We start from the raw sequence: 42,552 nt of genomic DNA, 5'->3' as shown, positions 1-42,552 counted from the left end.
CTTTTTGCCTCCAAAACAGGAATAACGCCCAATCTGGTAAGAAGAGAAGTTGAGGGTCAACTGTTACTGCCTTTTGCCGTTCAACTTTTCTAAAAATTTTGGGGAAAGTCCTCAGTCTCTTCTCCCTTGCAATCTCAAGGGATATCGGGTAATTTTCCCTTGTCGCGAGGACTGGTCTGCTTCCGGGGGCGAGGCTGAGCCGATACAGAGAGTCGCAGCCGGCCTGGGAGAGGCTTTCGGAATTCCTTTTTTTGTCAGTTCCTTGGCGGTGCCGGCGGACTGAAGAGGGTGCTGGGGATGGAGAAGAGCTTGAAGTGGAGAGGGTTGCTCGTACTTGTCGTGACAGTGGTGGCTTTGCTTTATCTCGTACCTACACTGGCCAAGAAAGTCCCCAAATCATGGCCGCGGACTTTCTCCAAGAAGATTTCGCTTGGTCTGGATCTTCAGGGGGGGATGCATCTCGACATGGAGGTCCGGACCGACAAGGCGATAGAGAACGAAGTGATTCGTGTAAAGGACGACATTCGGAGCCTTCTCAACAAGAAGAAGATTTGGGCTCGTTCGGTTGAAAGAAAGGAAAACAACGATATCGTTATACGATTTCTGTCCCCTGAGTTGAAAGATCAGGGCAGGAGCCTGATTGAGAAGTATTACCCGGACTGGATCGTTGAGAACACTCCTGCGGAGGATGCCAAAACCCTCAGGCTGAGACTCAAGGAGGAGGCCAAGCAGCAGATCGCGGATCTCGCAGTCAGACAGGCCAGGGAGGTGATCGAGAGGCGAATCAACCCGGAAGGGGTGAAAGAGCTCCCGATCCAGACCATGGGGCGAAACAGGATCATCGTTGAATTGCCCGGGGTTGAGGATCCTGAAGCCGCCCGGCGGATCATCGAGAGAACAGGCCAGTTGAGCTTTCACATGGTCCTTGAAACCGCCCCCAATGAACAGGCCCTGCTGGATCGCCATGGGGGGAAGATTCCCGATGGGACAATGGTTCTCATGGGCAATGAGAACGGGAGAACCGTGGCATTTCTCCTTGAGAAGGAGGCCAAGGTCACGGGGGCAGACCTCAAAGACGCCCGGGTGGGTTACGATGAGTACGGCCAGATCGCGGTCAACTTCGAGCTCAACTCCAAGGGGGCTAAACGCTTCGGTCTGCTCACCGGAAAGAACATCGGCAAGCGCCTGGCCATCGTTCTGGAGGGAAAGGTGCAATCCGCTCCGGTTATCCGGTCAAAGATCACGGACAGGGGCCAGATCACGGGAAACTTCACCCCCGAGGAAGCACAGGAGTTGCAGATCGTGTTGAGGTCAGGTGCCATGCCCGCTCCGGTGGAGTTTCGCTACCAGAGTATTGTCGGGCCTTCCCTGGGAAGCGACTCGATCCGAAGGGGGGTTCGCGCGGCCGCTATCGGGGGAGTACTCGTTGTCCTGTTTATGGTTCTCTATTACAAACTCTCGGGAGTCATCGCCGACCTGGCCTTGGTATTGAACATGATTTACATACTCGCCGTTCTTGCCGGCTTTCAGGCAACCCTGACACTGCCCGGTATTGCAGGAATCGTATTGACCATCGGCATGGCCGTGGATGCAAACGTTTTGATCTTCGAGCGGATCCGAGAGGAGTTGAGAACGGGGAAGACACCTCGCACGGCCATCGAGGGAGGATTCTCCAAAGCCCTTCTCACGATTCTCGATGCCAACGTTACTACCGTGATCGCCGCGGTGGTGCTCTTTCAGTTCGGTACAGGACCTGTCAAGGGGTTCGCCGTGACTCTCACTATCGGTATCATAGCTAGTCTGTTTACGGCCCTTTTTGTCGCGAGACTGATCTTCGACTTTCTCACGATCAGGATAGGGATAAAGAAGGTCAGCATCTGACCGAAGTGTCCGGTTGAAGCTCGATCGGGCATTTCCTGGGGGAATCGATGGAGTTTATCAAACCCGGTATCAATATCGATTTCGTGGGATATAGGAAGTACGCCATACTGCTCTCGGGGGCTCTGATCCTTGTGAGCATCCTCTCCCTCGTCGTTCATGGGGGGCCGAATCTCGGCGTCGATTTCAGAGGAGGGACCCTGGTCCAGCTCAAAGTCCCACCCGGGGTCGGTATAGCCAGGATCAGAGAGGGGCTCGAGGCGATCGGGATCAGAGGAGCAGAGGTCCAGCGGTTCGGCGATCCGAGAGACAACGAGTATATCATCAGAGTTGAGATGGCCGAGACAGGCCTGGAAAGTCTCTCGGACCGGATCAGAGCAGGTCTCGAGAAGAGATTCGGCTCCCAGACCGTAGAGATCCGCCGGGTCGAAATGGTGGGCCCGAAGGCAGGAAAGGAGTTGACGGACAAGGCCCTGTTCGCCCTGTTTTTTGCCATCCTCTTCATCGCGGTCTATATTTCAGGCCGTTTCGAAATGAAGTGGATGCCGAGTGCCCTGATGGCCCTGTCCATAGGGATCCCTTCCTATCTTCTGAGGGAGATAATCGGATTGTCCTATCTCATAATCCTGGCTGTGCTGATTACTCTCGCTCTGTGCGTGATGCTCAGGTTTCGTTACGCCCTCGGGGCGGTGGTTGCCCTGATTCACGACGTGATAATCACCGTGGGAGCATTCTCCCTGACGAACAAAGAATTCACCCTTCCCATCGTGGCGGCGCTGTTGACCATCATCGGTTACTCGCTGAACGACACGATAGTTGTCTTCGATAGAATCAGGGAAAATCTGAAGAAGCTGAGAAGACGGGCGTTGGGGCAGATAGTCAACACAAGCATCAACGAGACCCTCAGTCGGACTACCCTTACCTCCCTGACCACGTTACTGGTCGTTGTGGTGCTTTTCCTCATCGGGGGTGGGGTTATTCATGATTTCGCCTTCGCCCTTCTGGTAGGAGTTATCGTGGGTACCTATTCGTCGATCTTTGTGGCGAGCCCCATTCTCCTCTTCATGGAAAAGAAGGGGGGTACGGGCCGCCGCCGGTCGAAGCGATAAACCGGGCCGATGGATCCGGGCAGGGACCAGGGGACGGGTGGTCCAACCTTGACAAGAAGAGCGGAATACCTTATTTTAACTCTCCATCGTGACAGGGAAACGAAGCCATGAAGACCTTTAGTGCAAAGAAAGAGGAGATCGAAAGAAAGTGGTACCTTGTCGACGCTTCGGGCAAGGTTCTGGGCCGCCTGGCCAGCCGTCTGGCAATGGTGCTGAGGGGGAAGACCAAGCCTATCTACACTCCCCATGTGGATACCGGTGACTACGTGGTGGTGATAAACGCCGAGAAGATCCTGCTTACCGGCAGGAAGATGGAGAACAAGGTCTACTATCGGCACTCAGGGTATCCCGGAGGCTTGAAGTCGACCACTGCCAGGGCGCTCCTCGACACCAAGCCAGAGAAGCTGCTCAAGAAAGCGGTGAAGGGCATGCTTCCGAAGAATCCTCTCGGCAGAAAGATGTTCAAGAAACTCAAGGTCTACAAGGGACCGGACCATCCCCATCAGGCTCAGCAGCCTCAACCCCTGGAGACGTGAAGTCGAGAAGGGGGGATTCCGGGGAACACGGGGAATGCTCTCCATGTGAGAGAAGCGGAAGGTTTCCAGGAAAAACTCCGATGGGCCGAGCGGCCGGGTTCCAGTACTGTTTTTTTGGAGGAGAAATGGTTGACAGGTGCTATGCTACGGGAAGGCGGAAGACCTCGGTTGCGCGAGTCTGGCTGCAGCCTGGAGAGGGCAGGTTCAAGGTCAACAACAAGACTCTGGACGAATTCTTCGGCAGGGAGACCCTCAAGATGATCATCAACCAGCCTTTTGAGGTGACCGAGACCCTGGGGCAGTTCGATGTCTACGCCAATGTACGGGGTGGTGGGATATCGGGGCAGGCCGGAGCCATCAAGCACGGCATAGCCAGGGCTCTGCTGGAGGCCAAGCCGGAATGCCGTGAATCCCTTAAGAAGGCTGGTTTTCTGACTCGTGACCCCCGTGTGAAGGAGAGAAAGAAGTACGGAAAAAGAGGAGCCCGGGCAAGCTTTCAGTACTCGAAGCGTTAGACAAGGAGGCCTCCGGGCCTCCTTTCTGTTGGTGGGTGGCTACGAGTCGTTTGAACCCTTCGGTCCCTGGCTTTTGGCCGGAGGCCGGAGGATTTGATCGCTTCAGACCTCGCGGTGAGATAGAGGATATGCTCAGAGTGGCTGTTATCGGGGCGACCGGCTATACAGGGATGGAGTTGGTCCGCCTTCTGCTCCGCCATCACCGGGTTCGGGTCTCTGCCCTTACGTCCCGCAAATACCAGGGGCAGGCCATGGGGGCGGTCTTCCCTGCCTTGAGAGGGATGACCGACCTGATCTGCGAATCCCTCGACCTCGAGAAGCTCGCCGGAAGATCGGATTTTGTCTTTACCGCCCTTCCCCACAAGGCGGCCATGGAAGTGGTTGCCGGTTTCTATGGACTCGACAAGCAGGTGGTCGACCTGAGTGCTGATTTCCGGTTTAGGGACCCCCGGATCTATGAACAGTGGTACCAGCCCCATCGATACGAGGCCTTGCTCGGCAAGGCGGTCTACGGCCTTCCGGAGATTCATCGAGACGCCATCAGGCGGGCTCGCATCGTTGGGAATCCTGGTTGCTATCCCACGGGAGCCGTTCTTGCGTTGGCACCGCTGATCAAGGCAGGACTCGTCGACCTGTCGTACATCGTGATCGACGCCAAGTCAGGGGCAAGCGGGGCCGGTCGTGACCCCTCGCTGGCAACCCTCTACTGTGAAGTGAACGAAGGGTTGAAGGCATACAAGGTTCTTGAACACCGGCATGGTCCTGAGATCGAGCAGGAACTGGTTTCTCTGGCTGGAGAAGACGTGGGACTTGTCTTTGTGCCTCACCTCGTTCCAATGGGGAGGGGGATTCTGAACACGGTCTACGTCAGGCTGACGCGCACCGAAGATACGGAAGGCCTCATGGCCATATATGCAGACTTCTACCGAGGGGAACCCTTTGTGAGGCTTCTCCCAGGCGGAGAGTTTCCGAATGTCTCCCACGTGCGGGGTTCGAACTTCTGTGACATAGGCCTGAAATCGTCAGAGGACGGGACAAGGGCGGTCATTGTCTCGGCCATAGACAACCTCGTAAAGGGCGCCTCGGGGCAGGCAATCCAGAATATGAACCTGATGTGTGGATTTCCCGAGACCGAGGGCCTGGAAGGGATTGCGCTGTTTCCGTAAGAGCCTGCCGCACCGTTATAGCCTCCAGAGCTTTTTCGTCATCCTGCGAATCGAGAAATGTCCCTAAGAACATGAGAGTCTAACAGACAGAAATGGGGGAATCTCTTTGGTTTTTACTTTTCCCCTCTATTCTGCTAAATTACATGAGGAAAATTTCTTGTGGAGGACCCGATAGTCTCGTCATGGCTCCTCGAACCCCTATGATCCAGCAGTATCTCCGAATCAAAAGCCAGTATCCCGATGCTATTCTCTTTTACAGGATGGGGGATTTCTACGAGATGTTTTTCGAGGATGCCGTAGTAGGTTCGCGAGAGCTGGAGATCACCCTTACATCGAGAAACAAGGGGGATGAACAGAGTGTGCCTCTCTGCGGTGTCCCCTATCATGCCGCCGATGGTTACATCGCGAGGCTCGTTCAGCGGGGATACAAGGTAGCCATATGCGAGCAGACAGAGGATCCGAAACAGTCCAGGGGGCTGGTCAATAGAGAGGTGGTGCGGGTCGTCACACCCGGGACGGTTGTAGACAGCGACTACCTGGAGGCCAGGTCCAACAACTATCTCATGGCTGTATTCCGCAAGGAGAGCCGATTCGGAATAGCTCTGCTCGATCTTTCCACAGGGGAATTCAGAACCTGCTGTGTTGGAGACGCCGAGCGCCTCGTGGGTGAGGTGATCAGGAATGAACCCAGGGAGGTTCTTGTGCAGGAGGAGTTCCAGGGTACGCCTGAATTCGATTCCTTCAAACAGGCGGTCGGCAGGGGCTTCATCAACCCGCTTCCAAGTCTCTACTTCGATGCCCACGAGGCAGCCCGCTCCCTGAAGAACCGGGGACTGCTCTCTGAGGGGGTACCCGTGGAAGACCTCGATTCAGAAGAGGCACTGGCCGCTTCAGCGGCTGTGCTCCGGTATGTCGAGGAGAACCAGGGGGTCGCGCCCGCCCATCTCCAGAGGATTTCTCCATTCCACGTGGACGACTACATGGTTGTGGACGAAACCACAAGGAGAAACCTGGAACTCACCGAAAGTCTGGCCGAGGGGAGGGTCAAGGGATCGCTCCTGGGACTCCTGGATGAAGCCGTGACTGCTATGGGAGCGAGAATGGTTAAGAGATGGGTACTCTACCCGCTACTCGATGTGGAGAAGATCGAGGCCCGGTTGGATGCCGTGGATGAGCTCGTAAGGAGAAAGATGGGGTGTCTCGATCTCAGGGAGGCCCTCAAGGGCGTCTATGACTTGGAACGGTTGAACTCCCGTATTGCCATGGCCCGGGCCAATGGCAGGGATCTGGTCGCTCTGAGGAAGTCGATCCAGGTTCTTCCTACCATCGCCGGGATTCTTAGGGGCTTTGAGGCCCCTCTGTTCAAAGAGATCTCCGCAGGCCTGGACGATCTGCAGGACGTGGGCCGCCTCATCGGGGAGAGCATCACCGACGACCCTCCCATGACCGTGAGGGAAGGAGGAATCATCAGGGAAGGATACAACGGGGAACTGGATGAACTCAGGCGGGTGATCAGAGAGGGGAAGACGTGGATAGCCCGCCTCGAGAGAGAGGAGAAGGACCGAACCGGTATCAATTCCCTAAAGGTCCGTTTCAATCAGGTCTTCGGGTACTACATCGAGATTACCAGGCCCCAGTTGCACAGAGTGCCGGAGGATTACATCCGGAAGCAGACCCTCACCCATGGCGAACGGTTCATTACACCCCGCCTGAAAGAGTACGAGTCCCGTGTGCTGGGAGCCGAAGAGAAGATCAAACGGCTCGAGTATGAGCTGTTCGACGGGATCAGGAAGAGGATCTCGAGAGAGAGCCAGAGGATACAGCAGACCGCATCGGACCTTGCAAGAATCGATGCTCTTGCTTCTCTTGCTAGAGTTGCTGACTCCAATGGCTACAGCAGGCCGCGTCTCAACAGGGGTACGGAGATCGACATCCGAGGCGGGAGGCACCCCGTGGTGGAGCAGATGCGTCCGTCCGAGGTCTTTGTTCCCAACGATCTCCTGTGCGACTGCAAGGAGAATCAGCTTCTCATCATCACGGGGCCGAACATGGCAGGGAAATCGACTTTTCTCCGGCAGGTGGCCCTGATAGTCCTCATGGCCCAGATGGGAAGCTTCGTGCCTGCCGAGTCCGCTACGATCGGCATCGTGGACCGTATATTCACGCGAGTGGGAGCCTCTGACAACCTGGCACGGGGGCAGTCCACCTTCATGGTGGAGATGACGGAGACCGCCCGTATTTTGAAAGATGCCACCCCGAGGAGTCTGATCATCCTCGACGAGATCGGGAGGGGGACGAGTACGTTCGACGGGCTGAGCATCGCCTGGGCAGTGGCCGAGTACCTCCATGACGCTCCAGGCCTCGGGGCGAAGACCCTATTTGCCACCCATTATCACGAGTTGACGGAACTGGCTCTCACCAAGCCGCGGGTGGCGAACTTCAATTTTGCCGTAAGAGAATGGAACGACGAAATCATATTCCTCAGGCGGCTTGTTCCGGGTGGCACGAGCCGGAGTTACGGTATCCAGGTTGCCCGGCTTGCCGGCCTCCCAGAGGAGGTCGTAGAGAGGGCCAAGGAGATCCTAGGAAACCTTGAAAGAGGTGAGTTGACCCAAGGGGGCGTTCCTCGCCTCGCCTTGGGCAAGGGAAGGGAGGGCTTGCCCCGTCAGCTGGGGCTCTTTCCGCCCGGGGATGATTGGATCAAGAAGGAGCTGATGCAGCTTTCTATCGATACCATGAGCCCAGTTGAGGCTCTCAACAAGCTCTATGAGCTGAAGAAGAGGACAGAAGAGGGGCGATAGATCCTATCCATGGATTTTTCCAGGGCAATCAATCGAATGGTGGACGAGCAGATTGTCGCCCGGGGCATAAGGGACTCGAGGGTGATCAGTGCCATGCGCGAGATTCCCAGGCATCTCTTTGTGGAAGAAGCCCTTCAGGGTCAGGCATACAACGACTATCCCCTTCCCATCGGGCATGGCCAGACGATCTCCCAACCTTACATGGTCGCTCTAATGACGGAGGCTTTGGAGCTCAAGGGCAACGAGAAGGTTCTCGAAATCGGGACAGGTTCCGGCTATCAGACGGCGATCCTGGCGAAACTCGCGGAAAAGGTCTACAGTATAGAAAGAATCAGTGAGTTGGCCACAAGGGCGCGGAAGATCCTCGACCAACTGAACTGCTACAATGTGGAGATCAGGATTTTTGACGGGACATACGGATGGAAGGAGAAGAGCCCCTTTGATGGAATCATCGTCACCGCCGGGGCTCCTGATATCCCGCAGCCTCTCTTGGATCAATTGGCACCCGGAGGTCGCCTGGTGATACCTGTGGGGGAGACGGGTCTCCAGGACTTGTTCCAGATTACCCGGAAGGACCGTGAGATCATCAGGAAGAATCTCGGAGGGTGTCGATTCGTGAGGTTGATCGGGAGGTATGGCTGGGAAGGAGGGCGATGAGAGAACCTGAAGGATCAGGAGGCGTGCTCTTCTGTTTGGGAGGATCCATGCGGCCCAGGATGGTTGCCATGGAACCGGCGTGCAGGGAGTCCGGTTCTCCGTGCTGTGGGGGAACCCGTGAAACCGGTTTCGATACCCCGTACTGGGGAGGAAAGGTCTCTCTCAATGGGAGGTCGACCCCTGTGCTTCCCTTGCTCGCTGGACTGATTCTTGCCTTGGTCTCTGCAGGAGTCGGGTGTGCGGGTTCTCCCGTCAAGGCCGTCGAGAAAGCCGAGGGGCGACAGAGGGGTGTCTACCACAAGGTGAAGAGGCACCAGACCCTCTGGCGCATCTGTAAGACGTATGGGGTGGATATGGCAGAGGTTGCCCGCATCAACGGTATCCGGGATGTGAACAGCATCAGGGCAGGCCAGAAGATCTTTATTCCAGGAGCGGAGAAGGTTCTCCCCGTGGGGATCTACATCGAAGACCTGGGTGGCTCGGGAAAGAAACCCAGGGAGGTCGACCTTGCCAGTGCAAAGGGACGCTTCATCTGGCCTGTTCGAGGGGCCGTTCTCAGGGGCTTCGGGCGGAGCCGCGGCAGGAGGCACGACGGGATCGATATCTCCGCTCCCAAAGGAACACCCGTGAGAAGCATAGATTCCGGCAAGGTCATATACAGTGGTCACGAGATCAGGGGATACGGAAACATCGTGATCATCAAACACGGCCCGGTTTTCACCTCGGTTTACGCACACAACGAAGTGAACCTGGTGCGTGAGGGTGATTCGGTCAAGAAGGGGGATCCCATCGCCCGAGTGGGAAACACCAGGAGGGGGGGCAAGCCCTATCTCCATTTTGAGATCAGGAATTTCAACAGGCCCGTCGATCCTCTTCGGATTCTGCCTTAGGGGGAGTTCTTGGACGACCGCGACGAATCCAACCACGTAGTCGGTGACGAAGACGAGACCGGAGATTTCCTCGACCAGGACGAGGAAGAGTCGAGGGACTCTATTCAGATCTATCTCCGGGAGATCCGGAAATCTCCCCTGTTGTCGTCCAAACAGGAGAAGGAACTCGCTGTAAGGATAAGCAAGGGGGATGACAAGGCTCGCAACGAGATGATCGAGTCGAACCTGAGGCTGGTGGTGAAGATAGCGAAGAAGTACCTCCACCGAGGGCTGGCACTCTCGGATCTCATCGCAGAGGGCAATATCGGGCTGATCAAGGCTGTGGAGAGGTTTTCTCCAAGCCGTCAGACTCGATTCTCCACGTATGCTACCTGGTGGATCAAACAGTCCATTGAGAGAGCCGTGGCCAACCAGTCGAGGATCGTTCGGCTTCCCATTCATGTGGCCAGCGACTTGGGTCGATTGATGCGGGCAGCAAAGAACCTGAACCAGACCCTTGGAAGAGAACCCACCATAGATGAGATCGGGGAGGCGATGAGGGTGGGGTCCCGGGAGGTCCATAGTTTGATGGAGCTCCTTCGGAAGACGTACTCCATCGAGAACTCCATCTCCGACGACGGATACCAGCTTCTGGACGTAATCCGCGATGAAAGCTCGGAGAAGCCTTTCACGGTTATCGACCGTTTTGAACGGGTGGCTGAGATCAAGTCATGGTTGGAGGCGCTCTCGCAGGTCGAGAGAAGGGTTATTTCCTACCGGTACGGTCTCGGAGGCCAGGAGCCAATGACCCTCGACGCTATCGGGAAGATAATGGGCGTAACCAGGGAAAGAATCAGACAGATAGAGAACAAGTCGCTGCTTAAGCTGAGGCGCATTATCAAGAAGAACGAAATCGCCTTCGATGAGACCATGTAGGCCTTGGTAAGGGAAGAGATGGATTCAGGAATCGTGCGGGAAGTGATTCTCAGCGGTTCTATACCTTGATTCGGAGCGCCTTGGGCAAGACCTCGAAAATGACAGGCAGAGTGCCTGCCAGTTCCCCGTCCATTTCGATGAAAACCGGGTCTTTGGAAGTCGCACTCATAGACCTTCCTGCATAGGACTCGATCTCGGGATGCGTCAGGTGGGTGCCACGTCGGAATCTGTGCAGGTAAAGGAGAACATCGCCGAAGGTCACATCCCCGATCAGAACGAACTGGAACAGGCCGTCGTCGATCAGGGCGTCCGGAGCGGCCTTGATGCCTCCGCCGTAGTATTTCCCATTGGCCACTATCATGTTGTTGAGGACGGCGGATCGGGCCGGTCCGTCGTCGATGACAAAGGTGACCTCCTTGTTTCTGTAACCGGGCAGGGTCGAGAGGATCCCCCAGAGAAAGGAGAAGGTTCCCCCCAGCAGCTTGGTGGTGCGATTCACCTTCTCCACCACGGCTCCTCCTGCACCGAAATCCGCCATGTTGATGAAGCACCGGGTTTCTCTTAGTCCCCTGAGGTTCCGGAAGGTCGCCCTGCCCACGTCCACCGGCTTCGTCCGGGTTCCTGTGAGCCGCTCGACACCATGGGAGATGTTCCTGTCCCATCCGAGAGTTCTCGGGAAATCCGCTCCGCTACCCACTGACAGAATCCCGAGAACCGCCTGGGGAAACAGGTTCTCCCCCTTCTCGAAAAAACCGTTTACCACTTCATTGATAGTGCCGTCGCCGCCGACGGCTACAATCATCTCATACCCCTGTTCCAGGTACCGGCGGGTAAGCTCGGTGGCATGGAGCGGTCCCCGGGTGAAAGCGACGTGGAATCCGTCCTGAAACTTCGTCTCCATGAGCCTCTGGATGGCGGGCCACTTGCGGCCTGTGGCTCCGCTTGCTGAACCGGGATTGACTATAGCCAGAGTCTTGAATTGGATGGTCATGGGTTACACGTGGAAGCGTGCGGGATTTTCTTCAAAAACACGGCCGTACTCCTGAAAAAACCGGAGGAACTACGGCCAGGAGTTCCCGGGTCCCTATACTCTAAACCCTTCCGTAAGTCTCCGTCATTTCATGGAGCCCAGACGCCAGTCCCGGCCCCAGATGGTCGGGGAGAAGCCGCCACTGCCAATTACCGTCCGAGGTGGCCGGTCGGTTCATCCTGGCTTCTTGGCCGAGACCTAAGATATCCTGCATGGGGAAGATGACCGTATTAGCCACCGACATCATGAGGAGCCTGACCAACTCCCAGTGGAGCTCGTCGACACGCACCTCCCTGCCGAGGTAGCGGAAGAGTCTCTCCCTGCCCTCCCTTGTCAGCTCGGTTTCAAACCAACCCCTTACCGTATTGTTGTCGTGGGTTCCTGTATAGGCAACGCAGTTTCTTTCCAGATTGTGTGGAATGTATGGATTGGTAGAGAGGTCGCCGCCAAAGGCGAAGAGGAGCACTTTCATTCCTGGAAACTCGAAATGGTTCATTATCTCCCTGACATCCGGAGTGATGACACCCAGATCCTCGGCGATTATGGGGAGGCAGGGGAACTGCCTGGCCAAGTGATGGAAGAGATCCATTGCAGGAGCCTCGATCCATTTTCCATTCACGGCGGTTTCCTCACCTGCCGGTACTTCCCAGAAGGCCACGAGTCCTCGAAAATGGTCTATTCTGACGAAGTCATAGACCCCCATGTTTCTCCTCAGGCGGTCTGCCCACCACCGGTATCCCTCCTGTTTCATGACGTCCCAGCGGTAGATGGGGTTACCCCAGAGTTGCCCGGTTTCGCTGAAATAGTCTGGGGGTACCCCGGCAACGACATAGGGCCTTTTTTGCTCGTTCAGCTTAAACAGCTCGGGTCGGCTCCACAGGTCCGCGCTGTCATAGTTCACGTAGATGGGGAGGTCGCCGATGATCTGGATCCCCCTCTGATGGCAGTATTCCTTGAGAGAATGCCACTGCTTTGAGAAGAGGTACTGGGAGAACTTCGTCACTTCTATGTCACGGCAAATCTCCTGTTCCACCGATTCCAGTGCCTCGGGGGCTCTATCCCGGAGCTGCTCAGGCCATTCGTTCCAGGGTCTTTTGCCCATATGCGCCTTGAGAGCAGTGAAAAAGGCGAACTCCTCGAGCCAGGAAGCGTTCTCCATACAGAATCTTCTGAACTCGCAATCCTCCCCCTTCTTAAGGCTGCCTTCGAAGGCTCTCTCGAGAAGCCCTCTCTTGTACGGAGTTACGGCCCGGTAATCGACGCGATCCGATGGAAAATCAGGCACGGGGTCAAGATCCCTCTCTTCCAGGAGACCGCTTTCGACCATAGACTCAGGACTGATCAACAGCGGGTTTCCTGCAAAGGCGGACGTGCTGTGGTAGGGAGAGTTGCCGTGGCCCTGGTCGGTTGGACTGAGGGGGAGGATCTGCCAGAAACTCTGCCCTGCCTCGGCCAGGAAATCTACGAACCGGTATGCCCACGGACCCATGTCGCCGATACCGAAGGGTGAGGGCAGGGATGTCAGATGGAGTAGAACGCCACTTCCTCTCCGTTTCACGGGCTCCCCTCGTTGACGAGCAGGCAAACAGGGAAGTCGCCGAGCAGGTCACCTATAGAAAAGGCTCCCTCCCTCTTCACCGCACGGTCCAGGATCACATCCCTCCATCTCCTGGGGGATGGAGGAGGAAGAGAAATCTCGGTATCATACCATACTTCTCGACCAAAGGGGTACGCCCCGTCCGGCACGAGGGAGGTCAGGAATCTCGGTACGACCGTTAAGGACCACCGGCTGCCGTGTTTTCGCGCAAAGGCGACCACGTGGTCTTTGAACCTTCCGCTTGCCTCCAGGGGAAGGTATGCGCCCTGGGCAAAAACAGAGGGGTGGGCGTTTCTTGCCTGGAGGGCCCGATGTATGAGAAAGAGCTTTACCCTCCCATCCTCCCTGGCCTGGAGAAGTCGCGCTGCAAGCCCCGGGATGTCCCGGTGGCATTCCTCCCGGATCTCCTTGAGAAACCTCTTTCTGATGTCGAAGTCGACCGGACGGCGGTTGTCCGGATCGACGAGGCTCAAGTCCCACAGTTCGCTTCCCTGATAGAAGTCGGGAACGCCGGGAGAGGTGATCTTCACCAGTGTCTGTGAGAGTGAGTTGAAAACCCCGTACCGCGCGACCATTCTCTGAAATGGAAGGAACTCGTCGAGAAAGGCGCCGTCTCCGGTAGCCCCCAGAATCACTTCGATGAATGAGAGATAGGCCTTCTCGTATTCGAGATCCGGTCTCAGCCAGGCAGTGTGGATTTTGGCCTCCCTCACGGCCTTGACGACATATGCCTTGATTCGCCGGATGAAGAGGGGCAGATCCCTCTCGTGAAACGGGAAAGCGCCTATCAGAGCCTGATAGAAGAAATACTCATCGTTTCGGTCTGGGACGGAGATTCCCCTGACCCGCCTTTTCTTGTCCCTGTTTATCCTGCTCCATATCCGGAGCCTTCTCTCCCATTCCCGGGGTATCTCGGCCAGAACGTCTATCCTGGCCCGGGCATCTTCCCCCCTCTTGGTGTCGTGGGTAGAGGTCGCACTCATGGAGTGTGGCCACAGGCGAGCCCTTTTCTCGTTGAACCGGTGGAATTCTTGGACCGATAGGCCGAACCTCCACGGGTTTCCTCCTACCTCGTTGCAGGAAATGAGCCGGTTGTAAACGTAGAGGGTTGTATCCTCAAAACCCTTGGCCATGAGCGGAGCTGTAAACTGCTGAAACCTCATGACAAAGTGTATCCACTGCCTCCTTTCCGCCTCCGAGAGAGAAGGGGTGAAATCGAGAAGGAGAAGCCTTTCCAACAGGAGAAGCTCATTCAGCAGCCCGGGGCTTTCCCTCTTGGCTCCCTCTATGGCTGCCTTCATAAATGACCGATCCCTCTGGGTGATGGTCTCCCCGTTCATGTAGGTCCTGTAGACCGGAAAGTGGCACATCACTTCCACCAGGGCCCTCTTCAGACCGTAAGGGGTGATGTCACTCCCGTATCTATCCCAGGCCCGTGTCCCCTCCACCAGACGGGCCAGATTGTCGATATCTCCCGCCATATGCTTCCCTAAGATCAGTCTCTTCTTGTCACAAACCAGTCCTTCAGGGGAGGCCCGAAATCCTGCAAAGCTCCTGTACACCCGAGTCAGTTCCTTTTCTCCCTCTTTTTTGCAAAAGAGCCCATTGACATAATTCAGGAAATCATACCCCGTCGTTCCCTGGACCGGCCAGGAGCGGGGAATCTCCTCGTCCAGGTCCAGGATCTTCTCCACGAGGATGTAAGTGTCTCCTGCTTTCTCCCTCAACCTCCTGAGGTAGCCCGAGGGATGGTAGAGTCCGTCAACGTGATCGATCCTCAGCCCGGTGATCCTTCCCTCATCGATGAGTCTGAAGATAAGGGAATGGGTATGAGTGAAAACGGCTTGCTCTTCCATCCTAAGGCAGATCAGTTCATTTATGTTGAAGAATCTTCTGTAATTGATCTCCTCTGTGGCGACTTTCCAGAAGGCGAGTCTGAATCGCTGTTCAGAGAGCAATCTGTTGAGCGGATCGGTGGCTCCGGGTTTTGCGTTTCCGTCGTTAAAGAGGCACAGGTTCTCGTCCACGAACCTCTTGATCTCCCCGTTTCTCCTATAGAGATCCCAGAGGGTGGTCTTGACGAGTCTCACCTGTTCGGATCGTTCCCCGGTTCTCTCTCCAGCGGGGAGAGATTTGACTAGGTAGACCACACCGAGGAACTTGATGAAATCCGGATGGTCCGCGCCCAGACTCCTCCCCAGCTTTTCGAGTCGATGGGTGAAAAAACGGCCGTAGGACTCGATTTTCAAGGGGAGCACAAGATGAGAGTACTTGGCGGCAAGGCCGCTCGGGCCGTATGTGAGCTTGATTTCTCCCTCGTTGAGGCAATCCTGGTAAGACCCGGCCAGGAACGGAGCGAGAAGCCGGCCTTTTAGGTCGCGGCAGGGATGATCCCAATCGATATCGAAAAATCGGAAGAATTCGGAGGCCTCGCCGTTCTCTATCACGTCCATGAGCATTCGATTCTCTTGGTCAAAGGCCATGTGATTGGGAACCACGTCTTGAAGCCATCCCATGTTGTTATGTTTCAGTTCATCGGCTAGTCGATGGAAATCGGAGAGGGAGCCCAACTCGGGGTTCAACCGGTTCGGATCGACTATGTCGTAACCGTGGAGGCTTCCCCGCCTTGCCCTGAAGACGGGTGAGGCGTAGAGGTCAGAGACGCCGAGATCGGCCATGTATGAGACGATACGTCTGGCTCTATCAAAACCGAAAGAGGGGTTGAACTGTATCCTATAGGTAGCTGTTGGGATCCGCATCTTTCCTGAGCCGTGGCTGAATGCTCTCACACTTGCCCCGGGTCCTTTGAGGTCTCCGGCCACCTGTTTTCTCCTCCCCCTTCCAGGCCTCGGTGGTTTCGAACTCCCAAGCCCCGGCAACCGCGCCCTGTCGTGCTCAGACCCCGCCTTCGGCCTGTTCCGTCCGAATCGAGAGCTTCCTGCAGAAGACCTCGAAGCTGGCCGCCCATTGTCTGGCTCTCTCATCGCCCCTGTCGGCCCTGCTCTTTAGGCCCGGGTAGACCTTCTTGAGCATATCATAACAGGCGTTCTGCACCTTCCAGAGATTCACCTCAAAGGGGAGCGACCCCAGCAGGCCCAGTGCCGCGTCCAGCTTACCGAGCAGGTCGAGGCTTGCAGGCTCCATCAGGAGTTGATCTGCCATCCTTTCCAGACTCCTTCTCAACGTGTATTCCAGGGTGTTCGCTTCTAGGGAGACCCCCTCCATCTCCGCCTCCTCGAGATACGAGGTTATGATCTCCGGATGAAGCTCCTCCTCCTGAAAGGCCCGGCGGAGGCCCGCGTTAAGGGCCAATTCGCTGGCCATATAGAGTACCTTGGGCGGAGGTACCCCTGAATCCTTGAGAAACCGCATGAGCGGTACGTTCTGCTCGTAGAGCTGCCGGTAGATTCCCTCGGCCCCCTTCACGGTGGCATCGAGGATCAGGTCGAGGATCTTCTGCTGCTCGTCCCGGAAAAGGGAGGTCAAGGAATACGTGGAAGCCCCGAAGTGTTTGTCCAAAACGAGTATGGTCTCTGGGAAGTCCGCCCTGCCAAAAGCATCCGAGACCTCTTCCACCAGTGCCTGGTAACTTTCCTCACCCTGGAACTCCCGGACCCCGCAGTTGAGGTTGTGATCACCCAGATGGAGTACGCCGAAGCACAGATACAGGGATTCCCAGGTGATATCCGAGGAGATCCGCGCGCGGCCGACCACGAGTTTCGCTCTTCCAGCCTCCGAGGAGAGGTAGTCCTCCTGGTCCGCGGTATAACAGTAGATCGAGGCTCGTCCCCCGTACTCCTCAAAGAGGGAGCTCACCGCATAGTGGGCGCAGACCTTTTCCAGATCCACCATTGCGGGTTTGACAAACCTGTCGTAGATTCGGCTACCGTCTCCATACTCACCGATATTGCTCTTGGCAGACTCGAGGTGTTGTACGAAACCGAGTTCCATTGCGACCCCGAAGATGTCCTGGCTGAGTTGTAGAGCCCGGCCGGCATACTGGATCACCTGGACAGCCTCGATGCTCGAAAGGTCATCGAAAAACCAGCCGCAACTCGTATACATGAGCATGGCGTGGCGCTGGATCTCCATGAGCTTGAGGACTGCCGTCTTCTCGGGACCTGTCAACTCCCCGGTTGCATGGTGCCGCAGAAATGCCTCCACCCTGTCGTGGGACCTGTCGAGTACGACCCGGATATAGTCGTTCCGTGCACGCCAGAAATCCTTCAATAGGGGGCGGCTCCTCTCCTGGCATGCCGGTGCGAGCTTGTCCCGCAGCCAATCCATTGCATCCCTCAGAGGACCTCGCCACTCTTGATTCCAGCCGGGGTGCTTGCCAGAATTGCACCCGCAGTCACTCTGCCATCTCCCTATGCCGTGGGCGCAACTCCAGGAGGTATTCTCAAAAATCTCCACCTCGTGGCCCGGCGGATGGCGTTCGAGGTATTCCCCGTAATTGGTCATGTGTGCCAGATTTCTGGACTCGATATAGTGGAGGGCATAGGCCAGCGCCATATCCCCGAACCGATGGTGGTGCCCGTAGGTCTCTCCGTCTGTAGCGATATTGACGATCTGAGGCCACGATCGTTCGTCCGAGAACCCGCCCACCAGGCGCTTCGCAAAGGACTCACCGCTCTTTAGGAGTCCTTCGAATGCCACGGCTCGGGAAATGGGCGCGTCATAGAAGAAGAGGGATATGGTCCGGCCGGAGGGGAGGCTCAGGGAATAGGCCATCGTGGGGTCTATCTTTCCCCCGGTCACGTCGCGCCACTGGAGGGTCCCGCGCTGCCTGATCCGCCTTGCCTGATGAGGAGCCAGAACGGTAAAAAGGATTCCCTGCTCCGCCAGGATATCAAGGGTCTCGAGATCGACGGCGGTTTCAGGGAGCCACATCCCCTCGGGCCTGCGCCCGAATCGGTGCTCGAAGTCGGCAATCCCCCAGAGAATCTGGGTGTACTTATCCCGGCGGTTCGCCAGAGGGAGGATCACGTGGTTATAGGCCTGGGCCAAGGCCGAACCGTGTCCTGAGAAGGCCTTGCGGCTCTCCTGGTCGGCCTCCAGGACGGCCCCATAGACATGAGGCGCCTTCTCCTCCAGCCAGCTGAGCAGTGTAGGACCGAAATTGAAGCTCATTTTCGCATAATTGTTGACTATTTGGATAATCTGCCCCTCCTCGTCGAGAATCCTGGAGGTGGCGTTGGTGGTATAGCACTCCTCGGTGATCTTTTCATTCCAATCGTGGTAGGGATGGGCCGAACCCTGGAGCTCGATCGCCTCGAGCCATGGGTTTTCACGTGGAGGCTGGTAGAAATGACCGTGAATGCAGATGTACCGTTCCATTGTTTACTTTCCTTTGCCTCTCTTGAAAAGGAGGAACGTATGGGGAAGGAGGCTGAGTTCAGCCCCTTTCTCTGAACCGATGAGGGACGGCACCGGGCTTCCCGGTCCCAGCCACCGTTGATCCGAGGAATCCATCTCCTTGTTCCAGTCGCCCTCAGGGAAGGGGAGGGTCAAGTAGGCGGCCCTGCTGCCGAAATGGAAAACGCCAAGGACCTCATCCATTCCTCTCCCGTAAGAGACCATCAAAACCCTCTCGGGTTCACAGGGGGTAACCCGTTTTCCCCCCCTCACAGAAGAGGCCGAGAGTCTGGTCGCCTTCCTCAGCCCGATCAGCTCCTTGTAGAAGAGGGCGAGTACTCTGTTTTCGCCCGCGTGGCGTAGACGATGATTGAGCTTGGCCGAGAGGAAGGTGGCTCCGGCCTGAGGATCCGGCGGCTTATCTGCCCATTGAAAGGCCGAAAACTCATCGAGGCGGCCCCGGCGCACCGCCTCGATGATATCGGGAGCGGTGTGGCTTACGAAGTAGGGAAAGGGTGCTGTCTCGCCATACTCCTCGCCCATAAAGAGGAGGGGTATGAACGGCGAAAACAGGACGACCGCTGCGGCCAGTTTGAGCTCATCAAAGGAGACCAGCCCCGTCAGCCGGTCCCCCTTCATCCGGTTTCCAACCTGATCGTGGTTCTGTGAGAAAACCACAAAACGGTCACTCGGAATACCCCGGGAGGAGTTCCCGTGTCGACGCTGACGATAGAAGGAATACTGGCCAGAATAGACGAATCCCTCACGGAACGCCTTGACGAGATCCTGGAACCGTCCGAAATCCCTGTAGTACCCCGAATCTTCTCCGGTCAGGAGGGCGTGGAGGGAGTGGTGAAAGTCGTCATTCCACTGGGCATCCAGGCCATGGCCGCCGACCTTTGGAGATCGGATCAGCCGTGTATCGTTGAGATCGCTCTCGGCTATGACAAAGACGGCTCGATTGAGGCGCTTGCCCTGCCTGTGTACGGCCAGGGCCAGCTCTCTCAGAAATGGACGGGCAGAGAAGTCGACAATGGCATGGACGGCATCGATGCGAAGTGCATCCACGTGGAAGTCCGCGATCCAGTACAGGGCGTTCTCGATGAAGAAACGGCGGACCTCGTCGCTTTGAGGCCCGTCGAAATTCATGGCCCGGCCCCATGGTGTTCTGTACCGATCTGTGAAGTAGGGACCGAATTCCCAGAGATAGTTTCCCTCTGGGCCGAGGTGGTTGTAAACGACGTCGAGTGCCACGGCTAACCCCTTGCGGTGGCATGCATCCACGAGTTCTTTCAGCCCCCGGGGCCCGCCGTAGGAGTTCTGTACGGCAAAGGGATACACCCCGTCATAGCCCCAGTTACGATTCCCTGGGAACTGGCCGACAGGCATGAGTTCTAAGGCAGTGACCCCCAGTTCCTTCAGTTCATCCAGATGGGAGATCACAGAGGCGAAGGTCCCCTCTGGAGTGTAAGTTCCCACGTGGAGCTCATAGATGATGTAGTCGCTCAGGGGCAAACCCTGCCACTGGCCGTCCTGCCAGGGAAAGGCCGGATCCACCACCTCCGAGGGGCCTTGAACACCTAAAGGCTGGTAGCGCGAGGCTGGATCAGGGCGGTCCCTCGTTCCATCCAGACGCAGGAAGTAGAGGGTTCCGGGACCTATGCCATCGAGGAGACCGGAATGGTAACCTCGGGCTTCTGGCCGGAGGGGTAGGACTCTCTCTGGGGGGGAAACGACGTGCACCTCCACCTTCTCGGCCTCCGGGGCCCAAACGCGGAATCGACAACAGTCCCCCCCGAGGTGGAGGGCGCCGAGGGTGATATCAGGATTAGGTCTGTTTCCTCGGTTTCCCATGCCTCGTTTACCCGGTATCGCCTTTCCCCTCAGCCGGCTCCAAGAATCTCTCCAGACCGGTCATGCGGTCTTATTGCAACACGGATCGGGGTAAAAAATCAAGCGCTATCCTCCTGTCCCTCTGCTCCGGAGCCACCTCTCCTTGCTCGAATTCTTCATGCAAGGCCCTCCCTGGTCCCGGCTCCCTTGCGGAGGTGGCCGGGGATTCCCGGGGAACCGTGAGAATTCCCCGCTTTTGCTGGGAGAATCGACAGAGACCGGGGTTGACTGGATGCCATGGAGAGAAGTATAAATGCCTGGTAGAGGTTTTGAAGCCGCGACCTGCACGCAGTCTTCGGCTTCCCCCTATCGGCAGATTCAGAGCTCTCCGGATCCGGCTTTGTCCCTGAAAGCAGGGACGGTCTTTTCATATGAAGAAAGGGTGTGAAGGAGATGCAGCACCCTTCCAGTCGTCTCAGAGGTCGGTTGCTCACACCCGAGAGAAGTCTTGTTCTCAGTTTCGTCCTTCTCATCGCTGTGGGATCCAGCCTGCTCCACATGCCAGCCGCTGCCAGGGGCAGACCCGCCTCTCTCATCGACGCGATCTTCACGGCCACCTCTGCCGTGTGCGTAACTGGGTTGACCGTGGTAGACACCGGTACATTCTACGGTCCCCTTGGCCAAGTGATCATCCTTGTCCTGATCCAGGTAGGTGGATTGGGGATCATGACCTTCTCTGTCTTTTTCTACCTGCTTCTCGGGCGTTCAATAGGCTTTGGCGACAGAAGGATCATCCAGGATACCTTTTCGCAGCTTCCCATAAGAAACATCTACATGCTGTTGAAATCGGTCTTCCTTTACACGATCGTCATTGAATCGGCTGGAATTGTTGTTCTGTTCCTGGGATGGAAAGGCTCCTTCCCCTTGGTGAAGGCCCTCTATCTCTCCCTGTTCCATGCGGTGTCGGCATTCTGCAATGCGGGTTTTTCGCTCTTCCCCAACAGTCTGGTCGACTTCAAAGAGGGCCTTCTGGTGAACTTCTCAATCACCTCGCTGATCATCCTGGGAGGAATCGGCTTTATCGTCCTGAGGGAGGTACTCGAGACGGGACTCAGAAGGAAGCGGCAATTTCGTCTCTCCCTCCATTCCAAGGTGGTCCTGGCGACATCTCTGGCACTGATCGTCTTTGGAACCCTTGTCGTATTCGCCGTTGAACGGGGCAACACCTTGCAGAACCTCTCTCTGGGCAGACAGGTGCTCGCCTCGTATTTCGAGTCCGTGACCAGTCGGACGGCCGGCTTCAATACCATTCCCACGGTCGATCTGAGCAATGCCACCTGCTTCATTCTCGTTCTCCTCATGTTTATCGGAGCCTCTCCCGGTTCATGTGGGGGAGGGATAAAGACAACCAATCTGGCCACGCTCGTTTCGCTGGCCGTCAACCGATACAGGGGAAGGGATCAGGCCAATATCTTCAAGCGGACCATTCCCAGCGAGACCGTGTCGCGTTCGGTCTCGATCATACTGGCCTCCCTTCTGGCTGTCATCGTGGTGACGGTGCTTCTTCTTATCACCCAACTCGGCAATACGAGCCACATGGAGAGCCGGGGGCTATTTCTCGAGTACCTCTTCGAGGCCGTATCGGCCTTTGGAACTGTGGGGCTTTCCATGGGAGTGACAGCCGGTCTGGATGTGGCAGGCAAGTTGATAATCATCGTCCTGATGCTCGTTGGCCGCCTGGGCCCCCTGACCCTGGCTTTTGCCATGGCGAGAAGGGTAAGGAAGGGTGGATACCAGTATGTTGAGGAGAATATCATCGTCGGGTAGGAAAGGAGAGGGATGAGCAAATTCGTCGTCATCGGCCTGGGGAATTTCGGTTTCTATCTGGCCAAGAGTCTTTTTGAGGAGGGAAGGGAAGTCATCGGGGTGGACCGGGACAAGGAGAGGGTACAACGCCTCCAGGAGTTTTGTTCCTATGCTCTGGTGGGAGATGCCACCGACAAGACTGTCCTGGAATCAATAGGTATCGATAAGGACCATATCGTGATCGTCAGTCTGGGAAACAATATCAGCGCCAGTGTGTTGGTTACCCTTTACCTGAGAGACCTCCACATAGAGAACATATACGTGAAGATCATAAGCGAGGATCATGGGCGAGCCCTGGAAAAGATAGGGGCCACGGAGGTCATATTCCCTGAGAGAGACTTGGCAAAGAAACTGGCCAAGACTCTGCTTTCTCCGAACCTCATCGACTATCTCCCTCTTACCGAGGAATATAACATCGTTGAAATAGCCCCGCCCAAGGAGTTCATCGGGAAGACCCTAGCCCAGCTTATGTTGAGAAGCAAGTACAACATCAACATAATCGGGGTGAGGAGCCTCATTCCGGAAAAGATGACTCTCAACCCTGGAGGAACGTTCACGGTAAAGGACAGCGACATATTGCTGGCTCTAGGAAGACCGGAAGACATCGACAAGATCAAGGGTTAGACCGCAGGCGAGGCTTAGAGGCGGCAATGCAGCGGCAGGGGTTGTCACTGTGGAGGAGCGAGGGAAGGGTTTCTTGCATACACTGATGGGGGGGAACCATGGCTAAGGTCAAGAGTATAGTTTCCGGGGTTCTCATTGCTCTCGTCATCGTCTTCGTCGTCCAGAACACCGAAACCGTGCAGGTGCGGCTTCTCTTCTGGAAGGTGTCGATGTCCTGGGCCCTGATGGTCTTGATCGCTCTTCTTATCGGGATTGTTGCGGGTTGGCTTGTGAGGGGCACGAGACGCAAATAGGCCAGAAAGCTGATGGGCCCCGGCATCTGAGTCGATAAGTCGGGTGTACTGTCCGGCTCGACGATGGAGGCGTCTCCTGCGAAGGTGGTATTGACAAGAACCGGGTCGGGGGATATCATGCCATGGTTGTCCAGTTGTGCCCCCGTAGCTCAGTAACGGACAGAGCAAGGGATTCCTAATCCCTGTGTCGCCGGTTCGAGTCCGGCCGGGGGTATTCTTGTATCATCAAATAGTTGCTCAGATTCGTTGGCGTTTGCTCTGCCTGTGAACCTCCCGGTAGTAACCCCTGCGGAACCACCTCGCTTTTCCGGATAAATCCCTCAAGAGAGCCAGAATAACAAAGACCCTTCGGCGATCATATGATGTACCGGGGGGATTTTCCCTAATTTCTTTAGGTTTGTTTGCCATTCCATCAAAACATAGGTAGAATATGCAGGAGAAAGGGGTGGTTTTGATGGACGCCATCGATCGACAGATCCTGGATCTTCTCCAGGACAACGGCCGAACGACCGTGCTTGAGATCGCGAGAAAGGTCAAGCTCTCTTCCCCATCGGTCTCCGAGAGATTGAAGAAGCTCCACCGCAGAGGCTACATAAAGAAATACGTGGCCATTCTCGACGAGAAGAAGTTGGGCAAGACGACTACGGCCTTTGTCCGTGTCTCCATCCAGTATCCGAAATATTTTCCTCTTTTCATCTCGAGGATCAACGAACTGCCGGAGGTCATGGAGTGCCACAGGATCACGGGGGATCATTCCTGCATCCTCAAGGTAAGAGTGAAAGACACAGAGGCCTTGGATCATTTCTTGACGAGAAAGGTGGGGGAAATCGAGGGAGTGACCAATGCAACCTCAGAGATAGTCCTATCCACCATGAAAGAAGAGACCAGATTGACCCTCTGAGCGGGTACAGGACAGACTTATCTCTTACTGATAGAACCCCATGAGCGTATCTCTTGCAGATCTACCTCGTTTGACAGGATTATCCCTCTCTGCTCCATCTCTTCAAGGGCGGCTAGGGTGGTTTTTGGATCAACTCCTCTGGTAAGGCTCTTTACCAGCATCACCTGGTAGCCCAGATCGACCGCGTCGAGGACGGTAGCCCTGACGCAGTAGTCCGTTGCGATCCCGTAGACCACGATTCTGGAAATTTCCCTTTCCTGCAAAAGGCCGTGCAGCTCGGTCCGGTGGCCGCCCTCATCCTGGAAGCCCGAGTAGCTGTCAAAGTCGACCGCAGTCCCCTTTCTCACTATAGCGTCGAGGAGCCGCTCATCGATCATGAGCGCCGCTCCTTCGGTACCCTGCACGCAATGAGGAGGCCAGAGCAACTGCTGCCTCTCCCTGAGAAAGATCACGTCGAAGGGTTTCTTTCCTTTGTGGGTTGTGAAAAACGAGACGTGATCGGGAGGATGCCAGTCCTGTGTTGCAAAGACCGGAAGGCCGGCTCGTTTCAACATCTGAGTGCTCTCTTGAACCCTTTGGACAAACCCCTGGTCGGTGCCTGGAACGGCCAGAGCGCCCTCTGTCACTTGGATAAAGTCCCGCTGGAAGTCGACAACAATGACGGCTGTCTTCTCTTCCGGCATGGCTTAGCCTCCCTCTGGATGGTACGACCCTTAAAGAGCGAGAACCATATGGCTTGAGCCGTCATTTGGGAGATGCCTCCACGCGAATCGACGAGAGCCGGCTCCTTCGCGGCTGCACATGGTCCGTGGCAAGGGCTCTTTAGCGCCTTTCTCCGTGTGAAAACTCCCTACTAGAAGGGGAATATACGCTTTACCTCCACAACCGTGCCGTTTCGGATCTCGACGACCGTGGTTTTCTGGTTCAGGTCTCGATTTCCCAGATAGATCAGTCTGATGATCCTATACTTGTAACGTGCCTGTTCGCCGTAGAAGTAATCGCTGGGAGTCACTAGGCTGGGCAGGCCGAGTCTTGAAAGTACCTCGGCCTCATCCATTCCCACCCTTATCCGTATGAACTGATCAAAGGGGATCTCTCTGTAAAGACAGGGCCCTCGAGAGGCCGGGTCCCTTTTCCCGGCGCTTCCATCCGCCTCTTCGATACTCGGTGAAGCTGGAAGAGGATTCCCTTGCTGTCCGGGTGGCTCAACAGCCATGCCGGCCTCTTCTTCCAATTGCAGGGGTAGTTCGACGGTCTCGATCCGATTCCGGAACCCGCAAGGAACTCTTGCCAGATCGTTCGTGAAACAGAGGTTTCCATCCTCATCGGTCCACTTGTAGATGAGCTCTCCTGCTGTTCTATCATATCGAGTTCTGTCCGGCTCCGCCCTTTCGAAAAAGGCGTCGCTCTCCGGTCGAGATTCGGCCAATATTCGAGAGGGCAGGAAGGAGGGCAGAATACTCAGAGCCAGCACAAAACCCGTGAACTCGAGGATCATCCAACCCCTTGAGGAATTCATGTTCTCCTCCATCTTCTTTGGAATCGATCGAGGTTTAAATGCATGATAACACAAATCCATCGGGGGTTGCGACCCTCCGGAGGTTTCTGTAACCCGCGAATCGACTGGACCTGCGGGTCTGCCCTTTTATTGATCCCGGTAAGACGCGGTTTGAACGGGTGGTCTGCCGGCAGGGTTGCTGTCAGGTTCCCATGGGAGAGAGACTGATAGGGACCGGAAAGCGCCTCGACGTCCCTCTATTGGTTGTTAAGGTCCACCTGGCAAAGGCAGTCTGACACCTCTTGGGGGGAGAAGGGGGTTGAAAGGAAGTAGATTCCGATCTTGGCCGATCTCTCCCTTGTTTCCTGGGAGATCTTCTTGGAAAGCAGAAAGACGACCGGCCCCTTTGTTGCACTCCGGTAGGCCTTGACCGCCTCCGAGATCCCCTGAGTGCTCTTTTCGAAGGAGAGGTCGACAAACAGGATGTGCGGGCTGAAGCCTTCGATACTCCCCCTGATGTCGTCGTCTATTGGAAAGGACTTGACCGTGAAGAAGCGTTGCAGCATGAGCCTCACCGGCACGGGGGACTCACCGTTGTTCTCCCAGTAGAAGGCGAGCCTCGGAGGCTTTCCCTCTTCTCCGATCCGAGGGGAGGGTTGAGAAGAAGAGGAAACCTCCTTTATCCCAAAGAACCCCTTGATCTCTTCGACCTGTTCAGAGAGATTGAAGAGAATCGGCAGGTAGTCCCCTTCCTCCAGGCCTATCGACTTCCAGATCTCGTGCCCAGGGATATGGACATAGCTGTCACCTCCGGACCCGATACATGCGATTTTCGTCAGGATGTCCGCCACCATGATGATAAGGGAGACATCGGCCCTGGAAGGATCGGCTCCCTCCTTCAGGGAAGGGTTATGATGGTTGGCCACGGCATCTGCCAGGGAGGGGGGCAGATTCCATTTTTGGAGGAGCAGTTTCCCCACCAAGGTGTGAGAGATGCCGATCTCTTCTGTTTCCAGTTCCAAGAGGGGTTTCCTACTGGCATAGGCCTCCTGCAGGGCGACGGTGAAGGAGCCGGGAAAGAACTGGTCGAAAACCATTCTCCCGATATCATGGAGCAGCCCCCCCACAAAGGCCTCGTCAGGAAACCTGTGGCGAATCCTATCGGCTATGGCCTTGCAACAGTGAGCACATGCGAGGGAGTGTTCCCAGAATCTCTGTCTCGGCAGAAAGGGGTTTTCCTCCAACTGTCCAAAGGTTTCTATCGTCGAAAGGCCCATGGAAAGATTTCTAATAGCCCGGAATCCGAGCAGGGTTACCGCATGAGAGATGGAGGTCACCAACGTCGAGACATGATAAAGCGGGGAGTTGACGATTCTCAAGACCTTGGCCGTCAGAGCCTGATCATTTGAGATGACCTTGGCCAGTTCGCCTGTGTCTGAGTTCTCATCCTGCGTCACGTTCAAGATCTTGTGCACAATCAAAGGCAGGGGCGGCAGATCTTCGATCTTGTCTATCACCATTTTCAGAACGTCAGTGTCAGCCCCGGCGTGCTCATACTCCTCCATGTTGATGGTTACTGTCCCCATCTTTTCGACAAAGGCTTTTCTGCTTTTTCCAATCTGCTTCATCGGGCTGGTCATCTCCCCTTTGGGCTGACATCCGTTAAGCAAATATCGGGCCAGAGTCCATGGCAGTCGACTGTGTCCGGGCCGCCGCTTGACCAGACCTGGTATGAAAGATGCATAGATCCCGGTTCAAGATAATCGATGAGGTCCCCAGTTCTAAAAAACAGACCTGTCCGGAGTTGAAGAGATGCTCGAGCAAGGCCAGGAGTCTCGAAAGAAGAGACAATACAAGCGGCTCTCTGACAAGGATGAGAGGGTGAAGGAATTCTTGAAGAGACTGGAAGTGATGCTCAGGAGGATCGATCGGAGATTCGTCTGACGCCTTTCGTGAGAGAGGCGTCGCACTTGGGCCTTTGCAGGTCGCGACCGTTGGTCTCTGGCCCGGCAGGTTCCAGATCGTCCTTTCTGTATGGATTTTGACGCTCCATGGCTTCCACTTCTTCCCGGGGGTGACAGAATGGCGAAACGATACGGAACAAGGATCCTGACCGTATTCGCTGTTGTGACGTGGTGCCTGGGTTTCTTCCCAGACGCCCGGGCAGAAAACCGTTACAACATGGTGAATGACTACCGCCTGTACAGATACTCGGGATATAGAGCAAAAAGTCAGGACGACCGTACACTCCTGGTAAAGGTGATCCCCGGTCCCCAAACCAAGGCCGAGACCGACTCCCGGGGTGCCCCCATGAAGGCAACGGATGACGAGTTCTGGTTGTATCCGGTTCAGGAGACTCTGGAACGCATCCTCTACCGAGAACTGGCTCTTTCCTTCCTCTTCCGAAAGTTGAGCAGAGAGGACGAAAGGAGCGACCTCGTTCTCGAAGTGCTTCTCGGGGCCTTTTCCGGGAGCATGCAGAGAGCGGGCCTGGTGACTCGCGTCATCGACGGACGCGTAGCCTTCTCTGTAAGGCTGGTTCAAAGGAGTCCTCGAAAGATCCTCTTTGAGAAACAATATGACCGACAAAATACGGTGAAACTCAAGCCCGTCACCAGATCAGGGTATCTCATGGCAAGACAGGTTGGTAGATGTCTCCAGGAGGTGGTACCCCTGATGTTGGCAGATCTTGAGAAGGTGCTCAACCGGAGAGAGGCCGGCAGAAAACCCCGGAATCCTCCCAAGAGAAGGAAGATCAAAGCAAAACGGCAGGAGACTCTGGATCTGGAGCCGATAGGGCCGAAATAGGAGGCTACGACTGGGCCCCGGGACCTTCACGGGCCCGGCCATGGCAATGGAAGGAAAAGAGGTTCAAAGGGAAGCCATTCAATGGCGTCAAAGGGAACAGATTTCCAGTCCATCCAAGCATACGGGGAGTATTATCTGACAAAGAGGATTGCCTGTGGGGGTATGGCCGAACTGTTTCGAGCGAGGCGCCGGTCAGGGGTTGAGGGATTCGAGAAGATTCTGGCTGTCAAGAGGATTCTCCCACATCTGTCCAAGGACGGCGATTTTGTCAGCATGTTCGTAAAGGAAGCCAAAATCGCGGCCCAGCTGAGCCACGAGAATATCGTCCAGATCTTCGATTTTGGAAAATTTCAAGACTCCTACTTTCTCGCCATGGAGTATGTTTCCGGGATGAGCATCCAAGGGATACAGGAGAAGATCAAAGAGAATCCCTTTCCACCGGATCTGGCGATCTATGCAGTCAGCAGGGCAAGCATGGGGCTCGACTATGCTCATCGCAAGAAGGGGCCGGACAACAAGACCCTCGGAATAGTCCATCGGGACATAAGCCCTCCCAACATCCTGGTCTCCTATGAAGGAGAAGTGAAACTCGTCGATTTTGGAATCGCCAAGGCGGCGGTCCACAGCTCGGAGACAAAATCAGGGATACTGAAAGGTAAGATTCCCTATATGTCTCCGGAACAGGTAACGGGAGGGAAGGTGGACGGCAGGTCGGATATCTTCTCTCTCGGTGTCGTTCTCCACGAGCTGCTCACCGGGCAAAGGCTTTTCCAGGGGACCTCTGAATTCGAGATGATCGAAAAGGTGAGATCCTGCCAGATTGCGCCCCCTTCAAGCGAGAAAAAGACCATACCAGAAGAGTTGGACAAAATCGTCCTCAAGGCCCTCCAGAGGAATCCGGAGGATCGGTACCAGGATGCGGAAGAGTTCTGCCATGCCCTCACCGGCTATCTGGACAGCAAGCGAGCCTATCTCGGCCCCTCGGACCTGAGGAAGTACATGAGGGAGCTGTTCAGAGAAGAGATCAGGAAGGAGGAAGCGGAGATCCAGAAAGAGGCTGGGCTGGTAAGAACATACGAAAAGCAACGTATAACCGAGCAGATAGGGGGGGACCAGCCGGTCCATGGGATGATGGCCGGGAGACTCGGCAGGATCCTTACCGGTGGAGTTGCCAGGAATCTCCTCAGAGCCGGAGAAATCGGGGTCCTGTCACTGGCAGCGTATACCCTGCTGACCCTCTCCCCCCTCCATGATATGCTGGGCGGGAAAGACGAAAAGATCCGTGGGGAGTCTTCCGTCTCTGTGGCAGTTGACCAGAAAACTTCACTTCTCCAGAATGCCATCAATGAAGCCTCCACCCTTTTGACCCGGGGAGACTATGAAGGGGCCATTGCCAGGTTTGATCAGGTCTGTTCAATCGACCCTTTATTCGCAAAGCAGTACAACGCGCTCTTCTCCAGGGCCTTTCTGGCCCGGGCCGAAAAGAATAGAGAAGAGTCGCCCTCGGCCGCCCTGGAGGACTATCGCAGGGCCTGCCAGATGGATCCACACAACTTCAAAGCCCACTTTGAGATGGGACGTCTCCTCACAAGGATGGAAAGGTACCGGGAAGCCGGCCTGAGTTACCAAAAGTCGATCGAAGCCAATCCAGACTTCCCTGACAGTCACTTCAACCTTGGCTATCTCTATTTCAGGAAGAAAGCGTATCTTTTGGCAGCAGAGGAGTTCGAGAACGTGGTAAGATTGAAACCTGGCTACCTAAAGGACGCCTATTTCAACCTCGGACTGAGTTACTTCAAAATGGGGGAGAAGGCAAAGGCCCTCAGAGCCTTCAAGGAGGTCCTGAAGTTTGATCCAAAAAACAGACGAACCATGGCTTTCCTAAAGAAACTCAAGAAACGGTGAAACGGGCAGGGCTTATGAGGAACGTGGCAGACATCAATCAAAGGGCTGGAGCGCGGCTCGACCTGGCATACCGCGACGTAGAGCGGAGGCGGTTCTTTCGCATCAAAGGGGCTGTTCCGGTCTTCTATCGCCTTGTCGACGTGAAGGGAGCAGAGCTATCCCGGCTGCTAACCGGCGAAACGAGGGATTTCTCCAGACAGGGGATCTGTCTCCAGACTCACGTGCTGATCGTGGACGGGGTTGACATCTTTGCGAGAGCCATGGAACCCGACAGGAGACTCTCCCTGGCAATTGAGCTCCCCACGACGAACGAGCGGATCCGCGCCACCGGCAGGGTGATCTGGCAAGAGGACACACGATCTTGGTTTTCTCCTAAGCCCTTCTCAGCCGGGATCTTCCTCGTCGAAATGGACGACAGGGATTGGAAGGGGTGGCACGAGTTCATCGACTCCATCGTGTGAATCGGCGAGGTGAAACTCCGCGAAAGCATAAGGATTTCGCTCAATTGATCCGCCCTGTAGAGGGTTCCCCCCCTCTGGTCTGAAAACATAGAATCAATTCTCGTAAACATTCAACAAGTAGTTTTCCATGCAATATTATTGATCTAAAGGATCAAGAACTACCTTTCAGACCCCACGCGGATTATCTCCCCTTTGATCTCGGCACCCACCTAGAGAATTCCGATACTGGGTTTTCCCATGAACGATTGATGAGCCGATCCAGGATTAAAAAAAAGGACTCCCTCCTTCTCATGGTTGACTGCCTTGTGGGTATGGCCGTAGAGAATGGCGTCGACCTCGCCGAATTCCCTCAGGATCTTCTCTTCCAGCCCGTGGGGAGGTCCCCATCCGTGAATAAGACCCACCGTCAGTCTGCCCAGCTTCAAGACCTGTTTGACCGGGAGGGTGTCCCTGACCTCAGGAGGATCCATGTTGCCTGCGACTCCCATAAACTCTCCTTGCTCCATCAAATATGCGGCCACCCTGTAGTCGACATAGTCACCCAGATGAACGATCAGATCCACCTGGGAGAAGTAGACACGGACTATCCTCTTGAGGGTCTCGTCCGGGACGGTGAGGTGGGTGTCCGAGATTACGCCTATCCTCTCCATAACCGTCTCCCCTGGCCTCGGTGAACGAGCTCTCTCGTTGGAGGCAGCGGCAGGCTGTCCCTTCTGGATGACAGGCCGCCTGCATATATTTTACTTAGCACGGGAAAAAGGCGTGTGTCAACGAGAGAATCCCCGGGAGTCCCCCGATTCTCAGGAAAACTCCTGTACCAGACCGACATCACGGAAGCTGTTGGTCGGCCCTCGATGGTGAGTGGCAGGGGGAAGAGGATTGCCAATCCACGGACCCCGACAGGGCCGCCCCGGGAGGACAAGAGCGAAGTGAGGGAGTTTTGTCCCCTGTGGAAGAGAAAGCCGTAAACCTAACGAGTTGTTAGAAGCTTTGACCAGAAGGTCAGGAAACTCCAGAGGTTTTCTTCTTGACATGGCAACCGGCTCCTTTTAATATATAGGACCTGTTGTCCGCTTCTATCAAGAAGAAGGGGCTGGAAGAAGAAGGCGGAGGGGCGGATGCGTCGCTCTGGTCTTGGCCGGCTGGGAGGCTGGGGGTGGGAGTGAGCTACGATGTGTTGATCATAGGCGGAGGAGTCATGGGTTCGAGCCTCGCCTATCACTTGATGAACGACCGATTCGATGGTACTGTGGCGGTCTTTGAGAAGGATCCCACCTATGAGTTCTCCTCCACGACCTTAAGTGCGGGCGGTATCCGGCGTCAGTTCAGCACAGAGGTGAATATCCGGATCTCACAGTACGGAGTGCGGTTCTATGAGGCATTCGACAAGACCATGGCAGTCGACGGGGAGGCCGCCCACGGGGAGTTCAAACAGTCGGGCTACCTCTTTCTCGCCAATGAGAAGAACTGGCCCCTCATGAAGCGAAACCACGAGTTCCAGATCAGGCTTGGAGTAAAGGTGGAGCTTCTCTCGCCTGAGGAACTCCGCAAGATCGTGCCCCATCTCGACGTGAGTGGGTTGGTGGGCGGCTCCTTCAGCCCCGGAGACGGGTATCTCGATCCCTACGGTGTTCTTCAGGGTTTTGCAAAGAAGGCAAAGAGCCTCGGGGCTAGATACATAGAAGCCGAGGTTACAGAAATCCTCAGAGAGGGCAACCGGGTCACTGGAGTAAGAACACGGGGAGGAGACACGTATACGGGAGGCTTGGTCGTCAACACCGCCGGTCCGTGGGCCGCGGAAATCGGCCGCATGGCAGGAATCGGATTGCCTGTTGAACCTGTTCGGAGAATGGTTTTTGTCTTTCAGCCAGGCGAGGTCTTCGACTATGACCTCCCCCTGGTCATCGATGTCACGGGCCTCTATTTTCGCCATGAGACGGGCAGGATCATCATGACTGGCAAATCGATCTTGGACGAGCCTTCAGGCTTCAATTTCAAGGTGGAGAGATCCTTTTTCACCGAAGAGCTGTGGCCCATTTTGGCCGAGCGGGTTCCTGTTTTTGACCGGCTGAAGCTGATTAGGGGCTGGGCCGGGCTCTATGCAGTAAACAGACTCGACAGTAACGCCCTGTTGGGCCCCCACACCGAGCTTGAGGGTTTCTACATGGCAGTCGGGTTCAGTGGGCACGGATTTCAACAGGCCCCGGCCGTGGGTAAGGGTCTGTCCGAGCTTATCCGTTTGGGACGGTATGAAACCATCGATTTGAGCCCTCTGGCATACGAACGGGTAGAGACGGGAAAACTGGTGGTGGAAGAGGAAGTGGTCTAGGGAGATCGCGGAAAATACACAAACAGGACCGGTGTTTCACATGGTCCCTATCTCGGGGAGAGAGTAACGGTGTTGGTCCTGACCCGGAGAGAGATCCAGAGAACAATATCCATGAGGGAGGCGATCGAAGCGGTCAAGGCGGCCTATCTGGCATGCTTTACCGGGGAGGCCAGCGTTCCGAAGCGAACGACCATTCATCTGGCCGAGACTAGGGGGATCTCTCAGGTGCTGCCGTCCTCTCTCACGAAGATGGGTGTTTTCGGAGCGAAGCTGGTCTCGGTTTTTTTCGACAACCCAAGGCAGGGCCTACCCCTGGTAAGTGCCATGATCGTCCTCCAGGACGGCAGCACAGGCAGACCAATGGCCATCATGGATGGCAACCTTCCCACCGCCATCAAGACAGGGGCCGCCACAGGTGCGGCGACAGAGGTCTTGGCCAGAGGGGGGAGCGAGTCTGCGGGGCTGATCGGCACAGGATACCAGGCGGCATGGCAGCTCGAGGCGATCTGCGAGGTGAGACCCGGCATTCGTGAAATCCTCGTTTTCGACGTCGACAAGGACAAGGCCAGAGGGTTTGCCAGGGAGATGGAATCCTTCCTTTCTCGCTTCCACGTCAGGGTCACGCATGCAGAATCTCCTGAGCAGGCCGTGAGAGGGAGAGATATTATCGTCACGGTGACAACATCGACGACCCCGGTATTTGATGGGGAATGGATCTCGCCGGGTGTCCACGTCAACGCCGTGGGCTCTTTTACTCCGGAGATGCAGGAGATCGACGAAAAGACCGTAATGAAGGCAGACAAGATTGTTACCGACGTGCGGGAGGAGGCCCTTGAGATGACGGGCGATCTGATAGTTCCCATAAGGAAAGGGGTCGTTGCTGCCGGGGTGATCCACGCGGAGATGGGGGAGGTTCTCGCAGGTCAAAGGCCGGCAAGGGAAAGGGAAGACGAAATCACCCTATTTGAAAGCGTGGGACTTTCTGCCTTGGATGTAGCCGTGGCCAAGAGGATTTACCAGAACGCATCGGATCGTGGAATCGGCCACCAGATAGAGCTGAACTGAAAAAATCGGGTTTTCCATGGAGGGTTGAAATGGTTCCGAGTGTCCGGGTTTTGAATGATCAGGAACTGTCTGAAATCGACCGTGCATCACGAGAGCTCCTGGAGGACGTGGGGGTTTCTGTCCATCATGAGGAGGCCCTCGAGGTGTACAGAAGGGCCGGGGCAAAGGTGGATTTCAATCGGCAAAGGGTAAGACTGCCGAGCTACCTGATCGACGATGCCCTGAGCAAGTGTTCCCCCAGCATACGATTGTACGGCAGAAACGGCGCCTCTCCGCTCACTGTAGGAGGCATGCGATCCTACTTCGGTACGGTTGGATTCGCCACAAACGTACTGGACATGGAGACCGGTGTGCATAGGGCAGTCCTGTCCCCGGATCTTGAGGATATGTTTCGCCTTGCAGATGTTCTCGACCCTCCGGAGTTTATCCTCACACCGGCCACCCCCAAGGACGTACCCACAGAGGTGAGTGACCTCTACGAATTCAAGATCGGGCTCACTCATACGAGAAAACATATTATTGCCCAGGCCAAGGGGAAGGAGAATCTCAACAGGATCATAGCAATGGCTGAGGAGGTGGGGGGAAGCCCGGAGGCTCTGCAGGAACGCCCCTTCTTTTCCGTTTTGGTCTGCCTGACCAGCCCCCTGACCCTGCGGCCCGATGCTGCAGAACTGATCATTGAGGGCGCCCGTGCCGGGTTGCCTCTGTTCATCGAGGCTGGGCCCATGTGCGGGGGGACTGCTCCTGCTACCCTGGCAGCCACCCTCATTTGTGCAAATGCAGAGCTTCTCAACAGCTTCGTCCTGGCCAAGGCGGTCAACCCCGGGGTACCACTGGTCTATGCCAGTTGGGCCAGAATCATGGATATGAGGTCGGCCGCCGTTTCTCATGGGGGTCCTGAATTTGGACTGCTTAGAGTCGGTACGACTCAGTTGGCCAGGTTCTACCGGCTGCCCTCAGGCGGAGGGGGCATACTGGCAGACTCAAAGTCTATCGATGCCCAACTGGGAATGGAAAAGATCGGAACCGCTTTGCTGCCGGCACTTGCGGGAACCAATATGATATTGGGAATGGGAATTCTCGCCGAGGAAAATACCGTGAGCCTGGAATCCCTGATGTTGGATCATGAGGTGGCCGGCTACGTAAGGCGGGTCGTTGCCGGAATCCTTGTGGACGATGAGACCACGGATCTCTCCATCTTCAGAGAAGTGGGGCCTGGAGGAAACTTCCTGGACAGGGACCATACCATGGAGCATTTCAGAGAAGAGATGTGGATACCGGAGATAACTGACCGGGGATCTGTCGTGCGGGGGGAAGACCCCGAGTCTACAGGGATGCGCAAGAGGGCCAGGGAGGCCTTGAAGAAGGCCCTGGGTAGTTATGTGCCCCCCCCCTTGCCCAAGGGCGTCGAGTCGAGACTGGAAGCGATCATCGGTGGATAGTGGAGATGCGGATCGAGTCTGAGATATTGCCTTTGCTGTTATGTTAAATACTTATGGCAGTATATCGTGAAAGGAGGTGAACAAAGCGAGATTTTGTGCGACGAGCAACTCGAAGAAGAAAAGGAGGGATGAATCGATGAAAAAGACGGTTCTTGTTCTCGGAGTGCTATCGGTCTTCCTGATGGTCGGTGTGGCCGGCGTGTTGGCCCGTCCACCGGTCTCCCTGCTCGACGAGATCCAGAAGAGGGGGGTCATCAAGGTGGGGATGTTTCTCCAGTACCCGCCCACGGAGTTCCGCGATCCGAAAACCCATGAACCAAAGGGCCTGGAGGTGGAGATTGCAAGACTGCTGGCCAAGGACCTGGGGGTCAAACTCGAAATCGTCGACATGGAGTGGGATGCTATTATCGCCGGGCTCCTGGCTAAGAAGTACGATGTGATTATCGGCTCCATGAGCCGTACCCCGAAGCGTAACCTTTCCATAGCCTTTACCTCCAAGAACCTGGAGGACTATGCGAACATGGCCCTGGTGAGGAAAGAGGACACCAGGAGCACGGTGGAGGAATTCAACAGGGAGGGCGTGGTCATTACATGCCTCATGGGGGGGATTGCCGAGGTTGCGGCGAGGAGGTTCTTTCCCAGGGCTACCATCAAACCCATGCAGCAGAATCCTGCGGTCCTTGAGGTGGAGGCCGGCCGAGCGGACATGATCGTAGTGGAGAATGTCTTTGCCTACAACTACATCAGGGAACATCCTGAGAAGCTCAAGATCATTTTCGAGAAGAATCCTCTCAGCCACGAACCTTCTGCGATGGGATTGAGAAAGGGGGACCAGATCTTCTTGAACTGGCTTGACAATTGGATCCAGTATCAATGGGATAACGGAACGCTCCAACAACTGATCGACAAGTGGATTGTCAAGGGAACTTATGATTAGTGGAGTTTCCGGGTTTTCGGGCAACGCCCTTTCCCCGAGGGAGATTGCCGAAGGGGAGGGGTCGTGATCGCGGTTCGTGTTCGTGGGGAAGGGGCGGCGCCCTGTCGGAAAGAGAGATGACCGTAGAGTTAAGCGGTTCCAAGAATCCCCGGTCGAAAACCCAGGAAACTCTCCACAACCTGTGATTAGAGTTGCCCGGGGGCTTTGGGTCGGTTTCACCGAAGGGCCCGTCCTCCGGTGAAACCGACCCAAGGGGAAACCGATTTCTCTCTCCACGGGGGTTTGACGTAAACAGGACCGCGACTAAAAGGAAGAGCCAAGAACAGCCGTGTACATTTTTCACTTTGAAATACTCTCACGGTGGATCGGGCCTCTCCTCCTGGGCCTCCTGATGACCATCAAGGTCTCTGCCCTGGCCATGATCCTGGGCATGGTGGTCGGACTCGGCGTGGCCTTCGTGAGGATGGCGAGGCATGTTGCCCTGCGGGAGTCGGCCGTTATCTACATCGAAATCGCCCGGGGCATGCCTGTTCTCGTTCTTATTTTCTGGTTCTATTACGGGCTTCCCATTCTGACTGGTGTGGCTTTCTCGGGTCTTGTTTCTGGGGTTGCAGCCCTGACACTGAAGTACGCGGGGTACCTGGCGGAGATCTTCAGGGCAGGGATCGAGGCCATAAAGACGGGCCAAAGAGAAGCGGCCTATTCCCTGGGGTTTTCAAGGGCACAGACGATGCGGCGGATCATCCTCCCACAGGCCATTCGCATTGTAGTGCCGCCCCTGGGAAGCGCCTTTGTGGGAATGCTTCAGGACTCGGCTCTGGTTTCGATCATTGGCGTTACCGATCTAATGAGGCAGGGACAGTTGGCCGTAGCGTCCACTTTTCGGCCATTTGAACTGTATACTATCGTGGCACTGCTCTACCTGGCCACAACCGTCACGTTTTCCAAGATCAATGACTATATGGAGAAGAGAAGACAGATCATCCAGTGACCGGCTCACGGTTTGATGGGTTGTTTTTCGCACACATAAGAGACGATGTACGCATTTGACCTCGACATCATCTGGGGGCAGCTCGACTATTTCACCGTGGGAGCGCTCTTCTCTCTGGGGCTGACCGCCCTGTCCATGTTGATCGGAATGGGCGTGGGTCTGGTCGTCAGTCTGGGAAGGCTCACCAAGAACATCGCCATCCGGGCCCTTTCGTCGGCCTACGTGGACGTGACGCGGGGAATCCCGCTTCTCGCCCTGCTTCTCTGGTTTTACTACGGACTCTCGATCCTGGTGGACTATACCTTCTCTCCTTTTTCTACAGGTGTCTTTTGCCTGTCCTTGAAATACAGCGGTTACCTGGCAGAGACCTTCAGAGCGGGAATCCAGGCCATTGAGAAGGGTCAGTCAGAGGCGGCTTTCTCCCTCGGGTTTTCTAAGCTTCAAAACCTGCGGCGGATTGTCATTCCACAGGCCCTGAGGATCGTGGTCCCTCCTGTGGGAAACAGCTTCGTGAGTATGCTACAGGATTCCTCCCTGGTGGCACTTGTGGGCGTGTGGGAACTGATGAAACGTGGAAATTCGGTGGCGAACTCTTCTCTTCGTCCTTTCGAGATCTATACGGCCGTAGGAGTATTCTATCTCATCATGACCGTATCGGCCTCCCGGTTGAACCGATATCTGGAGGGGCGCCTAAGCATCGAACACTAGGAGATCAAGTGGTTTCCCGAAGCCCTTCTATTGGGCTGAGAGGAGGTGTGGGGAAAGGGAGGCAAAAGAGATGGAAGTCCCCATGATAAGAGTCGAAGACCTCCACAAGTCCTTTGGAACCCTCAAGGTCTTGAGGGGCATCAGCCTGGAGGTTAGGAAGGGGGAAGTAATCTGTATCATCGGTGCCAGTGGATCGGGGAAGTCGACATTCCTCAGGTGCCTCAATTTTCTCGAAGAGCCCGATCGGGGTAGAATCTATATCGATGGAGAGCTGCTCGGGTACAGGATCGCAAAAGACGGAAGACTCGTCCGTGCTCGCGCCAGAGATATCTATCGTATGCGGTCAGAGATAGGAATGGTCTTTCAGCTTTTCAATCTGTGGCCCCACAAGAGGGTTCTTGAAAATGTGACGGAGGCCCTTGTAATGGTGAGAAAGAAGAGCAAGGCCGAGGCCGTGGCAATCGCGGAGGACTACCTGCAGAAGGTTGGTATCATAGACAAGAAGAACGAGTACCCCTCGAGGCTCTCGGGGGGGCAGCAGCAGAGGGTCGCAATAGCGAGGGCTCTGGCCATGCACCCCAAGATTATGATGTTCGACGAGGCCACCTCGGCCCTGGATCCGGAACTGGTGGGGGAAGTCCTGGATGTGATGGAGAGATTGGCAAAAGAGGGAATGACCATGGTCGTGGTGACTCATGAGATGGGCTTTGCCAGACACGTGGCGGATCGGGTTATCTTCATAGATCAGGGGGTCGTGGCTGAAGAAAACACGCCGGAAGGTATCTTCAGAAACCCTAAGAACCCTAGGACCCGCGAGTTCCTTTCCAAGGTGCTCCATATGGACTGAAGAGATTCTCTCCTCCTGCCAAAGGTCACGTCGATGCGCTCCCAGAGGCTAATCCCTGAGATAGATGAGACGATTCGCCCTGCGAGTCGCCTCCGTGAAGATCCCGACGCCGACCGTCAAGACCCCCTCGTCGATGTCGAATTCCGGGCTGTGCAGGCCGATGACGGACTTGCCCTTTTCGTCCCAGCAGATCCCCTTTTCGCGGTTGGCACATCCGAGGCGGAGCATGGCTCCGGGGACCAGGGAGGTGAAGAACGAGAAATCCTCTGCCCCCATGGAGGGTCTGAGGATCTCGACCCGGTCGTTGCCCAGCAGATCCGAAGACACCTCTTTCAGAAATCCTGCGACTTCCGTATCGTTCACACAGGGGGGATACCCCTGCTCACGCTCGGTTGCACATGTCACATCGAAACTCAGGGCACAGGCCCTGGCAGTCGCCTGGATCCGATCCCAAAGGAGCTGCCTTGTCTCTTCGGTGAAGGCCCGGATCGTACCGTCCATCTCCACCTCATTGGGTATCACATTGGGAGCGCTCCCTCCGGCTATCCGCCCCACGGTGATAACGGCCGAATCCAGGGGATCGACCCGCCTGCTCACGATGGTCTGAATCTGACCTACCAAATGGGAGGCCGCGACAATCGGATCCCGGCATTGGTCAGGATGAGCCCCGTGTCCACCCCGGCCCCTGAGTTTGATATGGAAGGTGTCGGCCGATGCATGGCTGAGTGATTGGGAAAGCCCGGCCCATCCCACCTCCATCTCGGGAAAGACGTGTCCTGCCAGAATAGCTCTGGGAGACGGGTTCTCAAGAGCCCCGTCTTCGATCATCCGCCTGGCGCCGGCCCCTCCCTCCTCGGCTGGCTGAAAGATGAACTTGACGCATATCCCCGAGGCATCGAGGATTTCAGGATTCTCCGCGAGAATCCTGGCCACACCAAGCATGATAGTGACATGAGCATCATGACCGCAGGCATGCATGACACCCTGGTTTACGGATCTGTAAGGACCGTTGAGCGCCGTCTCAGGCTCTTGAATGGGAAGAGCATCCATGTCTGCACGGAACGCAAGGCATGGTCTGTCCAAATCACCCAGAGCGGCCACTACCCCCGTCTCTGCGAGTCCGTGGCGGACGGTGTAGCCCAGCTCGGTGAGGAGACCTGCGACCTTTCCGGAGGTGCGTTTCTCCTGGTATGAGAGCTCCGGATGCCTGTGAAGATCTCTCCGGAAAGATACAAGCCACTCCTGGTCAGGTCGGGGCACACTGCCTTGCATCGGTTCCTCCTCATCCTACGGCGGACCAACTCAGTATGCAACGAACCGGTCGCCTTGTAAAGCCATTTCCCTCACCGGATGGGATGGGAGGGCCTTCACAAAAGTCCGGAGATGGGATAAGCTGACAGATCGAGATATCCGGGAGGATGGGGCTTGGAGGACGCAGATCACCAGAGAATCCGGCAAGGGTTGAGGCTCTTTGCAAATCCGGAGACAGCATACTTTCTCAGCCGGCCGAACCGTTTCCTGGTGCAATGCAAACGGGGAGAAAAGACCTTCGCCGCCTTCCTTCCCAATTCGGGAAGACTTCTGGAGCTGTTGCTTCCCGGCCGACGTCTCTACCTTGTCAAGGAAGGAGGGGCAGCGGCAGCACGGAGAAAGACCGAGTACACCGTCGTGGCTGTGGAGAGGGAAGGACGGCCGGTGATGCTCCATACCCACCGGACAAATGACGTGGTCCGCTATCTTTTGGAAAGGGGAGAGGTGCCGGGTCTGGAGAAGGCACGTGTGAAAGCCGCGGAGGTGAGGGTCGGACAGAGCCGCTTCGACTTTCTCCTTGAGATGGGCGGGGAGAGGATTTTCCTGGAGGTCAAATCGTGCACCCTTTTCGGGGACCACGTGGCCATGTTTCCTGATGCCGTTACCGCAAGGGGGACACGGCATCTGAGGGATCTGGCAGCTCTCCGTCGACAGGGAGTCCGCGGCGCCGTCGTTTTTGTCGTCCACTGGCCGGAATCCCGAATTTTTATGCCAGACTACCATACAGATCTGGCATTTTCCAGGACTCTGCTGGCGGTACGGCAGACAATAGAGACTATTCCGATCTCTGTGGGGTGGAATACGGACCTTTTAATGAGCGAGAAGGCGAGGCTTCTGGATATTCCGTGGGATTATGTCGAGAGGGAATCGAAAGACAGGGGCAGCTATCTCCTCATTCTGCGTCTTCCCAGGGCAAGGAGTCTCCAAATCGGCAGATTGGGAAGGCTCTCCTTTCCAAAGGGTTTCTATATCTACGTTGGGTCTGCGATGAGAGGGCTCACTGGAAGAATCCAGAGACACCGCCGCCTGAGAAAGCGGCCCCATTGGCACATAGACGCCCTCAGGGCCGCCTCGGAATTCCATTCTGCCTTGCCGGTCCGGTCTTCCCTTCGCCTGGAATGTGAGATCGCCCAGGCCTTGAAGGGAATAGGGGAGTGGGAGATACCAGGTTTCGGTTCAAGTGATTGTTCCTGTGGGACACACCTCTTTGGTATGGCCGGTGATCCCATCCATTCACGGCAGTTTCACCGACTCGTTCAGTATTTTCGGATGGATCGGTATGAAATGTCTCTGAGGCTCAGGGATCTGCCGAGAGGAGGGCAGGGCGATAGGAGAGCTCCGGCTTCTTGAAGGGCACGTATCCAGGAAGGTTCGCGACCGATACCGGTTGGATGAGTTGATCTCTTCGGCAAGGGACGAAGGCAGCTTTTCCGGTATCTATGTCGTCCGCCTGCTGGTGAGACGATTGAACGAGACAAGGGGGGCCGCGGTCTATCCGGAGAATGCCCTTAGACCCGGGTATCTCTATGCGGTGGGGATCGTCCAGGAGGTCCTCCGGGCGGTTCTGAGACTCTATAGAGAGGAGAGAAACCCCCAGGCCTTCCGGCTGGCCATGAGGAGACTCACTCGAAGGCTGGGAAGAGAATCGGTCGAGCGCACTCTTTCGAACTTTGTGCGGCTTTTTCCGCCCCCCGAGGTCTACCACGGCGAGCAGTCAGTGGACCAATACCTTGAACGAGAGACTGCAGGAACGCCCAATGCTCTTGTTGCTCTTGAGGAGATGGTCCTCCTTTCCCTATCCAATGAGAACCCCGCTTTTTCCCCTTTTGAGGAGTTTTTCGACGATGGAGAGTTGAGAAGCAATACGGACTACCTGGCGATCCTGGAGTCCATCGATGGTTTTTTCAAGACCCAGCCCTTTTTCGGTCCGGAGAACAAATCCGCGACCGATATTCTCAAGGTCCCCATGAGGGTCGCCCCCGAGTCCTTGACGGACCAACTCCTCTATATCAAGGACCACTGGGGTTCTCTCCTTTCCGGTGACCTGATGATCCGAATCCTCCTTGCACTCGACCTCATCAGGGAGGAAGAAAAGGTTCGCTTGCCCGCCCCCGGCCCGGCCGGTGTGCCCCGCTTCGAGCCGGAGACGGGCCTTTACGACGAGCCCGAAAGGTTCAGCAAGGACCTGGATTGGATGCCCAGGGTAGTCCTCATCGCCAAGAGTGCCTATGTCTGGCTCGACCAACTGTCGAAAAAATACGGCCGTCAGATCAGCCGCCTC

35 protein-coding genes and 1 tRNA gene are annotated in these 42,552 nt (G+C 56.0%); 26 read left to right on the top strand and 10 right to left on the bottom strand.

The genetic code is table 11. From position 1 onward, the window contains the following. The first annotated feature begins 297 nt into the window (after positions 1-297). From secD to JRJ26_11825, 9 genes are all read left to right on the top strand, one after another. A complete protein-coding gene (gene secD, locus JRJ26_11865; GenBank protein ID MBW2058180.1) occupies positions 298-1,881 on the top strand; it encodes a protein translocase subunit SecD in 1,584 nt (527 codons plus the stop codon). Positions 1,882-1,928: 47 nt separating this feature from the next. Continuing rightward, positions 1,929-2,987, top strand: a complete 1,059-nt coding sequence (gene secF / locus JRJ26_11860) for a protein translocase subunit SecF (GenBank protein ID MBW2058179.1) — start codon at positions 1,929-1,931, stop codon at positions 2,985-2,987. 107 nt (positions 2,988-3,094) lie between these two features. Continuing rightward, on the top strand, positions 3,095-3,523 hold the full coding sequence (gene rplM / locus JRJ26_11855) for a 50S ribosomal protein L13 (protein MBW2058178.1): 429 nt from the start codon (positions 3,095-3,097) through the stop codon (positions 3,521-3,523). Positions 3,524-3,648: 125 nt separating this feature from the next. Next, complete coding sequence (gene rpsI, locus JRJ26_11850) at positions 3,649-4,038, top strand: 30S ribosomal protein S9 (protein MBW2058177.1); 390 nt, start codon at positions 3,649-3,651, stop codon at positions 4,036-4,038. A 128-nt stretch (positions 4,039-4,166) separates the two neighbouring features. Further along, entirely contained in the window at positions 4,167-5,204 is a 1,038-nt protein-coding gene (locus JRJ26_11845; protein MBW2058176.1) for an N-acetyl-gamma-glutamyl-phosphate reductase, read from the top strand. A gap of 182 nt (positions 5,205-5,386) precedes the next feature. Continuing rightward, entirely contained in the window at positions 5,387-8,005 is a 2,619-nt protein-coding gene (gene mutS / locus JRJ26_11840) for a DNA mismatch repair protein MutS (GenBank protein ID MBW2058175.1), read from the top strand. Positions 8,006-8,014: 9 nt separating this feature from the next. After that, entirely contained in the window at positions 8,015-8,662 is a 648-nt protein-coding gene (locus JRJ26_11835) for a protein-L-isoaspartate(D-aspartate) O-methyltransferase (GenBank protein ID MBW2058174.1), read from the top strand. Beyond that, entirely contained in the window at positions 8,659-9,552 is an 894-nt protein-coding gene (locus JRJ26_11830) for a peptidoglycan DD-metalloendopeptidase family protein (GenBank protein MBW2058173.1), read from the top strand. The genes JRJ26_11835 and JRJ26_11830 overlap by 4 nt, the downstream gene beginning before the upstream one ends. A 9-nt stretch (positions 9,553-9,561) precedes the next feature. Then, on the top strand, positions 9,562-10,467 hold the full coding sequence (locus JRJ26_11825; GenBank protein ID MBW2058172.1) for a sigma-70 family RNA polymerase sigma factor: 906 nt from the start codon (positions 9,562-9,564) through the stop codon (positions 10,465-10,467). A 58-nt stretch (positions 10,468-10,525) separates the two neighbouring features. Here JRJ26_11825 and JRJ26_11820 read toward each other — a convergent pair whose 3' ends face one another. The 5 genes from JRJ26_11820 to treZ all read right to left on the bottom strand — a co-directional run bounded on the left by JRJ26_11820 (position 10,526) and on the right by treZ (position 20,306). Then, complete coding sequence (locus tag JRJ26_11820; GenBank protein ID MBW2058171.1) at positions 10,526-11,458, bottom strand: diacylglycerol kinase family lipid kinase; 933 nt, start codon at positions 11,456-11,458, stop codon at positions 10,526-10,528. Between the two features lie 100 nt (positions 11,459-11,558). Then, the gene (malQ, locus tag JRJ26_11815; protein ID MBW2058170.1) at positions 11,559-13,055 is read right to left on the bottom strand and encodes a 4-alpha-glucanotransferase; all 1,497 of its coding nucleotides are present in this window, start codon (positions 13,053-13,055) and stop codon (positions 11,559-11,561) included. Continuing rightward, positions 13,052-15,853, bottom strand: coding sequence for a malto-oligosyltrehalose synthase (treY, locus tag JRJ26_11810; GenBank protein ID MBW2058169.1), 2,802 nt, complete (start codon positions 15,851-15,853; stop codon positions 13,052-13,054). The genes malQ and treY overlap by 4 nt, the downstream gene beginning before the upstream one ends. Positions 15,854-15,989: 136 nt before the next feature. Next, on the bottom strand, positions 15,990-18,434 hold the full coding sequence (locus tag JRJ26_11805) for a DUF3536 domain-containing protein (protein ID MBW2058168.1): 2,445 nt from the start codon (positions 18,432-18,434) through the stop codon (positions 15,990-15,992). A gap of 3 nt (positions 18,435-18,437) precedes the next feature. Then, entirely contained in the window at positions 18,438-20,306 is a 1,869-nt protein-coding gene (gene treZ / locus JRJ26_11800) for a malto-oligosyltrehalose trehalohydrolase (protein MBW2058167.1), read from the bottom strand. 423 nt (positions 20,307-20,729) lie between these two features. On the opposite strand from treZ, the gene JRJ26_11795 reads away from it, so the two are divergent. The 5 genes from JRJ26_11795 (at position 20,730) to JRJ26_11775 (ending at position 23,969) form a co-directional block, all read left to right on the top strand. Continuing rightward, a complete protein-coding gene (locus tag JRJ26_11795; protein ID MBW2058166.1) occupies positions 20,730-22,112 on the top strand; it encodes a hypothetical protein in 1,383 nt (460 codons plus the stop codon). Positions 22,113-22,124: 12 nt separating this feature from the next. Next, a complete protein-coding gene (locus tag JRJ26_11790; GenBank protein ID MBW2058165.1) occupies positions 22,125-22,775 on the top strand; it encodes a TrkA family potassium uptake protein in 651 nt (216 codons plus the stop codon). Positions 22,776-22,873: 98 nt separating this feature from the next. Further along, positions 22,874-23,068 (top strand): LapA family protein, encoded by a 195-nt coding sequence (locus tag JRJ26_11785; GenBank protein MBW2058164.1) that lies wholly within the window; start codon positions 22,874-22,876, stop codon positions 23,066-23,068. Between the two features lie 138 nt (positions 23,069-23,206). Continuing rightward, positions 23,207-23,282, top strand: a tRNA-Arg gene (locus tag JRJ26_11780). Between the two features lie 231 nt (positions 23,283-23,513). Next, complete coding sequence (locus JRJ26_11775) at positions 23,514-23,969, top strand: Lrp/AsnC family transcriptional regulator (GenBank protein ID MBW2058163.1); 456 nt, start codon at positions 23,514-23,516, stop codon at positions 23,967-23,969. A 17-nt stretch (positions 23,970-23,986) separates the two neighbouring features. On the opposite strand, the gene pncA is transcribed toward JRJ26_11775, so the two are convergent. The 3 genes from pncA to JRJ26_11760 form a co-directional block, all read right to left on the bottom strand. Next, positions 23,987-24,652 carry a bifunctional nicotinamidase/pyrazinamidase gene (gene pncA, locus JRJ26_11770; protein ID MBW2058162.1) on the bottom strand — a complete coding sequence of 222 codons (666 nt, stop codon included), beginning with the start codon at positions 24,650-24,652 and terminating at the stop codon, positions 23,987-23,989. Positions 24,653-24,822: 170 nt separating this feature from the next. Further along, entirely contained in the window at positions 24,823-25,488 is a 666-nt protein-coding gene (locus JRJ26_11765) for a DUF4124 domain-containing protein (GenBank protein ID MBW2058161.1), read from the bottom strand. A 236-nt stretch (positions 25,489-25,724) separates the two neighbouring features. Then, positions 25,725-27,095: an HDOD domain-containing protein gene (locus JRJ26_11760; GenBank protein MBW2058160.1), complete on the bottom strand. Its 1,371-nt coding sequence runs from the start codon at positions 27,093-27,095 to the stop codon at positions 25,725-25,727. Positions 27,096-27,549: 454 nt separating this feature from the next. Here JRJ26_11760 and JRJ26_11755 point away from each other — a divergent pair, with 454 nt between their 5' ends. The 3 genes from JRJ26_11755 (at position 27,550) to JRJ26_11745 (ending at position 30,641) form a co-directional block, all read left to right on the top strand. Further along, a complete protein-coding gene (locus tag JRJ26_11755) occupies positions 27,550-28,275 on the top strand; it encodes a hypothetical protein (GenBank protein ID MBW2058159.1) in 726 nt (241 codons plus the stop codon). Positions 28,276-28,356: 81 nt separating this feature from the next. Further along, on the top strand, positions 28,357-30,180 hold the full coding sequence (locus JRJ26_11750; protein MBW2058158.1) for a protein kinase: 1,824 nt from the start codon (positions 28,357-28,359) through the stop codon (positions 30,178-30,180). 14 nt (positions 30,181-30,194) lie between these two features. After that, the gene (locus JRJ26_11745) at positions 30,195-30,641 is read left to right on the top strand and encodes a PilZ domain-containing protein (protein ID MBW2058157.1); all 447 of its coding nucleotides are present in this window, start codon (positions 30,195-30,197) and stop codon (positions 30,639-30,641) included. Positions 30,642-30,850: 209 nt separating this feature from the next. Here JRJ26_11745 and JRJ26_11740 read toward each other — a convergent pair whose 3' ends face one another. Beyond that, positions 30,851-31,291: a metallophosphoesterase family protein gene (locus JRJ26_11740; GenBank protein MBW2058156.1), complete on the bottom strand. Its 441-nt coding sequence runs from the start codon at positions 31,289-31,291 to the stop codon at positions 30,851-30,853. A gap of 506 nt (positions 31,292-31,797) precedes the next feature. Here JRJ26_11740 and JRJ26_11735 point away from each other — a divergent pair. From JRJ26_11735 to JRJ26_11705, 7 genes are all read left to right on the top strand, one after another. Then, entirely contained in the window at positions 31,798-32,970 is a 1,173-nt protein-coding gene (locus tag JRJ26_11735; protein ID MBW2058155.1) for an FAD-binding oxidoreductase, read from the top strand. 69 nt (positions 32,971-33,039) lie between these two features. Beyond that, positions 33,040-34,035, top strand: coding sequence for an ornithine cyclodeaminase family protein (locus JRJ26_11730; GenBank protein MBW2058154.1), 996 nt, complete (start codon positions 33,040-33,042; stop codon positions 34,033-34,035). A gap of 29 nt (positions 34,036-34,064) precedes the next feature. After that, positions 34,065-35,477, top strand: coding sequence for a trimethylamine methyltransferase family protein (locus JRJ26_11725; protein ID MBW2058153.1), 1,413 nt, complete (start codon positions 34,065-34,067; stop codon positions 35,475-35,477). A 136-nt stretch (positions 35,478-35,613) separates the two neighbouring features. Continuing rightward, a complete protein-coding gene (locus JRJ26_11720) occupies positions 35,614-36,414 on the top strand; it encodes a transporter substrate-binding domain-containing protein (GenBank protein MBW2058152.1) in 801 nt (266 codons plus the stop codon). Between the two features lie 328 nt (positions 36,415-36,742). Continuing rightward, positions 36,743-37,405 carry an amino acid ABC transporter permease gene (locus tag JRJ26_11715; protein MBW2058151.1) on the top strand — a complete coding sequence of 221 codons (663 nt, stop codon included), beginning with the start codon at positions 36,743-36,745 and terminating at the stop codon, positions 37,403-37,405. A 45-nt stretch (positions 37,406-37,450) separates the two neighbouring features. Continuing rightward, positions 37,451-38,113, top strand: coding sequence for an amino acid ABC transporter permease (locus JRJ26_11710; GenBank protein MBW2058150.1), 663 nt, complete (start codon positions 37,451-37,453; stop codon positions 38,111-38,113). An 82-nt stretch (positions 38,114-38,195) separates the two neighbouring features. Continuing rightward, a complete protein-coding gene (locus JRJ26_11705) occupies positions 38,196-38,960 on the top strand; it encodes an amino acid ABC transporter ATP-binding protein (GenBank protein ID MBW2058149.1) in 765 nt (254 codons plus the stop codon). A 48-nt stretch (positions 38,961-39,008) separates the two neighbouring features. Here JRJ26_11705 and JRJ26_11700 read toward each other — a convergent pair whose 3' ends face one another. After that, a complete protein-coding gene (locus JRJ26_11700; protein ID MBW2058148.1) occupies positions 39,009-40,232 on the bottom strand; it encodes an amidohydrolase in 1,224 nt (407 codons plus the stop codon). Between the two features lie 189 nt (positions 40,233-40,421). Between JRJ26_11700 and sfsA the strand changes: the two genes are divergently transcribed. Beyond that, positions 40,422-41,621 carry a DNA/RNA nuclease SfsA gene (gene sfsA, locus JRJ26_11695; protein MBW2058147.1) on the top strand — a complete coding sequence of 400 codons (1,200 nt, stop codon included), beginning with the start codon at positions 40,422-40,424 and terminating at the stop codon, positions 41,619-41,621. A gap of 37 nt (positions 41,622-41,658) precedes the next feature. Then, positions 41,659-42,552 (top strand): alpha-amylase (locus JRJ26_11690; GenBank protein ID MBW2058146.1); only part of this gene is annotated, 894 nt, incomplete at its 3' end.

The organism is Deltaproteobacteria bacterium, from assembly GCA_019308905.1.
GTDB lineage: Bacteria > Desulfobacterota > BSN033 > WVXP01 > WVXP01 > JAFDHF01.
This window is presented reverse-complemented; position numbering and strand designations above follow the sequence as displayed.

What these genes read in the sequence shown, in the direction of transcription:
- secD (MBW2058180.1), top strand. Translation starts at nt 298, where the DNA reads ATGGAGAAGAGCTTGAAGTGGAGAGGGTTGCTCGTACTTGTCGTGACA.
- secF (MBW2058179.1), top strand. Translation starts at nt 1,929, where the DNA reads ATGGAGTTTATCAAACCCGGTATCAATATCGATTTCGTGGGATATAGG.
- rplM (MBW2058178.1), top strand. Translation starts at nt 3,095, where the DNA reads ATGAAGACCTTTAGTGCAAAGAAAGAGGAGATCGAAAGAAAGTGGTAC.
- rpsI (MBW2058177.1), top strand. Translation starts at nt 3,649, where the DNA reads ATGGTTGACAGGTGCTATGCTACGGGAAGGCGGAAGACCTCGGTTGCG.
- JRJ26_11845 (MBW2058176.1), top strand. Translation starts at nt 4,167, where the DNA reads ATGCTCAGAGTGGCTGTTATCGGGGCGACCGGCTATACAGGGATGGAG.
- mutS (MBW2058175.1), top strand. Translation starts at nt 5,387, where the DNA reads ATGGCTCCTCGAACCCCTATGATCCAGCAGTATCTCCGAATCAAAAGC.
- JRJ26_11835 (MBW2058174.1), top strand. Translation starts at nt 8,015, where the DNA reads ATGGATTTTTCCAGGGCAATCAATCGAATGGTGGACGAGCAGATTGTC.
- JRJ26_11830 (MBW2058173.1), top strand. Translation starts at nt 8,659, where the DNA reads ATGAGAGAACCTGAAGGATCAGGAGGCGTGCTCTTCTGTTTGGGAGGA.
- JRJ26_11820 (MBW2058171.1), bottom strand. Translation starts at nt 11,458, where the DNA reads ATGACCATCCAATTCAAGACTCTGGCTATAGTCAATCCCGGTTCAGCA.
- treY (MBW2058169.1), bottom strand. Translation starts at nt 15,853, where the DNA reads ATGCGGATCCCAACAGCTACCTATAGGATACAGTTCAACCCCTCTTTC.
- JRJ26_11805 (MBW2058168.1), bottom strand. Translation starts at nt 18,434, where the DNA reads ATGGAACGGTACATCTGCATTCACGGTCATTTCTACCAGCCTCCACGT.
- treZ (MBW2058167.1), bottom strand. Translation starts at nt 20,306, where the DNA reads ATGGGAAACCGAGGAAACAGACCTAATCCTGATATCACCCTCGGCGCC.
- JRJ26_11790 (MBW2058165.1), top strand. Translation starts at nt 22,125, where the DNA reads ATGAGCAAATTCGTCGTCATCGGCCTGGGGAATTTCGGTTTCTATCTG.
- JRJ26_11785 (MBW2058164.1), top strand. Translation starts at nt 22,874, where the DNA reads ATGGCTAAGGTCAAGAGTATAGTTTCCGGGGTTCTCATTGCTCTCGTC.
- pncA (MBW2058162.1), bottom strand. Translation starts at nt 24,652, where the DNA reads ATGCCGGAAGAGAAGACAGCCGTCATTGTTGTCGACTTCCAGCGGGAC.
- JRJ26_11765 (MBW2058161.1), bottom strand. Translation starts at nt 25,488, where the DNA reads ATGAATTCCTCAAGGGGTTGGATGATCCTCGAGTTCACGGGTTTTGTG.
- JRJ26_11760 (MBW2058160.1), bottom strand. Translation starts at nt 27,095, where the DNA reads ATGAAGCAGATTGGAAAAAGCAGAAAAGCCTTTGTCGAAAAGATGGGG.
- JRJ26_11755 (MBW2058159.1), top strand. Translation starts at nt 27,550, where the DNA reads ATGGCGAAACGATACGGAACAAGGATCCTGACCGTATTCGCTGTTGTG.
- JRJ26_11750 (MBW2058158.1), top strand. Translation starts at nt 28,357, where the DNA reads ATGGCGTCAAAGGGAACAGATTTCCAGTCCATCCAAGCATACGGGGAG.
- JRJ26_11745 (MBW2058157.1), top strand. Translation starts at nt 30,195, where the DNA reads ATGAGGAACGTGGCAGACATCAATCAAAGGGCTGGAGCGCGGCTCGAC.
- JRJ26_11740 (MBW2058156.1), bottom strand. Translation starts at nt 31,291, where the DNA reads ATGGAGAGGATAGGCGTAATCTCGGACACCCACCTCACCGTCCCGGAC.
- JRJ26_11725 (MBW2058153.1), top strand. Translation starts at nt 34,065, where the DNA reads ATGGTTCCGAGTGTCCGGGTTTTGAATGATCAGGAACTGTCTGAAATC.
- JRJ26_11720 (MBW2058152.1), top strand. Translation starts at nt 35,614, where the DNA reads ATGAAAAAGACGGTTCTTGTTCTCGGAGTGCTATCGGTCTTCCTGATG.
- JRJ26_11710 (MBW2058150.1), top strand. Translation starts at nt 37,451, where the DNA reads ATGTACGCATTTGACCTCGACATCATCTGGGGGCAGCTCGACTATTTC.
- JRJ26_11705 (MBW2058149.1), top strand. Translation starts at nt 38,196, where the DNA reads ATGATAAGAGTCGAAGACCTCCACAAGTCCTTTGGAACCCTCAAGGTC.
- JRJ26_11700 (MBW2058148.1), bottom strand. Translation starts at nt 40,232, where the DNA reads ATGCAAGGCAGTGTGCCCCGACCTGACCAGGAGTGGCTTGTATCTTTC.